The following is a 56,407-nucleotide window of genomic DNA, read 5'->3' as shown; positions in this document are numbered from 1 at the left end:
CTACGGCCAGGAAATCTTCGAGGGCATGAAGGCATACCGCCACGCAGACGGCTCGATCTGGACTTTCCGTCCGGAGGCCAACGCAGCGCGGCTCAACCGGTCGGCTGCAAGGATCGCCCTTCCCCAGCTGCCTGAGGAGGTCTTTTTGGAGTCTCTTCGCCAGCTCGTCGCGGCTGACAGGGAGTGGGTGCCCACACGCGATGGCGAGAGTCTGTACCTGCGGCCCTTCATGATCGCAACCGAAGCGTTCCTGGGCGTGCGTCCCGCCCGAGAGGTGTCCTACCGGGTCATCGCCTCACCGGCGGCGAACTACTTCGGCGGCGAACTGGCTCCCGTGTCCATCTGGGTCTCCAGAAACTACGCGCGTGCGGGCCGCGGCGGCACCGGCGCCGCGAAGTGCGGCGGCAACTATGCGGCCTCACTCGCGGCCCAGCTGGAAGCGGAGGCGCACGGCTGCAAGCAGGTGCTATTCCTGGACCAGCTCAACAACAACGCCGTCGAGGAGCTCGGCGGCATGAACGTTTTCTTCGTTTTCAAGGACGGCACTCTTGTTACTCCCGCGCTGAGCGGGACCATCCTCGAGGGAGTCACCCGGGCGTCCATCATCCAGCTTGCGAAGGACCGCGGGCTGAATATCCAGGAGCGCGTGATCACGCTCGACGAGTGGCGCGAAGGCGTGGCCGGCGGAGACATCACTGAAGTCTTCGCCTGTGGGACCGCAGCCGTCATTACCCCCATCGGAGAGCTGAAGGACGGAGACGAGGTCATCAGCGCGCCGGATCCATCTGCGGGCGAGGTCACCATGTCCCTCCGGGAACAGTTGCTCGGCATCCAGACAGGCAAGGTCGAGGACCCTCACGGTTGGATGACACGCCTCGTCTAGGCCCTCCCTGCCCGAAAGCCCGGCTCCCTCGGTGACCAGCTCACCGCGGGAACCGGGCTTTCCGCTTCCCTCAACTGAGCGAGGACTGCGCGAGCGGGAGTGCAGTGCCGGAGCGCAGTACTGCTGTGATCGCAGGCTCAGGGAGCGGCTTGCTGAAGTAATAACCCTGGCCGCTGAGCTCCCCGAGGGACCGGAGGAATGCTGCCTGTTCTGCCGTTTCGATGCCTTCGAAAACCGCCCCGAGACCGGCGGCACGGATGAGCTGGAAAACAGCGGCGACAAACTCGGGTTGCCATGAGCTCCCCTTCGCCGGTTCCTGCAGGATGGATCGATCAACCTTCACCATGTCGACCGGAAGCTGGCGCAGGTAGCTGATGGACGAATAACCCGTGCCGAAGTCGTCAATCTCGATGCAGACTCCGAGCTGCCTGAAACTGAGCAGAGAGTACGTTTCCACTTCACCGCCGCTGACCAGCGCCGATTCGGTGATCTCGATGACCAGCGACTGCGGCGGTACGGACATGCGTTTGAGGAGTCCGCGGACGTAATCGACCATGTCCAGCTGGCGCAACTCGATCGCGGAAATATTGACACGGATCTGGAAGCCCTCCGGGATCAGGAGCGCTGCGCGCCAGATGGCATATTGCTGCAGCGCAGTAGCCATGACCCACCGGTCGAGTTCCGAGATAGCGCCGATCTCCTCGGCGAGCGGAATGAACAATTCCGGTGAGATCATCCCGCGGGTGGGATGCTCCCAGCGGACCAGGACTTCAACGCCGTTGATCGATCCGTCCGCCAGATTGACCACCGGCTGGTAGTGCACGCAAAGCTGGTCGGTGCCGATGGCGTCACGCAGTTCGGAGGCCATCAGAGTGCGCAGCTGGCGGTTGTAAAGCATGACCGGCTCGAAGGTCTTGATGATGCTGCGGCCCTCGTTCTTCGCCGCGTACATCGCGGTGTCGGCCTCGTGCAGCAGGGATGCGGCGGTGTGGTCCCGGGTGGCCAGCCGAAGGCCGATGCTTGCCCGCGGGTGCACGCTGAACTCGCCCACGTCGATGCTGGCGGACAGGGACTCGAGGGCTCGGTTGGCAACCCCGAGGGCAATTTCCATGGTGGCTTCGGTGACGAGGATGGCAAACTCGTCACCGCCCAGTCTCGCCACGGTGTCGGTGGCTCTTACCACTCCGCGCAGGCGGTCTGCGACCTCGCGCAGTACGTCATCGCCCGCGTCGTGCCCGAATCGGTCATTGATGTTTTTGAAGGAATCGAGATCAAGCAGTAGCAGTGCAGGGGGAGGACTGCCCTCTTGCTGCGCGGAGAGAGCCTTCTCGACCTTCTCCACCAGGTCCACCCGGTTGGACAAGCCGGTGAGCGCGTCGGACATCGCCATCCGCTTCATGTCCAGATGCGCCTGATGAAGCATGGCGGTGCGGTTCTCCACGCGCTTCTCGAACTGCCGGTACACCAGCTCGAGTTCCTCCGCGAGGAGATTGACGCCGGTGATCACAGCGTCAACGTCGTCGCGGGCGGGGGAAGGCTTCATCCGGCTGCTGAGGTCCCCCCGCGACAGGCGCACTATGCCATCGACCAGCATGGCCAGGCGGGGATCACCGTCGTCAGCGGTCATGCGTTCTCCCGGAGAGCCACTGGACGGCCGCTCCCTCATCTCCGAAGTAGCGGATGGGGCAGGGCGGCGGTTCCCCTCCCAGGAGGAAGTTTGCGAGCACCCTGTCCACCGCGCTTCCCCCGAGCACTGCGATGGCGGAGGCTGAGCGGGAACGGCTGAGAACTCCCCGTGCCTCACGGCTCAGCGATGCAATACCGGTGATGACCAGCAGAACGGGTCGACGAACCCCAGCGGCTGCCGTTCGTGCCTGGTCAGCGAAGGCCTCGGCGATGTCACGCGTGATGTGTTCGCCCGCAGGCAGCACGAGGCGGATGAGGGAACCCGACACCGGGTCTTCCGGTACGTCGGTTGGCATCAGCCAGAGAGCAGTCATTGCCTAGCGTCGCTTTCCTTGCTGGGGACGCCGCGGCGCCCGGTACTCGAACCTACCGTACAGAAATACGACGACGGCGGTCGTTGCCCTGCCGCATGTCGCGGTTCAGCCGTCGGTCACCGTGGTAGAGGATGGCTTCCCAGTCAGCCTCTTCAGGCGCCTTGTCGATGACGGGTGACTGTTCCTGCCGCGGTGTGCGGGGTGCTACGTACAACCAGTTGAGAACGCCCAGGACCGTGTCAACGGCGGAGTTCTTCAAACCGATGTAGGCCCGGATGGCGTAGAACGCAAGGGTTGCATTGAGGAGGGCGAACGCGGCGTTCACCCAGTTCTCGCTGACAAAATCGCGCCAGAAGGTGAACAGGGAGTAAGCGACGATCAGAAAGGGCACCACGACGTAGAGGGCGGGCGCAGCGGTGCGGTCCTTGACTTTGGGTGTTCTCACGAAGGGGATCTTCTCGCCCGTGAAAGCCTGCTGCACGGACTTGAGGACGCCGGCGAGGTTCACAGGCAGAAGCACGATGTTGAACCCGTAGATCCTGAAAATGTCCGTGAAGCGGTGACCGCAGTCGCGCAGATCGCTGCCCATGGCCAGGAAGTAGGGGAGGGCGGTGATGAAAACAAGCGGGCTGAGCAGCCGGCTGTCGTACGGGTAACCGAGCAGGAACAACAGTCCGAAGCTCGCCCACGCGATGGAAGCCATGTAGTTCACGCGGAGGATGATCTCGCGTTTGAGGATTCGCTCGCGGCGGTGCTTCCGCTCGCGCATCTGGTTCCACAGCTTGGGCAGGATGAGAAGGCCGCCATTTGCCCATCGTCGCCGCTGGACAACGAGCGAGCCGAAGTCCGGCGGTGTGGCGCTGTAGCTGAGCCGTTCCGGATAATTGACGAGCGTCCACCCGTGCGTGCCGAGGTCAACGCTCGACTCGGTGTCCTCAATGACGGTGCGGTCCTGGATGTAGGTCTTGATGTCAAACCCGCCGACACTCTCCACCTCGACAATGTCCTCGATAGCCCGCTTCCGGATGACCGCGTTGGCACCGACCCAGAAGGTGGCACCGTAGTAGGTCATGCCCTGGTGAAGGATGTGCTGGATATCCGTCGTCGCACCGGCGATGCGTTCGATGCGGGTAGGTGCGCCGCGGAAGGATGAGTACGGCGTCTGCGTGACGGCGACCCGCTCGTTGCCGGGAGATTCGAGCAGGTGTACGAGGCGAAGGCAGTAATCGCGCAGGAGGAGGGAGTCGGCGTCGAGCGTGAGGATGTACGTGGAATCCGGGATGTCGAGGTCATCAACATGGTGCTCGACCGACGGACGGAGCACAACGCCGTTGGCGGCTTTTTCCTTGTGCCAGCGGCCGCCCATCAGCGAGATATAGGCGTTGAGGTTCATCGCCTTGTTCGCTTCATGGGAGAGCGAGGCGTAGAGCTTGCGCTCGAAGGTGTTCATGGACGCGGTGAAAATGCGGGCAAGGCGGAGGTAAAGCTCGACCATGCGGTCGGCATCCGGTTCGGCACGCTGAGCCCGTGCAGCCTCGAGGGCAAGAACCGTCAGCCGGAGTTCACGGGCAAGGCCCATCAGAACCAGGTCGACGAAGAACTCGTCGACGTGGTCCTCGACGGCTTCATTCCCCGCCATTGTCTCCAGCCACACGGCGGCAGCTTCGTACTCCGCGATGAGGCGCGGAAGTTCGTCGGCTGCGGGGGTGCCGGCGGCGAGACGCTTCTGGTACTCGGACAACGCCGTGGTGAACCGCATGGAAGGCTCGAGCAATTGGCTTTCGATGTCTGCCGCAAGCGCGCGTGTCGCTTCAAGCCGTGCTGTCACCAACGGATCTGTGGGGTGCGGCGGATCGTCCAGCAGCAAGGTGACGCGGAGGTTCGGGAACTCCTGCAGGGCGGCGGACCAGAGGGTGGCGCGAACAACCTCGGGTTCCTCGGCATAGGAAGGCACCAGGACTGTGATGCCCTCGTCGTAGCTGGCGAAATGCCGATCCAGTTCTCCGCGTGGAACACGGCGGTGGTCCCGGAAGCGATACAGCGCACCCTGCCGCGCCAGGAGGTACATGAGCGCCGAGAACGTCAGAAAGGTCACCACAATGAGGTAAAAAATTGCTTCAAGCTGGAACCGGAAGTCAGCGGCAGCGTTCTCCGACAGTTCCCGAAGGATCGTGGACACCACGTAGGCAACCCAGCCGAGGACGGTCACCACGATTCCCAGGCGTCCCAGCGCGACCTTCCGGCGCGAGGGCTGCGGGTGCACGATCGAAAGTGGCTCCGACCGCTTCTCCGATCCCCATTGACGGCGGCGCGCTCCGGCTCCTGTCGATGTTGGTGCTTCGGCCGCAGCTCTGTGCACGGCAACCTTCTGGTCCATCCGCCCCCCATGAGTTTATGGACGTCCCCCTGCGGAAAGCCCCGTGAGTGTGGCTGACGCAGGTGACGGTCCTGACGTTCAGCTGGTCGCTCCCGGCCCCGGCTGAGGTGACGGCTCAACCTCGAAAGAGCGGGAGTTGTGACCGACGAAACAGTACACCATTTTGGGATCCGACACTCCCTCCGTTACGATACGCTCACCGTTCCCGTCCGAACGGGCACTTATCTGGGGGACCCATGTCCAAACGTTTTCCCGGCCGCAGGCTTTCGCCCGTCCGGCTTTCTGTCCTGGTTGCAGTTATCGGTGCGCTGGTAGCGTCGACAGTTGTGGGTTGGAATCGTCTCGAAGACGTACGTGCCGCAGCCAACGGAGGGTCCTGGTTTGCCGGCTATGTCGACGCGACGGCCACGCCGTTCTACCCCTTTGAGCAGCCCGCGTCAGAGCAGGGAAAGAGCGTGGTGCTTTCCTTCATCGTCGCTGACCCCCGCGAGGATTGCAGGCCGTCCTGGGGTGCTGCCTACTCGCTCGATGAAGCACAGTCCGAGCTGGACCTGGACCGGCGCATAGCCCGCCTGATCCAGGACGGTGGGGAGGTCGCTGTGTCCTTTGGTGGCCTGATCAACAACGAACTGGCGCGGACCTGCACAGACGTTCGGCAGCTCACGTCCGCGTACCGCTCCGTCGTGGAGCGCTACAGCCTGACAACCATTGATCTCGACATCGAAGGTGAAGATCTTGCTGATTCGGACGCTGCCGCCCGTAGGGCGGAGGCCGTCGCCGCACTTCAGGAGGAGCGCCGCGCGGATGGCAAGGCGCTGAACGTGTGGCTCACCTTGCCTGTCGCGCCGTCCGGGCTGACGGTCCAGGGAACCGATGCCGTCACTGCGATGCTCGAGGGTGGGGTCGATCTCGCCGGCGTGAACGTGATGACCATGGACTATGGCGGAAGCAGGGAAGCGGGTGTCTCGCAGTTGGATGCGTCCATTGCCGCTGCCCGCGCAACGCATGCACAGCTCGGAATCCTGTACGACAGGGCGGGCACCAGCCTGGGGCCGCAAACGCTGTGGAAGAAGATCGGGCTGACCCCGATGATCGGCCAGAATGATGTACCCGCCGAAGTGTTCGATCTTGAGGCCGCAGCCGGGTTCAACGCATTCGCCCTCGAGACCGGCGTCGGACGCATGTCCATGTGGTCGCTCAACCGGGATGCCACCTGCAGCGACAACTACGGCGATGCGAGCATCGTGTCGGACAGCTGCAGCGGAATTGAGCAGGACGGCATCCTTTTCGCCGATGTTCTCGGTGCAGGCTTTGAAGGCCGTGCTGCGACGCTGAATACGGCGCCCACAACAGCTGAACCAACGCCGGAACCGATAGCCGATGATCCTGCTACCAGTCCCTACCCAATCTGGTCAGAGGAAGCCACTTACCTCACCGACGAGCGCGTTGTATGGCGGGGCAAGGTGTACTCAGCGAAGTACTGGACCTCCGGCGACGTACCGGACAACCCGGTGCTGCAGGCCGCTGAGACTCCGTGGACGCTGATCGGTCCCGTGTTGCCGGGTGAGAAGCCGCTCCCTGTTGTCACCGCCCCTGCGGGGACCTACCCGGAGTGGGTCGCAGAGAAGGTATATGAGAAGGGCGACCGCATCCTGTTTGAGGGCAGCGTCTTCGAGGCAAGGTGGTGGAACCGAAGCGACAGCCCCGAGGCGGCGCTGCAATCGGCCGACTCCTCGCCGTGGCGGAAGTTCTCGAGCGAGGAAGTGAAGGAAGTGCTCGAAGAGCTGGACTCCTGACGGGCCCAGCACCGGCGGCTACAGCTCTGCCCGTCGGTGAACTTCTTCGATCAGCTTGCCCACTTGGGCTTCTCGGTCCGGGGCTCCGGACTGCCTGAACAGTTCCTGGCTCTTCTCCAACTGAAACAGCCCCTCGAGAGGGTCGCCGGACCGGGCGAGCGACTGTCCCAGTAGTGTGTACGCCTCAGCAGCGGTTTGGCTGGCAAGGAGGGCGGATGCTTCACAGATCGGGCGAAGCCGTTCGACGGCGGCATCATATTGCGCCGTGAGGAACAGCCAGTGTGCACGGGTCAGGGACAGCTCGAGCTTGTCCCGCTCGCTTCCACCAACGATTGAAGCGGCGAGCTCTGCCCGTTCGATGCACTCGAGCGTTTCCGGCTCGACGACTCCGCCGGCCAGGCGCAGGGCGGCGGACGCCCGGTTGAAGCGAGCCCAGAGATCCAGGTCGTTGGAGGGGGACAGGGTGCTCGCTGCGCGCCGGTGGTAATCGGTGCCGACCGCCGAGTCCCTTCGAAGGTATGCCACATTCCCGATGACCCAATAGGCCTTGCCAGCAGTCTGCGAGTTGACTTCCGGCGTGATGAGTTCGGCGAGGCGAAGGCACTCGTCCCAGGCGTCGTCTACCTGGTCGCTTTCAGCGAGAGCAGCAATCAGCGCATGCTGGGCGCGGATCCGAAGGTCTGGCGATCCTGATGCTTCTTCAGACGACTTGACCGCACGCTTGGCCTCGATGACGGCCGCCTCCAGATTCCCACGGCCCACGAGGGTGTCAGCGAGGAATGTTGAAACTCTCGCGGCGAGATCGGGGTAACGCTCGGTGAGGGGATGACGGTGAAGAGCCTCGGCGGTAGCAGCAGCAGCTTCGAAGAGACCCTCCTTCTTGAGACATTCCACCTGCAGGAACGCCATGTTCCACGAAGCGTTCTCGTCCCCGTTTGCGTCGGCGACACGCTGGGCCTCGCCGGCGATCTCCCGGGCGGCCGCATAATCGCGCTGTGCCCATGCGTCGCGGGCGCGCAATTCCAGGAAAACGTGCTGCCCCGGTTCCTGTGTATTGTCCATGGCCTCATTCCAACATTGTGCTCGGATGGCTCCCCGCGGATCATTGTGTCAGAACGGTCCGCCATTCTTACGGGTACGCCTTGTATTTCTTTTTAGGGATCCGTCACAAAACTGCGGAAAAGATGAGACAAAAGGCACTGGTAGCAAGGGGGTGGCTCCATATACTGAAGGGGCTGTGCAACGCAGGGGGCAATCAGTCCTTCTGCGTCCATCAAGTGACAAGGAATAACTATGAAAAAGGTCTCCGCAACACTGTTGCTGACTGCGTTGCTTTTGGTTGGGGGCGGCACGGCTGCTCAGGCTGCCAAAAGTGGCAACTGGCCCGATAGCACAACAACGACCGCGAAGAGCGGCAACTGGCCGGATAGCACGTACCGGAGCGTCTAGTGTGACCCGGTTCAGGTACGCACCTGAACCGCAGCAGAGGTCGTGGAGGCCCAGAGTTTCGTCTGGTCTCCACGGCCTCTTCCGCATTTCGGTGCGGTCAGCCTTTCAATGAGGCGTCAGCGTTTCAGTGCGGCCACAATGCTTCGGACGTGAGCCGCACGGTCCGGTGCGCCGGCGTCGTTGAAGCTTTGTTCCGCGGTTTCAAGATGCGCTAGCGCTTCAAGCTCCTGGCCCTGGGCTGAAAGCGCCTGGGCCAGCAGCAGGTTGGCTTCTCCTTCCGTCTGGCGGGAGAGCGCCGTGCCTTCCGCGCAGATCGGCCGTAACCGTTCCACCGCTGCGTTCAGCTGCCCGGTGAGGAAGAGCCAATGCGCGCGTGTGAGGGAAAGCTGCAGTTGATCCCGCTCCGTCCCGCCCACAATGGAGCTGGCTACCTCAGCTCGTTCAATGCACTCAAGTGTCTCCGCATCAACGACACCGGCGGCGAGACGCCGCGAGGCTGAGGCCCGATTGAACCTGGCCCAGAGCTCAAGGTCATTGTTCGGCGTGAGATGTTCAGCGGCGAGGCGGTGGAATCGGGTGCCGTCCTCCACCTGATGGCGCATGAACGCAACGTTCCCGATCACCCAGTAGGCCTTGCCCGCCGTCTGGGTATGGATGCCCGGAGTGATGTGCGTGGAGAGGTCGAGACACGTACTCCATGCTTCGTCCAGCCTGTCACTCTCGGCGAGGGCGGCGATGAGGGCGTGATGAGCCTCGATCTGCAGCTCGGGGGCGTCCGCGACGGTGGCGGCGCTTTTCACGGCAATCGTGGCGCTGTCGACCGCCTGGTCCAGGTGCCCCAGACCCTGCTGGCAGACCGCCGCGAGGGTGTGGACCCTCGCCTTCAACGCATCTGACTCCAGGGACAGGCTGCTGGCGCCGAGCACCTCAGCTGATTGGAGTGATTCATCGAGATGGCCTTCCTCGCGTAGGCACTCAGCCTGCAGAAAGGTCATGTTCCACCAGGCGCGGTGATCCTCTGCCCGCGCTGCGAGTGCGACTGCAGAGGCCGCAAGCAGCCTTGCTGCACGATAATCGCGCTGGCTCCACGCTTCACGCGCTCGCAGCTCATACATAACGAGATCGCCCGACTGTTGTGCTGCCACCCTTCCCCCTTGCGTTGAGGTTGCGCCGGACAGTCGCAGAATGCTCCCGAGAACCCGATGCGACTGTCCCTGAGTTTATGCGTAAAGAATGCATTGAGACAGATACCCGGAGGAACACGGCAGAACGTGAAAGGGGTCGAACATCGCGGGTTCTTTCCTCGCCTCGGGGGTGTTGTGTATCACACATCGTTCGTATACTGAGTCAATCTGGTGTCAGTGACTCTGCACTCCTAAGCGAAGGAATCTGTCATGAAACGACTTCCCGCAGTTCTCTTGCTCACGGCGGCCCTTGCGCTGGGAGGGGGTACTGCGGCTGTAGCGGGGGATAGCGCGTCCACGCCCAGGACGGTTGTCTCCTACGGGATCATGATCGATGACTGGCCCCACTGACAGTTTTTGAAGTGTCCAAAGGACCGTTCGAGCCACCTGGGTGCTCGGACGGTCCTTCGCGTTGAAAGGCCGAGTCTGTACTAGCCTAGGGTCCATGCGTATCGCCCGGTTTGTGCTCAACGATGATCCAGCGTTCGGCCTCGTCGAAGGACCCGAGGGGGCGGAAGAGATTGCCGTCATCAGCGGTGACCCCTTCTACGGGGGAATCCAGCCCACGGGAGCGTGCCACAAACTTGAGGATGTTCGGCTGCTCGCACCTGTGATTCCTCGCAGCAAGGTAGTGGGAATCGGCCGCAACTACGCGGACCATGCTGCTGAGTTGGGCAATGAGGTTCCGCCCGCCCCGCTGATGTTCCTCAAGCCGAACACCTCTGTCGTCGGTCCCGGCGATCCGATCGTGCTTCCCTCCTTCTCCGATGAAATCTCCTATGAATCGGAGCTCGCGGTCATCATCGGCCGGATCTGTAAGGATGTGCCGGTGGAACGCGTGGATGACGTGGTCTTCGGCTACACGTGCGCTAATGACCTCACCGCCCGCGATATCCAGAAGACCGACAATCAGTGGGCACGTGCCAAGGGGTTCGACACCTCCTGCCCGATCGGACCGTGGATTGAGACGGAGCTGGACACCGAGGACCTGGCCGTGCGCGGTTGGCTCGACGGTGAGCTCAGGCAGGACGGCTCTACCAATCAGATGATCTGGGGAGTCAAGGAACTGGTGTCCTACGTTTCCCAGGCTTTCACGCTTCTGCCCGGCGACCTTATCCTCACCGGAACTCCCGCCGGGGTGGGGCTCATCAGCGAGGGGCAGAGGTACGAGGTCGAAATTGAGGGCATCGGGCGGTTGTCCAACCCCGTCCGCAGGTAGGTCGCGGCCCGGGACGCGATCAGCCGGACAGTAGACTGGGGTCCATCATGACTACTGCCGATCTCCCCACTGTCACGCCAGAAACTCCAGTCCGGGTCCGCTTTTGCCCCTCGCCGACCGGAGTGCCGCACGTCGGTCTCATACGTACCGCACTGTTCAACTGGGCATACGCCCGGCACACCGGCGGAAAGATGATCTTCCGGATCGAGGATACCGATGCCGCCCGCGACAGTGAGGAGAGCTACGAGCAGCTTCTCGAGGCGTTGACCTGGCTGGGCATCGATTGGGATGAGGGTGTTGAGGTCGGAGGACCGCATGCTCCGTATCGTCAGTCGCAGCGAGGCGACCTCTACCAGGACGTCATCGCCCGGCTGGTGGCGGCAGGACACCTGTACAGGTCCTACTCCACACCGGAAGAGGTGGAGGAGCGGCACAAGGCTGCCGGACGCGACGTCAAGCTGGGGTATGACAATTTCGACCGGAACCTCACCGAGGAGCAGAAAGCCGCCTACGAAGCGGAGGGCCGGCCTGCGGTTCTTCGTCTTCGCATGCCGGACGAGGACATTACTTTCACTGACCTCGTGCGCGGCGACATCACCTTCGCCGCGGGAAGCGTCCCGGACTTTGCGGTCGTGCGGGCGAACGGAGCTCCGCTCTACACGCTCGTCAATCCGGTTGATGACGCGCTCATGGGCATCACCCATGTGCTGCGCGGGGAAGACCTGCTCTCCTCGACGCCGCGTCAGGTTGCGCTCTATCGCGCCCTCATCGACATTGGCGTGGCCCGCTACATGCCGCTTTTCGGCCACCTCCCCTATGTCATGGGACAGGGCAACAAGAAGTTGTCCAAACGGGACCCGGAATCCAACCTCTTCCTTCACAGGGAACGCGGCTTCATCCGCGAGGGGCTGCTCAACTATCTCTCATTGCTGGGCTGGTCCCTGAGCGCTGACGAGGACATCTTCACCGTCGACCAGCTGGTTGAGACGTTTGACGTGCATGATGTGTTGGCGAATCCTGCGCGCTTCGATGTGAAGAAGGCCGAGGCAATCAACGGATCGCACGTCCGCCTGCTGGACCCGGAGGACTTCCGGATGCGGCTGGTTCCCTATCTACAGTCTGCGGGTCTTCTCGGTGCCACCATCAGCTCACATGAGCTGACCGTCCTCACGGAGGCCGCACCCCTGATTCAGGAACGCATCACGCTACTCGGAGAAGCGCCCGAGATGCTCGGTTTCCTGTTCCGCGCCGATGAAGAGATCGAGGTTGCGGAAGACGCCCGCAAGGGTTTGCCGGCGAATTATGAGGAGGTTCTGGACGCGGCCCTGCGTGCGCTTGAGCCGCTGGAGGAGTGGACTGCCGACTCCATCCAGGCGGCGTTGCGTGGCGCCCTCGTGGAAGAACTCGGACTGAAGCCGCGCGTCGCCTTCGGGCCGGTGCGGACGGCCGTTTCGGGGCGCAAAATCTCGCCGCCCTTGTTTGAGTCGATGGTCATTCTGGGTAAGGAGTCTTCATTGGCGCGCGTGAGGGCATTGCGTGGAAAATAATACTGCCGCGCCGATAGTTCAGGGCGTACTCTTCGACATCGATGACACCCTCGTTGATCTCGAAACTGCAATGGGCCGGACCCTGCACCACATTGGGGCTGATACCCTCGCGCACCTCAGCGAGGCGGAGTGGGCCGAGTACAAGCAGCTCTATACACGGGACCCACATGGATATTACGACCAGTTCCTGGCCGGGAAGCTGAGTTTCACGGAACAACGAATCCGCAGAGCTCGGCACGCACAGGCATCCTTCCTTGCTGAACCGCTGGAGGGCGAAGCAGCGGCGCGTTGGAATCACGCGTATGAGGCCATCCTGCCGCTCCACTTCGAACCGTATGACGACGTGCTTCCCGTCCTTGATGAACTGGACCGCCGCGGAATTCCCTACGGGGCGGTCAGCAATAACGTGCACGACTACCAGAGGGCAAAGCTGGATAAGGCAGGCCTGCAGCGCGTCGCGGCGCTCGTCGGGATTGACACGGTCGGGGTAGCCAAACCCGACCCGGCCATTTACCTGGAAGGCGCACGCCGGCTGGGCACGGATCCGGAGCGGACCCTGTACGTCGGAGATAACCCCGTGCTCGATGCTCAGGGCGCCGAGAGTGCCGGCCTGGTCGGCGTATGGCTGGACCGTAGCGGGGTGCAGGAATCCGGCTTCATCGGCCGTCGAATCACCTCCCTCCGGGACGTTTTGCGAATCGTGCCGGACATCCGGTAAAGTCGTATCTCGGCGCGGACGGGGTTGACCTCCTGCGAAGCAGGAAAAACCGCCGGAAAGTGCCATTGGGGTATGGTGTAATTGGCAACACATTGGTTTCTGGTACCAACATTCTAGGTTCGAGTCCTGGTACCCCAGCGCTGTATAGCGGCACATTTTGAGCAGATCGCCACGCAGGAATTGCGAACCGCTCGATTTGGACCGCAGCAGCAGATGTGAAACAATCATCTAGCTCGTTTGGCGGGAAACCGGCAGACAAAACAGTACTGGCCCCATCGTATAGCGGCCTAGTACGCCGCCCTCTCACGGCGGTAACGCGGGTTCGAATCCCGCTGGGGTCACAAGAGTTCCGCCTCAACCATCATGGTTGGGGCGGAATTTTCGTTTAAACGGCAGCTGCGCCCTCAAATCCCGACGACGACCAGCAGAACTGGCATGATGGGACCATGACTGCCTCGCTGCCGGATGCTGACGTTGCGGGGCTTGCCGAATTGCTCGGCCGGGTGCGTGAAATCCTTAACCGCCTCAGCTTTCCGCTGGAGTCTGCTGGGGCACCCGATGCCCGACTGGAAGCCCGAGCCGCGGCAGCACAGCTCGACGACTACATTCTTCCGCGCATCAAGAGCCTCGATGCGCCGCTTCTGGCAGTTGTCGGCGGGTCCACGGGCGCAGGCAAGTCAACCCTCGTGAACGCACTGGTGGGCCACCCTGTTACCCGGTCGGGCGCCATCCGCCCCACCACCCGCCAACCGATCCTGCTGCATCACCCCGCGGAGGGACACTGGTTCGCCGGCGACCGTGTGCTGCCTTCACTGAGCCGGCAGCGCGCCGTCGTCGTTGACCCGGACGGGGGGGCGGTGCCCGCTTCCCAGATTGCCTCGGTGCAGGACTCCGGCTCTGCAGCTCAGCTACTGCTGCAGCCGGACCCCACCATTCCCCTGGGCCTTGCGCTGCTGGACGCTCCGGATATCGACTCGATTGCTGATGAGAACCGTCGCCTGGCATCCCAACTGCTCGCGGCCGCTGACCTGTGGCTGTTCGTCACCACTGCCAACCGCTATGCCGACGCTGTGCCCTGGCATCTGCTCAGGGAAGCGGCCCAGCGCGACATTCTGCTCGCCGTCGTTCTCGACCGGGTACCGCACGGTGTGGAGGAGGAGGTCCGGGCTGACCTGCACACGCTGCTCGCGGCCGAAGAGTTGGGCCATGCACCGATCTTCGTGATTCCCGAGGAGAAGCTCAATCCTCTAGGCATGTTGCCGCCGGAGAGCGTCGACCCGTTGCGGCGCTGGCTTCGCGCTATCTCGGTCGATGCTGAGGGCCGCCGGGAGATTGCCCGCCGTACGCTGGAGGGCGCCCTGCGCGCGCTGGGTCATCGGGTGGAGAAGGTGGCAGACGCACAGGACCGCCAGGTCGAAACGGCAGGACGGCTCGAGGAAGTTGCGCGCGAGTCCTACCGGACCGCGCTTGATGCCGTACTCGAATCCACCAAGGACGGCACGCTGCTACGCGGTGAGGTGCTTGCCCGCTGGCAGGACTTCGTTGGCACTGGTGAGTTCATGCGCGGTCTCGAATCAACTGTCGGGCGGATCCGCGACCGCATCGGCGGTTTCCTCACGGGCAAGCCTCCACGAGCTGTCACCGTTGAGACCGCAATCGAAAGCGGGCTTCAGACCGTGATCGTGGAGGAAGCCGCTAAAGCAGCCGATCGCACCGAGCGGCAGTGGCGGGCGGAATCTGCCGGGCGGACGCTGCTGGAGTCCGGAAACCCCGCCATGCCACCCGATTTCAACGAGCTTGTTGTGCGAGAAATCCGGGCCTGGCAAAAGGACCTGCTGGACCTGGTCCGTTCGGAGGGCGCGGACAAACGCTTTGCTGCCAGAATGCTCTCGTTCGGAGTCAATGGGGTAGCCGTGGCTCTCATGATCGTGGTGTTTGCTTCGACAGCCGGTCTCACCGGTGGTGAGGTGCTCATCGCGGGCGGTTCAGCTGTGATCGGGCAAAAATTGCTCGAAGCGGTTTTCGGTGAGGAGGCAGTCCGCCGGCTGACCCGGACAGCGCGACTGCAGCTGCAGGAGAGGTGCGAGAAATTGCTCGACGCGGAACGTGAGCGTTTCACTGACAAGCTTGCGATCCTCGAGGGCGAACCGGCGTCAGAGGACCTCCGCGAGCTGGCCGCCAGCCTCACCGAGCGGCGGTCCGTGGCCGAGGACCTGCGAAATGATGGCCCGACGCCGGAGGGCGGGCAGTGAGCCGTCACCGCGGCGAGGCATCGTCCTCCCGACTACAGATCCGCCTTGAATCGCTCAACACTGCCCGCGAACTCGCTGAGGGACGCGTCGATGAACACCAACTGGGTGCGGTCTACGGGGTGCTGGACCGAGCTAGCTCGCGTCGGTCGCTCTCGTCGGCGCACACGGTCGTCGGTATCTTCGGTCCTACGGGTAGCGGGAAGTCGTCGCTCCTCAACGCACTGACGGGCACCGACCTTGCGCGTGTAGCCGCCCGTCGCCCAACCACTGCTGAACCGCTCGCTGTGATCTGGGACGAAGACGGAAGCTCAGACCTGCTCGACTGGCTGCAGGTTTCGAACCGCCATGTGATGCCTGACGGTGCGCCATTACTGCCGGTTCCCGGTAATGGCAGCCGGCGAGCCAAGAGGGATGACGGCGATGAGGGCGGGCTGATTCTGCTGGACCTGCCCGATTTCGATTCAACGGCGCTGGGTCACCGTGTCATCGTGGAACGCCTTGCGGGGCAGGTGGACGTGCTGCTGTGGGTCACTGATCCGCAGAAGTACGCTGATGCTTCGCTGCATCGTGAGTTCCTCGAGCCCCTGGCAACGCATGAGGCCGTCATCCTTGTAGCGCTCAACCAGTCGGACCGGCTCTCTGAGAACGATCTCGCCCAGGTGACCCGGTCGCTGAAGCAGATCCTTGCCGGGGAAGGACATGGATCTGCTGTTGTACATGCTGTCTCTGCGGTGAACGGTACGGGCCTGAGGTCGCTGGCGGAGGAAGTCCGTGCGATCGTGCGGCGGAAGGAAGCGGCCACCGGGCGGCTGTCGGCCGACGTGGATGTAGCGGTTGACTCGTTGAGGGAGTTCACGGGTCCTGAGCTTCCACCGCCGTCGAAAGCGGCACGTACCGCTCTCGCTGACCGACTCGCCGACGCGACAGGCGCCGACGCGGTCATTGACGCCGTCGTGCGCTCCTACCGCCGGGATGCCCACGCAGTCACGGGATGGCCGGTGACTCGGTGGCTCGGGAACCTGCGCGCGGATCCTCTACGGCGCCTGAATCTCAGGCGCGGCGACGTACAGGAGTTCGTCGGACGCACCTCCCTGCCGGAGCCGGGCCCTGCGCAGCGGGCGTCCGTTGACCGGGCACTGCGGACGTTCGGGGAGGAACTCTCAGCCGGGGCAGTCGAGCCTTGGCGGACGGCCATCCGCGATGCCGCCAGGAGCCCTGAACCTGAACTGCTCGAGCGTCTCGACGAGGCGGTTGCGCGCACGGACTTCTCCTCCGGCTCACGGGCGTGGTGGTGGCCGGTCGCAGGGGTTTTGCAGTGGTTGTTCCTTGCGGCCATGGTGGTCGGCATCGGATGGTTGGCGGTCCTGGCCGGACTCGGATTCCTGCAGTTCCCGATTCCTGAATCACCACGGGTGGAGGGAATTCCGGTCCCCACGCTGCTGGCGGTCGGGGGAGTGGTGGCGGGAATCGCCGTCGGTATTCTGTGTGCCGCCCTGGCCCGGTTGGGGGCACGCAGACGCGGCAAGCGAGTACGACGACGGCTGGTCGCCTCCATCACGGAGACGGCGGAAGCGGTTGCGGTCGGCCCCGCTGCCGCCGAAATCGAGCGCTACAACAGCTTCGTGCAGGCCGTGGGTAGGGCGGCTGCCCGTCGGTGATCGTGCGCTCCAGAATGCTTGATGATCAGGTGCTGGACGACTAGGTGCTCGACGATCAGGCGCGGAGGGCACCAAGCACCTTTTGCATCGTGCGAAGGTTCCGTGTGGTCGTTGCGCTCTTGAAGCGGGCCTTGTTACTGAAAGCGTTCAGCGGACTTTCGAGCGTGCCGCCCTTCGGTGCCTGCCACGCGACTGCGATGGTTCCCAGCGAGTGCACCGGTTCGTCGATCGATCGGGCGAAGTCAACGAATTCGGCCAGGACCTCCGGGTCGGAGAACAGCGTGAGGTAGGTGTGAAGACCGGGATCATCGGCGGGGAAGGGACACTCCGCGACGATGCTTTCGACGGTCTCCGCCGGCAGCACAACCACCCACGCAACATATCCGAAACGTTGCCGCAGGGCATGCTCGCTCTGTGACTTCAGATCGAGCTGCGAGAGGTCGCTGCTGCAAACCACATTGCCGGAGGCCAGGAGGGTCTTCACGTCCGAGACCGGAAGTGTCTCCAGAGTCTCCCGGAGGTCGGCGGACTTGATGGTGATACCGCCGACGTTCACACCGCGAAGGAACACTGCGTACCTGGTCATGGCCACAGCGTAACGCCGTGCCTGCGCAAAAGATCCGCTATTCCGCGGACTTGCCGATAGCGCTGGTGAGCTGGGCTGCCGCGCTCACCACGACCTCGGCATGGATCCGCCCGGGCTGGCGCGTAAGCCGCTCGATCGGTCCGGAGATCGAGACTGCGGCAATGACACGGCCGGACGGACCACGGACCGGGGCCGACACGGAGGCTACCCCCGCCTCACGCTCGCCAAGACTCTGCGCCCAGCCCCGCCGTCGTACTCCGGCAAGCACCGTGGGCGTGAAGCGGGCGTTCTGGAGTCCCTTGAGCAACCGGTCGTGGTCCTCCCAGGCGAGGAGGCACTGTGCTGCCGATCCTGCCCTCATGGACAGCTGGGTGCCGACCGGAATGGTGTCGCGAAGGCCGATAGGGCGCTCTGCGGACGCCACGCAGACACGGGCGTCCCCCTGGCGCCGGAAGAGCTGAGCGCTTTCCCCGGTGGCGTCGCGGAGCTGCAGCAGGACGGGACCGGCTGAAGCAATGAGGCGATCCTCGCCGGCGGCTGATGCCAACTCCACGAGGCGGCTGCCCAGAACGAAGCGTCCCTGAATGTCCCTGCTGACCAGACGGTGGTGAACAAGCGCGAGGGCGAGGCGGTGCACGGTGGGGCGGGCGAGACCGGTCGAGGTCACGAGCTGCGCGAGAGTAGTGGGCCCGGCTTCCAGGGCATCGAGCACAAGAGCCGCTTTATCAATGACGCCGACGCCACTAGAATTGCCCATAACCTGATATTGCCGTCTCAATATCTGAGACGCAAGTCGCTGGACTGGCGCCGGGCATCGCGCTCCTGCTTCAGTTGTTGGAAGATCTGATCGAAGGCACGCGGAGGAACCGGCCATGGGCAAGACGCTCGCAGAAAAAGTCTGGGAATCGCACATCGTGCGCAAGGGCGAGGTCGTCAACGGACAGGCTGAACCCGACCTGCTCTACATTGACCTGCACCTCGTGCATGAGGTCACCTCACCGCAGGCATTCGAGGGCCTCCGTCTTGCAGGCAGGAAGCTCCGCCGGCCCGACCTGACGATCGCCACCGAGGATCACAACACTCCGACGATCGACATCGATCGTCCCATTGCAGACCCAACCAGCCGTACGCAAATCGAGACGCTGAGGGCAAACTGCAAGGAGTTCGGCGTAAGGCTGCACTCGCTGGGTGACGCACAGCAGGGGATCGTGCACATCATCGGTCCGCAGTTGGGCCTTACACAGCCCGGCCTCACCGTAGTGTGTGGAGACTCGCATACCTCCACACACGGTGCTTTTGGAGCGCTGGCCATGGGCATCGGAACCTCCGAGGTCGAACACGTCATGGCTACCCAGACGCTCTCCCTGACGCCCTTCAAGACCATGGCAATCAACGTCGAAGGAACGCTCAAGCCCGGCGTGACATCGAAGGACATCATCCTTGCCGTCATCGCCAAGATCGGCACCGGCGGCGGTCAGGGTTACGTCCTTGAGTACCGCGGTTCCGCCATCCGTGCACTGTCCATGGACGCGCGCATGACCATCTGCAACATGTCGATCGAAGCCGGCGCACGGGCCGGAATGGTCGCCCCTGATGAAACCACCTTCGAGTACCTCAAGGGGCGCGCGCACGCACCGCAGGGCGAGGACTGGGATGCCGCCGTCGAGAACTGGCGCACCCTGCGTACCGACGGCGACGCGACCTTTGACGCTGAGGTCTTCCTGGACGCGGACGACCTCGAACCCTTCGTTACCTGGGGGACCAACCCCGGCCAGGGCGTCTCGCTGAGCCAGGCTGTTCCTTCGCCGGACGACTTCGCCGACGAGAACGAGAAGGCGGCCTGTCAGCGCGCCCTCGAGTACATGGCACTGGACGCCGGTACACCCATGAAGGACATCCGTGTAGACACTGTGTTCCTGGGGTCGTGCACCAACAGCCGGGTCGAGGACCTGCGGCTGGCCGCGGATATCATCCGAGGGCGCCAGAAGGACCCGAACATCCGCATGATGGTCGTGCCCGGCTCCGCCCGTGTCCGCCTGGAAGCCGAAGCCGAAGGACTGGACAAGGTGTTCAAGGACTTCGGCGCCGAATGGCGTTTCGCCGGCTGCTCGATGTGCCTGGGTATGAACCCGGATCAGCTCGCCCCCGGGGAGCGGTGCGCTTCGACGTCGAACCGGAACTTCGAAGGCCGGCAGGGCAAGGGCGGGCGTACCCACCTGGTTTCACCCGTCGTGGCCGCCGCGACTGCGGTACGCGGAACGCTGAGCTCACCGTCAGACCTGGACCCCGTACCGCCCGCCGTACGCGAGACGTCCACCAGCCACGCGGCCTAGCCTGAGCAAGGCAATCTTCGAAGGAGCACCATGGAAAAGATCACCACGCACACAGGCATCGGCGTTCCGTTGCGCCAGAGCAACGTGGACACTGACCAGATCATCCCCGCCGTCTACCTGAAGCGCATCACCCGTACCGGCTTCGAAGACGCGCTCTTCGCCGCATGGCGCAAGGACGAGAACTTCATCCTGAACAGGGAACCGTTCAACCGCGGTTCGGTGCTGGTGGCCGGGCCGGACTTCGGCACCGGCTCGTCCCGGGAACATGCCGTGTGGGCCTTGAAGGACTTCGGGTTCCGGGCAGTCATCTCCTCCCGCTTCGCCGACATCTTCCGCGGCAATTCCGGTAAGCAGGGGCTGGTGGCAGCCCAGGTAGCCCAGGATGACATCGAGCTGATCTGGAAAGAACTCGAGAACCACCCCGGCACGGAGGTCACCGTCGACCTTGAGTCTCGGCTGGTCACCTGCGGGTCCATCATCGCGCCGTTCCAAATCGACGACTACACGCGCTGGCGTCTTCTTGAAGGACTCGACGACATCGGCCTGACCCTTCGCCATGAGGAGACAATCACGGCGTATGAGGCGCAGCGGCCAAGCTACAAACCAACCACGTTGCCCGCCCGAACCTAGAGCCTCCGGGCAGGTGCAACAAGAATCACGTTTCCTGCCGGAATTTAGTGCTGCACCCGACTGTTTGCACTTCACGACGGGACCGGTCCGATCCCGACACAGCCTCGCCCCGAAGCTGTCGGTATTTCAGTCTGGTAACAGTAGCTCCTATGCTTAGCAGGGGTCTTATCTGCTGTTGGGGCTTACACGTTGAAGGAAATAGGTGTTCATGGGTAGCGTTCTGACCATCCGTGGTGGTGTCCCTCTTGCAGGAAAGGTGACCGTCCGCGGTGCCAAGAATCTGGTGCCGAAGGCCATGGTCGCGGCCCTGCTGGGAAGTGCGCCGTCTGTGCTGCGGAACGTCCCAGAAATCAAGGACGTCGACGTCGTCACGAGCCTGCTGAAGCTGCACGGCGTCGAGGTGAGCAAGGATCCGGTGACGGGCGACCTCACCATGGACCCCGCTAACGCCAAGATGGCGGCGTCGAAGGACATCGACGCCCATGCGGGAGACTCACGGATCCCCATCCTGTTCTGCGGTCCCCTCATGCACAGCATCGGCGAGGCCTTCATTCCCGACCTGGGCGGCTGCAAGATTGGCGATCGTCCCATCGATTACCACCTGCAGGTTCTCCGCAACTTCGGCGCTGTCGTCGACAAGCGGCCCGGCGGCATTTCCATCTCTGCTCCAAAGGGTCTCCACGGCGCCAAACTTGAGCTTCCGTACCCGAGCGTCGGCGCCACAGAGCAGGTGCTGCTGACCGCCACCCGTGCCGAGGGCATCACCGAACTGAGCGGTGCCGCCGTCGAACCGGAAATCATGGACCTCATTGCCGTCCTCCAGAAAATGGGCGCAATCATCACCGTCCAGACGGATCGCACTATCCGCATTGAGGGCGTCAAGGAACTTGGCGGCTTCAACCACAAGGCAATCTCCGACCGCAACGAAACGGCATCGTGGGCGTCGGCGGCGTTGGTCACCCGCGGTGACATCTATGTCGAGGGTGCCCGCCAGCTTGACCTCACAGCGTTCCTGAACACGTACCGCAAGATCGGCGGAGCGTTCGACGTGAACGACGACGGCATCCGTTTCTACCACCCGGGCGGCAAGCTCTCACCGTTGGTGCTGGAGACCGACGTCCACCCCGGCTTCATGACCGACTGGCAGCAGCCCCTGGTGGTTGCGCTCACCCAGGCCGAGGGCGTGTCGATCGTGCACGAGACCGTGTATGAGAACCGGTTCGGTTTCACCGATGCGCTGGTGCGCATGGGCGCGAATATCCAGGTGCACCGCGAATGTCTCGGCAGTGTTCCCTGCCGTTTCGGCCAGCGCAACTTCCTGCACTCGGCGGTCATCTCCGGGCCTGTTCAGCTGCACGGCACCGACATCGACGTTCCTGATCTGCGCGGCGGCTTCAGTCACCTCATTGCGGCTCTTGCGGCGGTGGGCACCTCCCGCGTGACCGGCATCGAGTTGATCAACCGTGGCTACGAGCGCTTCCAGGACAAGCTCGAGGCGCTGGGAGCGGACTTCGACGTCGCCGAATCCTCGGATTCAGGAATCGGCCGCTAACCGCGGTCGCACGCCGGCATGACCGAACCAGCATCGTCCCGCGCAACGTTCGCGGTTCTCGCCACCATCCTGCGGCCCCTCATGAATGCCATGATGGCCAAGGAGTGGAAGGGCGCTGAGAACCTTCCCCGCGATACCGGTTTCATCGTGTGCCCCAACCACGTCACGGAAATCGACCCGATCGTGATTGGACACTTCCTCTACAACAACAAGGTCCTGCCGCACTTCCTTGCGAAGGCGTCCCTGTTCAGGATCCCGGTGGTGGGTGCGGTTCTGCGAACCACCCTGCAGGTGCCGGTGGAACGCACGACGGCGGGAGCGAACCACTCACTGGAGGTCGCCAGGGAAGCCATTGAGGGTGGCGGGGGAATCATTATCTACCCCGAAGGCACCCTGACCAGGGATCCGGACATGTGGCCCATGAAAGGCCGCACCGGGGCAGCACGCCTGGCCCTGCAAACCGGTGCACCGGTGGTGCCCATTGCGCACTGGGGCGCCCAGGAGGTCTTCCCCCGGTATGCGAAGCGGTTGTACCTGTTCCCGCGCAAGACTTCACGTGTACTCGTCGGGAAGCCCGTCGACCTGTCGGATCTCCAGGGCGGTCCCGTCACCCGCACCACGCTGGAGGCGGCAACCAGCCGCATCATGGACGCGCTGACCGCGCTTGTCGCGGACCTGCGTGGTGAAACGCCGCCGGCAGAGCGCTGGGATCCGGCGGCACGGAACCAGAAAACCACGGGCAGGAACTTCGGGTCCTCCACGGGTGAGGTTCAGTGACGCGTCGGCCTCCCGCCGTCGTCGCCGTCCTTGGGTCAGGCAGTTGGGGGACGACCTTCGCGAAGGTGCTCGCGGACGCAGGGGAACGCCACGGTACCCAGGTCCGCCTGTGGGCACGACGCGAGGAAATTGCCCGCGAGATCAACACCAGCCATACGAATAGCCGATATCTCGGCGACACAGTGCTGCCGGATAACATTCGATGCTCCACCGACGTCGCGGACGTCCTCGACGGGGTTGAGCTGGTCGTCATCGCCGTTCCCGCCCAGTCCCTGCGGTCCCAGCTGTCGGCATGGAAGCCGCTGATTTCGCCCGACGCCGTGGTCGTCTCCCTCATGAAGGGACTTGAGGTCGGAACCGACGCCCGCATGAGCCAGGTGCTCGCCGAGGAACTCGGCCTGCCTCAGGACCGCATCGCGGTTGTTTCCGGTCCGAACCTCGCGATGGAGATAGCGCGTTGTGAGCCCACCGCGTCGGTGGTGGCATGCCCGGATGCCGAGGTGGCAACCTGGATCGCCGCTACGTGTACGGCAACGTACTTCCGCCCTTACACCAATACCGATGTGGTGGGTGTGGAGATCGGCGGCATCGTGAAGAACGTGATTGCTCTCGCTGTGGGTATCTGCGAGGGAAAGCAGATGGGTGACAACACCAAGGCATCCGTCATCACGCGCGGGCTGACTGAGACCACTCGTCTTGCTGTCGCGCTGGGCGGTGAACCGGAAACGATGTCGGGCCTTGCCGGTATGGGGGACCTCATTGCCACGTGTTCCTCGTCGCTCTCGCGCAACCACACAGCGGGCAGGCTGCTTGGACAGGGGCTCACGCTCGATGAGGTGACGGCGCACATGAACCAGACGGCCGAGGGCATCAAGTCAGCCCAGGCGGTGCTTGACCTGGCGCGCCAACTCAATGTCTACATGCCGATTACGGATAGTGTTGTTGCCGTACTTCAGGGAAACCTGTCCGTACATGACCTCGGCCCGCGACTGCTGGCCCGCGAACTGAAATCCGAAGGCTAACTGTGACCTCATCTTCGAAGCCCCGTGTTCTCGTGCTTTTCGGCGGGCGTTCGAGTGAACATGCCGTCAGCTGCGTAACTGCCGCCGGTGTGCTGGACGCAATCGACCGCAACAAGTACGACATCGTTCCGGTCGGCATAGCGAAGAACGGCCAGTGGTCTCTGGTCTCGTCCGACCCGGCCCAGTGGTCGCTGCGGTCGACGGTGCTCCCCGAAGTGCCTGTGTCGCCCGAGTCGGTGGTGCTTGCAACTGCGTCCGACGGCGGAGCTGCGCAGGAACTCGTTGTCACGGCATCGGAGCAGATGCCGCGCAGCCTCGGAGCAGTCGACGTGGTGCTGCCGCTCCTGCATGGGCCCTTCGGTGAGGACGGCACCCTGCAGGGCATGCTTGAAATGGCGGACGTGCGTTACGTCGGAGCCGGCGTTCTGGCGTCCGCCGTCGGGATGGACAAGCACTACATGAAAGTGGTGTTCGCTTCCGCCGGGCTCTCGGTCGGGCCCTACGAAGTGTTCACCGACCGCGACTGGACACGCAACCGCTCCGCATGCCTTGAGCGCGCCTCACAACTCGGCTTCCCCGTCTTCGTCAAGCCTGCCCGTGCGGGATCCTCCATGGGTATCTCGCGTGCCACCACACCGGAGGAACTGGAGGACGCCGTCGAGACGGCACGCGCGTTCGACCCGAAGGTGATCGTTGAGGCAGGAATCGTCGGACGCGAAATCGAAGTTGCAGTCCTGCAGGGCCGCGGAATGGATGAGCCGAGGACCAGCCTGCCCGGTGAGATCGCTGTACAGCCCGGCGAACATGAGTGGTACGACTTCGAGGCCAAGTACGTTGATGGTTCCGCAGCTGAGCTGAGCTGCCCGGCCGACCTCCCGCCGAACGTGACGGACCGTGTCCGCGAACTCGCCGCCCGCGCCTTCGACGCCCTTGGCACGGAAGGGCTTTCACGCGTCGATTTCTTCTATACGCCCGCCGGTGAACTCATCATCAACGAAATCAACACGATGCCGGGATTCACGCCCATCAGCATGTACCCCCAGATGTGGGCCAAATCCGGGCTCACCTACACGGAGCTGATCGATGAGCTGATTGAGTTGGCGCTCGAACGCAGGACAGGCCTGCGCTAGAAGCGGCAGGAACCGGCTGATGAACGAGCCGAAACGGCCTACCCTCCGGGACATCGCCCTTGCGGCGGGCCTCTCGAAAGCCGCCACGTCCTATGCCTTGCGCGGACTGCGGGGATCAGAAAAGACGGTTGCCCGGGTACAGGCAATAGCTCGCGAGATGGGTTGGACTGCGGACCCGGTTGCCCGGGCCCTCGCCGGCGGACGAAGCAGCAATGTCGCAATCATTGGTCCATTGGGGGATCTTTGGCGGCAGGGCCTGGCGGTCATGCTGTCCGAGGCCTTACACAACCGCGGCATGTTCTCTGCGATTGCGAACGTGGACACTTCTCCCGAACGCGAGCAGAAAGCACTGCGCACGCTTGCCATGCGTAGGGTGGACGCCGCGATAGTGCTTCCTGTCGATCCTTCTGCCGGATACTGGGCGGACGTTCCGGAACGTATCCGGCTGGTGTCGGTGGGGGACGCGCTGCTCCACCGTCCGGTTGCCCGGACCGTCCTGTTCGATAACGAGTTCGGGATCGGCGCCGCCCTGCGTCACCTCGAGGGGCTGGGGCATCGGTCGGTGGGTCTGCTCGCCCCGTCGCTGCCGTCCACGCCGGGACGTCCCGCGCAGCTCCTGGTCGAAAGGCTGGGCGAGGAGATGGGCTTGAGCGCCGCGGTCGCGGCATCGACGTCGTCGGTGTCGGGAGCCGCGGAAGCTGCCACCGTTCTCCTCACAGGTTCACCGCGTCCGACGGCGCTGCTGTGCCTGAGCGATTCCCTGGCCTTCGGCGCCTACCGGGCGGCCCGGTCTCTTGCCCTGTCCATTCCCGGGGACGTCTCCATACTCGGCTTCGATGACAGCGAGTTGGCCCCGCTGGTGAGCCCTGCGCTCACCACCTTCGGCTGGGATGAGTCATCGATCGTGGCAGCGGCAATCGAAGCGGTGATGAACGACGACAGCCCTGCGTCGGTCTCATTCCGACCCGAGTTCCTGGTGCGCGGATCCACCGGGCCTGTTCAAGGCGCCTGACGAAAGACCCACTTCATTCCGCCCGGATGACTTTCGCGGTCGGAACCTTCTCTCGAATCATCTGGATGGCCCGACTGCCTTGGCTGAACCATGTGGCGCTCAGGTCGATGGACAGTCCCGTAGATGAGGTCAAGGTGATCAGACCGGGCTCCAACTCCTCCAGGACCTCAACGTCATTCCAGAGGATCGAGCAGTACACACCATCGCTGAAGCTCACCCCGGCGTCACCGACTACCAGTTGCGCGCGGGCAGGAACTCCGGTGACCGCTCCGCGCAGGCCTCGTCGAAACCGTTCACCCCTGATGGCAGGATAGTGGCGAGCATGCTCAGCAACGAGGCTTTCATCGACCGGGAAACAGCCTTCCGGCATGCCGACCACGAGGGTCTCCTCAAGCAGTGTCAGAACACGCTTGCACGTCTCCGGCGCGACTCGATGGACCAGTTCCATCTTCTCGATTGCAGTCAGCGCAGGGTAGTTCATCAGGTGGTTGCGGGCTGCGGCAATTGCCTCATCCATGGCGTTGCCGGGGTCATCGAGATACTCCTGCAGTTCGCGAACGCTGTCTTCGATGTCGAGAGTCGAAGGACCCCGTTCACTCATGGATCGGAGGATTCGGAGAAGGCCGGCCAGCACATCGTCGATATGGTGAGCCGGCGGATCCGTCAGCACGCACAGGATGCCCCTGCCATCGATATCCAGGACAGGCTCAATGTCAACCTCGTAGATCCAGCCCCTTGAATGCCGCAGTTCATGAATCACCGTTCGACGGATGAGGGAGGAGAGAAGGAAAACCCCTTCGGTTTCTACATCCGACAGGACAGGCAGCTCGAAGGACAAGCTAAGCTGCGGTCCGTCCTGCTCAAACCACATCGGGTAAGGCAGGTCCACACGAGGTGCTGGGGCCGGGGTACGGGGTTCTCCTGATGGCAGCAGGAGACGTAAGTCCTGCGGCGGCGGGCCGCTCAGGACGAGCACGGCGTTCTGTTGCGTGAAATAGGTGCGGATATGGTTGCGAACTGCTTCCTCGTCAATTAACCGCAGCCCATGGGGCGCGACGTCCGTAAGGCCCAGCGATCGCACACCGAATCTCCGGCGCAGATGCCGGGAAACTGCCAAGTTCACGACCGAGCCGCCTTCCGCTTCCAGTACCTTCTTCTCCACGGGGAGCCGTTCGAAAGACGGCGAGCTGATCGCGGCGCACAGGGCAGACAGGAAAGCGACCACGGTCTCCGGTCTCCCGGACGTGCTGAAGGTTGTCATGGAGGGTTCGACCATGGCGTTTGTGGCGTCACGACCGTCGGACGCCTGTGCCATGATGAGGTGCTCCGCCAGATGGGTGATGCCGGCGGTCATGAAAGTCTCATCCCGGACACCTGCCCGGAAGATCAGTTCTGCCGCCAGCGGCCCCGGCAGGTCAAGCCAAAACACCGGGACGCCATCGACCACGTCTGTATTGAGCGTCATAGCGAAGGCAGGCCTAAAGGGCGTGGAGACGCCAGCTGACCGAGTGGGTGTCACCCGGCTCCAACACGATCAGATCTGACCCGGAGTTGAAAGCGTCCGGAGGACAGGTCATGGGTTCGGCGGCAAGACCGAGTCGGGACACGGAAGGGTCAGGCTTGTCCGCCGTATGGATCTGCACCCAGGCACACGACTCGTCGAAGGTGATGGCCGCCCCGCGGCCGTCCGCGGCCAGCACTGAGACGGTGGCAGCACCGTCGTCGTAATTGATGTCCGTGTAGGCGTGGTCAACGAAGGTGTCGCCGATGACACGCGGCTCGCGGAAATCAAAGTGCGACGACGTGACGCCGGTGAGTTCCGTTGGGATCAGTCGGTCCTCGGTGACCTGGAGAACCGAGGACGCGGGAACCTGCAGGGTCCAGTCGTCCACGAGCCCGACGCCGGCAACCAGGTAAGGGTGCGCGGACGCACCGTACGGCGCGGCCGAGCCGCCTGTGTTGACAGCGGAGATGGTTGTGGTGAGGCCGTCGTCGTCGAGGGTGTAGAGAACCTCGACTTCCAGCCGGAATGGGTAGCCCTTCTGCGGGATAACCGAAGCCGTCAGCCGCACCGAAGCCGTCGACTGATCCGCCAGGGTCCAGTCAACCCAGCCGAGCAGGCCGTGGATCGCGTGGGACCGCTGCGGCTCCGTCAGCGCCAGTTGGTGTGATTCGCCGTTGAACGAATACTTTCCGTCGACCACGCGGTTGGGCCAGGGCACCAGCACGGCGCCGCGAAAGGAGGGCCGAATCTCTTCAGCATCGTAGGGAACCACGAGGTCCCGGTCGTCGTGGCGGAGGTACCGCAGGGTGGCTCCGATGCTGGCAATCGAGGCTGTGTAGGCGCCGTGCTCGAGGGTGTACTGGGTACCGGACAGTGGCGTGGAATCTGTGGTTTTCATCGAGCCCAAGTGTAGAACGTCACAACGACGGCGGTGTCAGCCTTCCTCCGGCAACTCCACCGTGTCGTTCAGGCTCAGGCACTGCTCCGTCTGCTCAACCCGCGAGGCGGCACCGCCTAGATCGACGAGAACCGTGCTCGACGCCACCTGATTGGGATCGAAGAGAACCTCGACGGCGGGATTGCGGCCGTAGGTCCTGGCCGTCCAGACATCGGTTTCTGTGGACTCCTGGATAATCCAGTCGACGTCGTTCACCGAGGCACAGGCGTCCGTGGTGGGCCCCGGAACCTCTATTCCGCACCGAAGGACAACCTGCGAAGGGTCGCCCCAGGCGGCTGTGCCCTGACTGTTGGTTTCCCTCAGCTCGTTACCGGCCACCTGGTCCGGAAGGGCGATCATCACCTCGGCGCAGGCGGGGTTGGCCGCATCGGGAGCCGCATCGACGTCAACAATGGGGGAACAGGCACTCAGCGACACCACGAGCAGGGCGCCGGCGCTGGAGGCACGCACGAAGTGACGCGAATGTGTTGGCATAAAGACAAGCCTAGCGGGAGGAAACAGCGGTCCTACCCGCCCGGGACTGCCGCGAAAGGCGTCCCGTTCCACCCAGGCCGAGCGGTTCATCCGCCCGGCCCGAGCCGTTCCACACCTACTCCGCTATGACTCGGCCACCGGCGAGGAGGAACGATTCCTCAAGCAATTCCCTGAGCTCGTCACGCTCGATCCGGGTGAGCCGGACAAGGACCAGTTGCGGAGATCTCTCGTGGTGCGGTGTCCAGAAGTAGATTGCAGGGTGCGCGCCGGCGAGTGCCTCCCGCTCGCTGGTCTTCACCGTGAGCACGCCCGGTTCCCAGATGCGGGCCATCAAGGTTTTGGCGAACCAGGCAGGCTGACCCCAACTTGGCCGCTCCATTACCCCGGGTAACGACAGACAGATGTGCCGGACATCAGCTTCAGTTACCATTCCTTGCCTTCCCCTCGGGGCCCGGACGGAGGTCCGGGATTCCTACGCTTCGATGTCCGCGGCGTCGATCGCCTTGTCGCTGAGGATCGGCATGAGGGCCAGCAGCGCTAGCGTCAGCACACCCATGATGCCGAACATCGCCTGCAGCCCCGCCACCTGGGCGATGAGGCCTCCCGCTGCGGCGCCCAGCGGCATAGTGCCCACGCGAGCAGCCGGTAGGCGCTATTGACCCGTCCCAGCAGGCGATCCGGCGTGATGCGCTGCCTCAGGGAGACGGTGATGACATTCCAGAGCATCACCAGAGCGCCGCCCACGAAGAATACGAACCCGAGGATGTAGGGATTGTCGGTAAGAGCAGGAGCTCCGACGAAGAACGAGCCACCCAGAATCGTCAGGGCCAGGGATTTTGACCGGCCCAGCAGGCGTTCGGCCCATTCGGCTATGAAGGATCCAAGGAATGCGCCGAGTGCTGAAGTTGTCAGGAGTATCCCGAAGCCTACCTCGGACAGTTGCATGGCCGACGCCGGCCCGACCGCGAACAGGACGAAAAGTGCGAACGCGGCGCTCGATGCGAAGTTGAAGGTTCCTGTCATGACGGCAAGCGTTCGCAGGATCTTCTGGTTGTAGAGATACCTCAACCCCTCGGCGATATCGTGGCGGAGCGTCGTCTTCTGCTCGCGCTCGATACGAAAGTTCCCTCGCACCAGGAAGAGAGCGCCCACGGCAGCGAGCCACAGGGCGGCTGGCACCAGGAAACCTCCGATGACACCCGCTGCAACGAGGAACCCGCCCAGGGGCGGGCCGATGAATTGGTTGGTGGTCAGTTCGACGGCGTACAGCCGGCCGTTGGCGCGGGAGAGCTGGTCGCGGTGCACCACCTGGGGCATGATCGACTGCGCTGACGTGTCGTAGAGCGTCTCGGCCACGCCGACCAGCAGTGCGGTGACGTATAAAACCCAGATCGAGCCCAGATCAAAGAGGATCACCGCCACCAGCAACGCAGGCAGGACAGCCCTTGCGGTGTTGGCGGTGAGCATGAGCCGGCGCCGATCCAACCTGTCCGCCAGAGCACCGGCTGTCAACGTGAAAAGCAGCCAGGGAAGCGTGGCGACGAAGGACAAGCCCGCAATGAGAGTGGGGGACTGCGTGAACTGAATAGCGAGCAGGGGCAGCGCGATCTTGAAGACCCCGTCGGCGAGATTGGAGAGCCCCGACGCTGTCCATAGGTTCCAGTAGGGCGCACCGAGAGGCATCCTGGTCTGATTGTTGACCTCCAGCGGATCGCCTGCCATGTGTGAAACGGTCCCACAGTGATTGGGAGAACTCAAGGGGTTGCGGTGGTTGTTGTGCAGCCAGTTGACCATCGGCCATGCTCGGTACCATGGGTGCCTGCCACCTATCCGCAGGGGAGTACGTCACATGGAGGCTGGTATCGCCGGTGGTGCCCAGGAGCAATCCGGAATGACCGGACTCATCACCGACGTGATGAGTGCCCTCGGCGAGATCGGCGTCGGGTTCCTGGTACTCCTCGAGACGGTCTTTCCACCCATCCCGAGTGAAGTGGTGCTGCCGCTGGCTGGGTTCCTGTCCCAGCAGGGCGCCATGAATGCGATGCTCGTGCTTGCCCTGGCCACTCTCGGGAGCTACGCGGGCGCTGTTCTCCTGTATCTGCTCGGAGCGAAGCTCGGTGAGGAGAGGGTGGTGCGCGGTCTCTCCAAGCTGCCGTTGGTCGACCGTGAGGACTTCGAACGCGCTGCACGCTGGTTTGAACGTCATGGGCGCTCGGCGGTGTTCTTCGGGCGTCTGATCCCCGGCGTCCGAAGTCTGATTTCGCTGCCGGCAGGAGCAGAACACATGCCGATGGGCACATTCAGTCTTTTCACAATCGCGGGGAGTCTGGTCTGGAACGTTCTCCTCATTGCACTGGGGTACTTCCTGGGAACCCAGTACCACCTGGTCGACCAGTATTCCCAGTACTTCGACATCGTCATCTACGCGGTGTTGGCGGCATTGGTCGGCTGGCTGGTCCTCCGCCGCGTACGACGACGGCGCGCCGGCCGCCGTTGAAGCTCCCCTCCCAGCTGGAGGGCGCTATTCACAGGCGTCGCCGAAATGTCCAGGGCGCCAAGTACGGTGGAATCATGCCTCTTACCGTTGCCCAGTTGAGCGAATCTGCCCTGCTTGAGCGCATTCTGCCCCGTCTGCGGGGCAGCTTCGACTATCCCCCCGACATCCTCCTGGGTCCCGGTGATGATGCTGCGTTGGTGACAGCGCCGGACGGCAGAGTGCTTGTTTCCATTGATACCCAGGTTCAGGACATGGATTTCCGGCTGCAGTGGGCAAACGGTTATCGGACCACGGGATTCGACGTCGGGTGGAAGGCTGCTGCGCAGAACCTCAGCGATATCAACGCCATGGGCGGACGCGCCACCTCTCTCGCTGTCAGTCTGACCCTTCCCGGAAGCACAGAAGTTGTGTGGGTCGAAGATCTTGCGGAGGGACTTACCTCCGCAATCGGTGAACTTGGCGCCGAGACGTGCCGCGTCGTCGGCGGTGACCTCGGGCGCGGAACCGAGATTTCAGTCACGGCCGCCGTCACCGGATCACTGGACGGTCACAGCGCTGTGCTGCGTTCGGGCGCACAGCCCGGAGACGTCGTCGTGCTGGCCGGAACGGCGGGCTGCGCAGCGGCAGGGTTGGCGCTGCTGGAGTCCGGCCATGACTACGGTTCGCTCGACGAGGAGCTTCGGGCGTTGATTGCTCTGCAGTGCAGGCCGCGGCCGCCGCTGCACGCGGGGCCTATCGCTGCTGCGCGCGGGGCCACTGCGATGCTGGATGTTTCAGACGGTCTGGTCAGGGACGCACAGCGCCTCGCTCACGCCAGCTCAGTGCGGATCGACTTCAATCCGGCGGCCCTGACATTGCTTGCTGAACCGCTCGGCGCTGCGGGTTCCCTGCTCGGCGCAGATCCAGTTGGATGGGTGCTCAGTGGGGGAGAAGACCATGGCCTCCTTGCCACCGTTAACCCAAACGTTATGCCTTTGGCGGGGTTCACTGCGGTAGGCTCGGTAGAGGCCGGGCCTGCCGAAGTGACCGTCGGGTCACAGTCTCCAGCCAACGTGGGATGGGATCACTTTGCAGACTAAAATCACCGCAAACGCGACTGCGATGAAGCGATGGTTGAGCAAAGCTGAAGAATCCCTCGGCAATCACAGCGATCGCCTGAATGCAATCAATATCTTTCCCGTGGCCGATGGCGACACCGGCACCAACCTCTACCTGACGGTACGGGCAGCTGCACAGGCTGTTGCGGACGTGGACACCCATGACCTCGGCGAACTCCTGAGAAGCGCCGGCCAAGCGGCCATGGAAGATGCCAGGGGAAACTCCGGCACGCTTTTCGCTGTTTTCCTGTCCGCCATCGCGGAGCCCCTGCACGGCGTTGCCCGCCTGTCCGGCCCGCTCCTTGCGACCGCGCTCAACCGGGCCCAGATCCGCAGTTGGTCCGCGCTGAGCGATCCTGTGCCTGGAACCATGCTGTCCGTCCTTGAGGCAGCTGCAGGGGGAGCAGCAACGGTGGACCAGGCAAACCACGGGGATGACAGCAACCATGCCCTTGCCATGACTCTCCAGGGTGCCGTGGAATCCGCCCTCGAAGCAGTCATCAACACCGAGAGCCAGCTTGGAGCGCTGACCGAAGCGCAGGTGGTTGACGCCGGGGGAGTGGGGTTCCTGCTCATCCTGGACGCGCTGCGCGCAGCGTCCCTGGGCGAGGAGCTCCAGGATGAGCTGCTCGACGGACTGCACGGGTATGACGTACAGGCGCCGCATATTCATAACGGCATGCCTGCCGAGGGCGTCGAGGTCATGTGCACCATCAATCTGAGCCCTCTGGATGCCGCGACGTTGCGGCTGCACCTGGATGAGGTCGGCGATTCCGTCATCATGAGCGCTGTGACAGAGGTCGAAGATGGCTACCGGTGGCGCGTTCACGTCCACGTGCCCGAAGCCGCGCTGGCGCTGAAGTTCATCGAGGAAGCCGGCCAGCCCAGCCATATCGCCATCACCCAACTGGCCGGCGCTGGGGCCGTTCTGCCTCAGGAAGCCGCAGACATCGGCGGCCAGGAGCGCTACGGGTCCTAGGCGCGGCGCCCTCCGGATGCGCGACACCCGCGCCTGTTCGCGTCAGGGGACACAAGCCCCCACATCTCTCAGGACGAAGGAACGCATTATGCCCGCTCCTACCCGGACTACTCCGGAACGGACCGCCCGGTTCGGGTTCGCATTCATCGGCGTCCTGCTGATCGCCGTCAACCTCCGCGTCTCCTTCGTCAGCGTGGGACCGGTTCTCGCGAACATCAGCGGTGATCTCGGGCTGTCCAGCGCCGCAGCCGGCTTCCTCACGGGCCTCCCGCTCATCGCATTCGCCGTCTTTTCACCCGTAGGCCCGCGCTTCGGCGCGCGGCTCGGGCTTGACCGGGCGCTTTGGGTGTCACTTCTGATTCTGGCGATGGGGATAGTGCTTCGGTCGTTGCCCGTAGTGGGCTTCATCTGGGCTGGTACTGCTCTGATCGGCCTGGCTATCGCGCTCCTCAACGTGCTTGTGCCATCCCTCGTGAAGCGGGACTTTCCAACCAGGGTCAGCCAGGTGACAGGTAGTTATACCGCCACGCAGGCAGCGATCGCAGCGATAGGTGCCGCCGTCGTCGTTCCGGTGGCGGACGCCTCACCGGCAGGATGGCGGCTCGCTCTGGGCATCTGGGTAGGGCTGGCACTGATTGCGATGGCAGTCCTTTGGCCGTGGCTTCGCCGCCACGGGTCCGCGACGGCGCGTGCCGATTCTCCTACGGCTGCCTATCGGTCACCCTGGGGCTCTGCGTTGGGCTGGCAGGTCACCCTGTTCATGGGACTGCAGTCGATCGCGTTCTACGTCCTCATGGCATGGTTGCCCACCATTGAGCAGAGCCGCGGAGTATCCGCGACGACAGCGGGATTGCACCTGTCGGTGTTCCTGCTGGTCAGCGTCTTCGCAAGCCTCGCGACCGGAGGAATCCTGCATCGTGGGCCAGACCAACGCCTTGTCTCCTTCGCCAGCAGTTCGCTGACTTTCGTGACATTCCTCGGGTTGGCGGTCGCGCCGGACCTCACGCTCTTGTGGGTACTGCTGGGTGCGGTGGGTTGCGGGAGCCTGATTGTGATCGCGCTGTCACTGTTCAGCCTCCGCACCGTCAATTACGCGCAGGCTGCCTCGCTTTCGGGCATGGCACAGTCCGTCGGTTACGGGCTGGGAGCGGCTGGACCGGTGGTGTTTGGTGCCTTGCGCGACCTCAGCGGCGACTGGACCCTGCCCCTCATGGGCACAGCCGCAATCATGGCAGTGCTTGCCGGATTCGGCTTGCTGGCAGGACGGGACCGTCTGATCAGGGTCGGCTAGGCGCCGGCCCCTGAAGAATCCGCTAGGCGGACGCAGCGAGCTCCGGCTCAGGAGCGATCCCGCTGGCCAGCAGATTGTCACGGGTGGCGTTGATCACGCCGATGAGGGCGGCCCGCAGGTCTTTCTCCACGTACCCCTCGCCTCCGAGCGGCACGCCTTCACCCTGCTGGACCTGGTCGAGGATGGCCAGTCCCGCCGGTGTGAGGGAGACGAAAGTCACGCGCCGGTCAGCTTCGCTCTTGGAACGCTCGACCAGGTTCCGCGCCTCCAGCCGCTCAAGTGCCTTACCGACCGTCTGGGCCTGCACCCGAACGATCTGGGCCAGTTTTACCTGGCTCATGGAACCCGCGGTGGCAAGCACCTTCAGGATCGTCACGCCGGAATGCGTAACGCCGATACTGCGCAGGCGTTCATTGTCCCGGTTCTCATTCAGCCTGGCCGCTGTGCTCAGCAGACGGCTGGTTGACCAGTGTGAAGTGTCCATGCCTCATTAACCTTCTAACCCCGAAAGACGCGAGCACCGGCATAGTGCTGCACGCTCGAACTCAAAACCCGGTGGTACGGCACCGGCGGCGCCGACCGCCGAACGGTGCGTGTTCCGTCGATCGGTCACAAGTGCGCTTAGTGAAGTATCCTATGCGATGAAACTTGAGCTTTGAACAATTGAGAGGGTGGAGTCGTGGGCGAAACGGTCTCCTTCGAGGCTGATGAGGAGTACTCCGCGGCCCATCTGGACGAAGCGCAGCGCGATGCGAGCGCGCAGTCCTCCGTGCTGGACGAAATGCAGGACCTGATTTTGTCCGCCGCGGACATCCAGGAATTCCTTAACGAGCTCTCTGTGCTTTCGGCCCGGAGCGTCAGCTTCAACGGGGAGGACATCCTTTGCGGTATCACGCTGCTGCGCCGTCGCCGTGCTGCAACGGTGGCATACAACTCCAAGACGGCCAAGGCAATGGACGAACTACAGTACGCCTACAGGGAAGGTCCGTGCCTCACCGCTGCCCGTGAGCGGCGCACCATCGTGGTTGAAGACTTCCGGAGCGACAATCGGTGGCCCGATTATTCCGAAGCCGTCTCGCAGCACGGCCTTCGTTCCATTCTCTCAGCACCCTTCACCATCGGGACGGACGCACAGGCAGCCATGAACCTGTACTCCTACCGCACGGCCTCCTTCGGCGAGAAGGAAGTGGGCTTTGCCGAGTCCTATGCGCAGCAAGCCTCGAAGGGGCTTCAGTTGGCACTGCGGATGGCTCACTACAGCGAGGAGGCCGCTAACCGCAGCCGTGCAATGGAGTCACGAACCGACATCGACGTAGCAGTGGGTATTGTGATGGCTCAGAACCGCTGTTCGCAGCAGGAGGCGTTCGAGATCCTCCAGCGCGCCTCCAGCACGCGCAATGTGAAATTGCGGGTCATTGCTTCGGAGATCGTTCAAAGGGTATCGGGATCTTCACCGGCGACCCACTTCGATGGTTAGCAGAATCGTCAGGCGCCTCGGCTAAGCTCGCACTGTCCTCATGTAGGTTCCTGCCGCCCGCAGGAGGAAAGTATGCAGGGAAGGTAGATGGAGAACAGGCGCCCGGCCGAGCTGGACTTACCCCTGAACCTGAAGATGCTCAGCCCCAAGCTGCAGAAGCAGCTGGAAGAGAGCCTGGGTATCTCCAGCGTCGGTCAACTTCTGAACTACTTCCCCCGGACCTACCTTGCCCCAGGGGAACTGACTGCGCTGGCAGAGCTGCCCCTCGGCGAGGAAGTGACCCTGATTGCCCGCGTCCAGTCCGCGAACTCCCGGCGGATGCGCACTCGTAAAGGCAAGCTGCTGGATGTGGTGGTTACCGACGACGACGCCGGTCGCCTGGGAACCATGCACCTCACCTTCTTCAACGGCTATAACGCCGAGAGGCAGTTGACACCCGGAACCCGGGCTGTTTTCTCCGGCAAGACAGGCAGCTACCGAGGTCAGCTCACCCTCACCAATCCCCGTTATTCGCTCCTCGATGAGGGGGAAGGCGGGGTGGAAGAACATCTGCGGCCGGTGCCTGTTTATCCGGCGTCCGAACAGATCAGCAGCGCAACCATCAAGACGTGCGTCTATCAGCTCCTCGACAGCCTCGCGCATTCCCAGCTGAACGATCCGGTTCCGTCGCATATCGCCGGCAGGGACCGCCTGATGAACATCACGCAGGCCTACGAGATGATCCATCGTCCGCACGAGGTTGAGGACGCGTACCGTGCGCAGCACCGCTTCCGCTACCAGGAAGCGCTCGTTCTGCAGACTGCACTGGCGCGGCGCCGGGCAGAGGCCCTCGCCGAAGAAGCGACCTCGCGTCCGCATCGCCAGGGCGGACTTCGTGACCAGTTCGATGCTTCGCTTCCCTTCTCACTGACCGCCGGGCAACGCGACATCGGGGAACAGTTGGAGGCTGACCTGGCGGCCGCCCATCCCATGAACCGCCTACTGCAGGGTGAGGTGGGATCGGGTAAGACGCTCGTAGCCCTGAGGGCAATGCTCCAGGTGATCGATTCCGGGGGGCAGGCGGCACTCCTCGCGCCGACAGAAGTATTGGCCGCACAGCACTACCAGTCGATCAGGCGCACACTGGGCCCGCTCGCTGAAGGGGGCATGCTGGGCGGTGCGGTGGACGGCACCCGGGCGGTGCTGCTGACCGGCTCCATGTCCATGGCGCAGAGGCGGGAGGCACTGCTCGCGGCCGCGTCCGGCGATGCCGGGATCGTGATCGGCACGCACGCATTGTTGTCCGAGAACGTCCAGTTCTTTGATCTGGGCCTGATCGTGGTGGATGAGCAGCATCGGTTCGGCGTGGAGCAACGGGACGCACTGCGCGCCAAAGCAGCCGCTGCACCGCACATGCTGGTCATGACCGCCACGCCGATACCCAGGACGGTCGCAATGACTGTTTTCGGTGATTTGGACGTCTCAACCCTCACCGAACTGCCGGCCGGCCGCGCACCCATCGCCACGCACGTCGTTGGGTTGTCCGAGAACCCACGCTGGATTGACCGTGCGTGGGCGCGAGCGCGGGAGGAGATCGACGCGGGCCGTCAGGTGTATGTGGTGTGCCCCAAGATTGGCGATTCCCAGATGGAAGCGGACGGCGCGGACGCGCTCGAGTTGTACGAGGGGCCGCCGGCGAACCGGCAGGAACTGACGTCGGTGCTGGAGCTTTTTGAGTCGCTTTCCGAGGTTCCCGCCCTGGCCGGGGTAAACAAGGGGCTGCTGCACGGGCGGCTGGACCCGTCGGAGAAGGCAGCGACCATGGGCGGATTCAACGACGGGTCCATCAGTCTCCTGGTTTCGACGACCGTCATCGAAGTCGGCGTCGACGTGCCGAACGCGACACTCATGGTGATCATGGACGCCGACCGGTTCGGCATCTCACAGCTTCACCAGCTTCGGGGGCGCATCGGACGAGGTGGACATCCCGGCACCTGCCTGCTCGTAACACAGCTTGAACCTGAGCACCCCAGCCGGGAGAGGCTGGACGCAGTAGCAGCTACGACGGACGGCTTTGAGCTATCCCAGAAGGATCTCGAACTGCGCAGGGAAGGCGACATCCTGGGTGCTTCCCAGTCCGGAGGCAGGTCTGCGCTGCGTTTCCTCAAGGTCATCCAGCATGCTGAGGTGATTGAGAAAGCGCGAAAGGACGCGCAGGGACTTGTCGATGCGGATCCAACGCTCGCCGATCACCCGGAGCTCGAAGAGGCCCTTGACCTCTACCTGAACGCGGAGAAGGAAGCGTTCCTCGAACGCAGCTAGTTACCGCCGTCGGCAAGTCACCGTCGTTGGCAAGTCACCGCCGTTCGCGGCCTCAGGAAGCGCGCGACGTCGTTTTCCGTGCTTTCGTAGCCGGCGTCAGGCGGAAGCGTGACCTTTCGGACGCCGGAATCAGGGTGGTCCATTCGGGATGGCCCCCGAGGTAACCACGCACGGCCGGGCAGAAGGGCATGACCGCGAGCCGCCTCCGATGCAGGTTCTCTAGTACATTCCCGATGAAGTAGTTATCCAGTCGGGCGCGCTTGAAGCGCTGCTCGATGTTCGTGTGCAGCAGCCAGATCTGGCCCTGCCGTGATTCATATTGAAGGTGTCCGACGTTCTCTCCGTCGACATACAACTCGAAGCGGCTCAGCTTCATGTTGTCCCGCACGGCGGTGCGCAGGTTGGTCGAAGAGGCGTCTGAGTAGCGCAGGTCCATGTGAACTCCCACGTCTTAAGGCTGGTGAGGCTCGCTGCTGAACCGTACAAACAACTATAGCGACAATCAGTAGGCTGACAAAGTTTCTTTGTCAGGCAACCCCCGTGTGGATCCGGCGGAGCGTGAGCTCGTCGCACACGGACTCGTAGCGCTCCCTGGCCCGCAGGTCGGGTATCTCTGAGTCAAGTTCCAGGAAAAGGGTGTCGCACAACTGAATGAGGCTGCACTCTGATTCGGAGGACAAATCGGTGGGGAATGCGTCGTCGTTCTCGGCAGGTCCCGGAAAGTCGACGGAGAAGGAGTAGTTCGATAGCTGATACGGCTCAACGGCCGAGCGAGATTGAGCGTGCATGGTGGTGGCACTCCCACAAGTAGTTCCTGTTGTGGCTCGCTGCTGAACCCTGCTGACAGTCTAGTCCGCTCCTGTCCGGTGGCAACCCTGAGGTGGGCGAAGCCCATTCACCGCCCACCAGATTCACCAAGAGCGGTTCACCGGGGCAGCAGGAGAACTAAGGGAAAAAACTAGTAAGCATGCTTCCAATTTTGCGTTGCATATGCCTACCCTTGTGCAACCGGATACTTCGGAAGAAGTCCTCTGCAATCAATCTCAAGGAGATACCATGATCACGCAGGAACACATCGACCGCATCCTTGACGGCAATGGCAACGTTATTGATCAGGACGGCAACAAGGTTGGATCCGCGGGCCAGGTCTACGTGGACGACCACACGGGAGAGCCGAGCTGGGTAACCGTGCGGACTGGGCTTTTTGGCACGTCCGAATCATTCGCGCCGCTGCAGGGCGCGTCAATGGACGGCGATGACGTGCGCATCGCCTACACCAAGGATCAGGTCAAGGACGCCCCGAAGGTTGATCCCGACCAGAACCTGAGCGAGGCAGAAGAAGACGACCTGTATCGCCACTATGCACTGAGCCGTCCCGGTAGCGGGTACGACGCCGGCGAACGCGGCACCTATGCCGGAACGACCACAGGGTCGGACGACATGCGCGAAACCACGTCGGGTGTTAGCGGAGTTGGCGATGTCGACCGCGATCCCTATGACGCTGACCGCGGCGACCGCACCGTCGGACATGACACGTCCGGCCCTACGACGGATGACGCCATGACCCGCTCCGAGGAGCGGTTGCACGTCGGCACCGAGAACGTGGAAACCGGCCGCGCCCGCCTGCGCAAGTACGTGGTGACAGAAAACGTCACCAAGACGGTCCCCGTCCAGCGCGAGGAAGTGCGGGTCGAGCGGGAGCCGATCACGGACGCCAACCGCGACGCCGCCTACGATGGTCCGGCCATCAGCGAGGAAGAGCATGAAGTGACTCTTCACGAGGAACGGCCGGTAGTTGAAAAGGAGGCAGTGCCCGTCGAGCGCGTGCGCCTCGACAAGGAAACGGTCACCGACGAGCACACTGTCAGTGAGGAAGTTCGCAAGGAGCAGATCGACACCGACGGCTCGGACGACACACGCCGCGGGCTCTGATCGGAGGCGGCATCCAGCGATGAAAGAAAGCTGGCTTCGCCGCGTACTCAAGTGGACAGGTGCTGGGCGCCCGGGACGTTCTGTCCCGGGCGCCCAGCCCTCGCTTGATCGCGTGGACCTCCACGACAAGGTGCATGACCTCAACTCCGCGCAGCTGTGCCGGGCATGGCGGATCAGCTTTCTGGCCGTTATCAGCGCAAGAACAGCATCCGAGCTCGAAGACCTTGCCGAAAAGCGGCGGAGGTATCTTGATGAACTCGAGCTCCGAAACCCCTCTGGTTTCAGAGCCTGGATGGAGACCTCTCCGGCAGCATCAAGCGACCCTGAGCCGTATCTGCTTCATCACGCGAAGCGGGAAAAGCGCGGGCATGGGTCCTCCTAGGGCCGACGAGGGCTAGATTTTCGGGTTAGCGGTCACGACCACGTTCTTCCCCCAGGGGTCGTCCGTGTAGCAACTGATGAGGACGAGGCGGTTCGGGGCAATGTCCCAGATGTCGCTGTCCTTAAGGGTGTCTTTGTCATGGGTTGTGATTGAGTCGACCACGTAGTGCTGTACGCCGGACGAGGTGTGCAGCACTACGTCGTCTCCGACTTCCGCATCAGTGCTGAGCCGATTGAACGGAGCCTCCCGGTCCTCCCAGCTGTGCCCTGTGATGTAGGTGGTGTCCGTGGAACCCCGTCCCGGCATGCCGAAGGTTGTCAGCCAGTAGCCGTCCAGGGTGAACGGCGGAACGAGGGACTGCGAGGCTTCGTCAGCTGCCGAAGGAGTCAATGGCAGCACCGTCACGTCGATGCCGGCGGAGTCCATGATGAGCCGCTGCGGAGCAGCTGCCCTGGCTCCCGGCTGGGCGGCATCGGTTGAAGGCTGGGCGGTCCTGGTTGCAGGCGCTGGACCTGGTGTTGGTTCTGCGGATGCACTGACGGATGCCGTCGGGACGGGGGCCGCTTCCCCAGGAGGTGCCGCGGGTGCCATCACCCCGCTGATTGCAGTGGCAGCGACAAGCGCCGCGAGCACAGCCGCACCCGCCGCCCACAACCGCGCACGCGGTCGGGGCGCCGGGGCAGCGTCGTGCTGGGGAACAGGCATGAACCCGCTATGCCCGAGCGTTCCGGCGGCGGCGTACGACGACGGCGCCGGAAACGGCTGCCGCACCCAGCCCGGCCAGCCCCGCAAGAAGCGCGAGGTTCGCAGGATCGGAAGCACCGGCGTCGTAAGCTGCGGTCTGGATGTTCAGGCCACGCTGCTGGGGGGCAGACACCGTAACGGCAGGCTTGTTCGCGACGGGAGCGGAGCACGCGGCAACTGCTGCGTCGGCCAGAGCCAGGAGTTGTTCCGGGTCGGCGCCCTCAGTGAGCCCGAGTTGAGCGAAAGCTTCCTCGAACGAAGCAACGGCGATGTCGAACTGCTCCTCCAGATTGAGGATTGCCGGAATGGTGTACGCCGCGTCCAGCGCTGTGCTGTACGCTGCGTCGGCGGATAGCAAAGCAGTTTCAGTAAGAGGGTAAGCGACCTCTGCCTCAAGTTTCTCGTGCTCAGCCTCTGCTACCGCGTCGGGATCCTGAGGTTCTGCTGCCAACAGTGCATTCAGCGCGATGGTAGCATCCTCCAGACGCTTTCCAGCCTGCGCTTCGGCCACGACGGCGGCGTCGAGCGCTTCCAGTTCATCCTGGGTCGACAGTTCTGCCTCGGCGTACAGCGGATAGAGCTGTGCGTCGATTGAATCGAACGCGTTGATGGCATCGCGTAGCTGATTAGCCAGCGTGATATCGACGGAAGCGACGCCCAGCTGGGTGCTCAGGGCAGCCTGCGCAGCGACGCACTCAGCCGAACCTGGCGCGGCCGAAGCAGGTGCAGCGGTGAGTACCGTGCCCGTTGCAAGAAGTGTTGAGACACCTACGGTAAGCAGGCAGGAGCGAGTATTCATATGTGTTGTCTTTCGTGGAAAGCCCCCAAGTCCCCCTTGAGCGGCGCGCGCCGCTCGCACTTCGCTAACGCGGCTGCTTTTCGGCTGCACTCATTTGACCATGCAGGAGGCGGAAACTGCCAGTAGTTTAGAGTGTGTCTTCATGAGTCGAATCATCGCCGGCGCCGCAGGGGGAACTCCACTTGCCGGCGTACCCGGAAATGCGACGAGGCCCACCACCGATCGCGTCAAGGAAGCCCTCTTTTCCAGACTGGACGCGTACAACATCCTGACCGGTGCGCACGTGCTGGACCTCTTTGCCGGTTCCGGTTCGCTTGGAGTGGAGGCGGCAAGCAGGGGAGCCGCAACTGTTGACCTCGTGGAGGCTGCCGACCGGGCGGCGGCGGCCTGCAGGGCCAACGCAGATGTGATGAACAAAGTGCTTGGGTGGACCTGCGTTCGTGTGCATCGAACCAAGGTCGAGACCTACCTGAGCCGGGTCCCGGAGGAGGTCCTCTGGGATGTGGTGCTGATGGATCCGCCCTACCCGCTTGAGGACGCGCCGCTGATGAGAATCGTGTCCGCGCTGGTTCCCCATCTGGCGGAGGGAGCCATCGTGGTAGTTGAGCGGTCGTCACGGTCCGGCGAGCCGGACTGGCCCCCCGGCATCGAGCGGTTCGCCGAGAAAAAATATGGGGAAACCAGGCTTTGGTATGTCGAGCCCGTTTGACCGCACCTGAGCACCGACGAGCACTGGCCGGACTGCGCGATCTCATCTAACTCTCATCTTCAGTTCATCTGCTCCCCATCCAGCGTCCGTACCGTGTCTGCAGGATCACTGAAGCGCGGAGCAAGGGGCGTTCATTATGCGGTTATCGGTCATCGGGTGCGGGTACCTGGGAGCAGTGCACGCGGCGTGCATGGCGAAGCTTGGACATGAGGTTGTGGGCATTGACGTCGATGAGGCGAAAGTCGCCAGTCTCAACGCGGGGGAGGCCCCGTTCTATGAACCGGGACTTCCGGGCCTGCTCGCCGAGGCTCTCGGCACCGGGCGGCTGCGTTTCTCCACGCGTATCGCCGATGCTGCAGGTTCTGCCGTGCACTTCATCGCCGTCGGAACACCCCAGAAGCGGGCGGAGAACGGTGCGGATCTGAGCCATGTCTATGCAAGCGTCGATGCGCTGCTGCCGCACCTCCGAGCCGGCGATGTGGTGGTTGGCAAATCCACGGTCCCTGTGGGGACAGCGCGCGATCTTGCGGGGAGGATCGCTGGTGCGTGCCCTGAGGCCACCCTGGCCTGGAACCCGGAGTTCCTGCGCGAAGGATTCGCCGTCCAGGACACACTGGAGCCGGACCGGCTTGTCTACGGGCTTGACAGGACAAACAGCGGTGCGCAGCTCATTCTGGACGAGGTGTACGCCCAGGCACTTTCCGATGGCCGACCGCGGTTGCTGATGGATTACGAGACCGCCGAGCTGGTGAAGGTTTCGGCGAACGCGTTCCTAGCAACGAAGATCTCCTTTATCAACGCCATGGCGGAGGTCTGCGAGGCAACCGGCGCGGACGTCTCGATACTTGCAGACGCTATCGGGCACGACGCGAGGATCGGGCGGAAGTTCCTGAACGCCGGGTTGGGGTTCGGCGGCGGATGCCTACCGAAGGACATCCGTGCGTTCATGGCCAGAGCAGGAGAGTTGGGGGCTGATCAGGCCTTGACCTTCCTGCGGGAGGTGGACTCCATCAACATGCGGCGGCGCTCACGGATGGTAGATCTGGCGCGGGAGGTCTGCGGTGGAACGCTGCTGGGCCAACGCATCGCCGTTCTTGGTCTGGCTTTCAAGCCGAACTCGGATGACGTCCGTGATTCGCCTGCTCTGAGCGTTGCGGCGCAACTTCAGCTTCAGGGAGCGGCTGTGACGGCGAGCGATCCTGAAGCTGTCCCCAATGCATCTCGGAGGTTCCCGGACCTCAGCTACACCATGTCGGTTGAAGACGCGGTGAAGAACGCCCACGCAGTGCTGGTATTGACCGAGTGGGAGCAATACCGAGCGCTCGATCCGAAAGTCCTCGGCGAGCTGGTCGCCCGCCCGGCCATCGTGGATGGGCGGAACTGCCTGGATCCAGTCCTGTGGCGCGACGCCGGATGGACCTACCGCGCACTCGGCCGACCGAAGGCAGCCGCTCCCGTTGTGGGCCTGGGGAACCAGTTCTCCGAGCGCGCACTGCAGCCGGGCAGCGTCATGCCGTCAGTGTGAAACCCTGGCACCGGATCCTGAGTTTCGCCGCCGGTGCGTCGCAGAGGACGAGTGCCGCTACCGGTTCGATTCGGATTTGCGGTTCAGCCGGCGGGCAAGATCGATGACGGCGCCACCACCCAGCACTATCGAACCCGCCACCGCGGCCAGCATCAGGTAGAGCCAGACGACGCTTCCGACCGCATTCACCGGAACGCGAAGCATCTCGAACCACTCCAGCGACCCGCCGATCCAGAACGCTGCAACTGCCAGTATGACGATCACCGCCGGTGCGCAATCCCAGCGCATCACCCGCCGTACTGGTGGCTGATCCGTATGTACAAGTTGCTGCGTTCCCATGCATTCAAGTATTGAACAGCTAGCTGACTATTCCAGTGTGTGCGTCGTGTCGTTAGCGAATCGGCATGGGCTTGTTACCTGCGGTTCACCTGCCGGCGAAAGCCTCAGGCGGCGGCATCGATGAGTGGCCTTCCGGAGTGGAGGTTCGCCTCGAGGCTGGCGAACCAGTTGCGCGCCGTCGTGCAGTAGGGCGGCCTGAAGGAATAGATACAGGCGAGCCGCAGCGCGGTCGCCGCGGCATAGGCGTTCAGACGTGCCTCTGGAACTTGGAGCGAGTCAGCGACCACGCGAATGTTGTGCTTCCCCACTGTGGCGGCGCCGGTTCCAAGCAGTCCCTGCGCTACCCGGAAGTCCAGATGCACCGACAGGTTCGCCAGATCCAGAGCGGGTTCGGCCACCGTCAAGGTGTCACAGTCAATCACTCCGACAGAACCGGTTTCAGGATCAGCCAGGATCTGTTTGTCATGCAGGTCGCGGTGAGCCACACCGGTGGAGGAGCCCGCGGCCGCCAGCGATCGCGCGACCAGAGCCAACGCGCCGCTGACGCGGTCCTCCGGCAAGTGAAGTGCACCCGTCGACATTGCGAGACTCGTCCAGCGCTTAACTGTGGCAATTTCATCGGTGGCAGTGTAGCTGCCCGAGACGGCTGGTATCACTGCGCCCGCCGCTTCCACAAATGCCGGCCATCGATCCGCCCACAGCTTCCAGGCCTGTCCCCACTGGTTATGTTGCAGAGAGTCGTGTTCGGCTGGGTGGTTGGGTGGGGCGGGGCTGTTGGGTTGCGCTGGGACGCCAGCATCGGCCGGCGTATCGGTTGGTCCAACGTCAGAGTCGGGCAGTCTCCGCCCCAGCTCAAACAGGCTCAGACCGGGAACCGCCGTAAGGGTGAGACCGAAATCATCGGAGGCGACGACGTCGGGCACGGCCAATCCGGACGCGGCGAGGCAGGTTGCCGCCGCCCGGTGCGCGTCCGCAACCGAGCGGGCCTTCCCGCCCGCGACGAACTTGCGGTACTGCCCGTCCGTCCGCACAACGGCGCGTCGCTTCAGCCGGTGCACCAACAGTTCACCCGCGGGAGCGTCCGGAGTCAGACCGGGGAGAGAGGCATCGGTGCGGAAAGGCACCAGCAACGTTCGGCCTCGGGCATCGATCCGACCCGCCCGAACCTTACCGCTGCTTCTTTCCCGGCCCTCGATGGTCAGGCTGCCGTCGTGGCGCGGCCAGGCGCGGAGGACCTGCACGTGCTTTCCCTGCTCATCCACAAGCTCGTCGGGAATTATCACCACAACACTTCCTCAATCATTTCGAGGCGGTGTTCCAACTGCGCGTGCCAGTCGGGCGAGCAGGCACGAAAGGGCTCCCTGAGGCGGTTCAGGAGGTAGAAGCAGGTCCACCCCAGCACCTCGGACTCATTCACGGTGGTGGGACCCACGCCGTATCCGTCAAGCAGAGCGGCCGTGCGTGGCAGCGTGAGGATGGTACGGCGGTCGACCTGCTGGGCGCCCAGCGCTTCGACGGCGGCAAAGCTGCCAAGATCAGAGGCGGCCGCACCGTAGGAACACCGCTCGAAATCAATGAGCCGCACACTCTTGCCGTCCATCAGCACCTGATCGGCGGAAAAGTCGCCGTGGATGACGGCAGCCCGGCCGGGCCGCCGCAGCAGCTGCTCAAGTTGAGCCTGCACGCGGGCAAGACGGTCGTGGTTTTCCGGCATCAGTACAGTGTTCTCCCTGACGAGTGAGCGCAACCGTCCGGCAGGGGCACGCCAGGACAGCGTCGCGTGAATCGGCGGTTGCGCGTGCAGCAAGGCGAGCGCCGCCCCCGCCTGACGAGCGGCTTGTTCTCCATCCTCATGCGGGAGGCTGCTGAGGTCCCCATTGCCGTACCACGGCAGGTACTCCACGTGGCGCCCGGACGGTAACTGCGACGGGAGGTCAGCCGGATCAACGGGAACCAGTACCGGGACTCCGCCCGCTGCGAGCTCGGAGAGCATCCCGCGCGTCACCGACGGCGTGGACGACCCTGCACGGCCGACAAGACGGAGGCCGCCGGAAACCGTCAGCCCGAAGACGACGCGGCGGAAAGGGTTGTATTTCAGCACCTGCACCCGGGGCCAGAGCGGGGAGGGCGCAGCACGGCGGAAAGGCCGAAGAGTTGCATACAGGCGCGGATCGAGCGGCACGGGGCCGCTCGCCAGCACACCGTCGTCGAGCACGAAGCGCTCCAGATCGAGGTTGTGCGTCAGCGCGCGCCGGAAAGTCTTCTCCAGTTTCACCGACGTGTCCGTCGCGTAGAGGGCAAGCCAGCGGACGCCGTCGTCGTCGTGCAACCTCGCTACGGCGGAGGTGGCGCGCTTCCAGCGCAGGTGGTTCACTTTCACCGGGCGGCCGAACAGGGTGCTCAGTGAATCAGGATCGAAGAGCAGTTCGAGGGAGTTCAACCGGGGATCGAGGGGAGTACGCACGCGACTCACTGCGCACTCCCAACCGGGGCAGAGCGGACCCGGTCCTGCCCAGACCGCCGTTGTTCGTCCACCCACCGTGCAAACATCGGATACTTCATCAGTTCCTCAGCGGAGCCGTCCAGCAGTATCCGGCCATCCTGGAGCCAGAGAATCCGGTCGCTCTTCAGCGCAACTGACGCTTCATGGGTAACGGTCACCGTGGTCCGGCCGGCACTCAGCGACGCGAGCGCTTCGAGCACGTCCGTCCTTGCGCCGTGGTCGAGGCCCGTGGTGACCTCGTCCAGAAGGACGACGGGGGTGTTCCGCAGAATGGCACGGGCAATAGCGATGCGCTGCCGCTGGCCTCCGGACAGGGTTCCGCCGCGCTCGCCGACGGCGGTGTCATAACCGTCGGGGAAGCTGGTGATGAAGCCATGCGCCTGTGCGAGCCTGGCGGCTTGTTCGACATCCTCATCGGTGGCGGAGAGGCGGCCGAAGCGAATATTCTCGCGGATGGTTCCGGTGAACAGAACCGCTTCCTGAAGAACCAGGCTCACGTTGGAGCGCAGGGATGCAAGAGTGATGTCCGTCAGGTTCACGCCGTCCAGATGGACCGAGCCTTTCTCGGGATCCATCGTTCTGACAATGAGGGAGAGCAGCGTCGACTTGCCGGATCCCGAGGGCCCTACGATGGCCGTGTTCCGCCCCTCCTGCAGGCTGAGCGTCAGGTCGGAGAGCACGGTTCTGCCGTTGTAGGACGCGGTGACACTCCTGAACTCCAGTTCCCCCCACACCTTGCCGAGCGGAAGCGCAGTGGGGGAATCGACGATATCCACCTCCTCCTCGAGCAGTTCAGCCACTCGTTCGCCTGAGGCTGTCGCGCGGGCAATCCGTCCCGTGTACTTCGCAAGGTCCCTCAGCGGTTTCATTGCAGTCTTGAGATACATCAGGAAAAGCACCAGATCACCCGGAGTCATAACCCCCTGAACCACCCGCCAGCCACCGCCTGCAAGGACGACGGCGGTAGCAACGCCCACTATCACGTCAGTCCTGCGCTCCAGGGCAGCCGCCAGCCGACGGGAGCGGACGCCCTCCTTCAGCGTTTTCTGGTTGCTGCTTCCGAAACGGTCCGAGAGCGTGCGTTCCAGACCGTAGGTCTGTACCACCCGTATCGCGCCAAGGCTCTCCTGCGCGGTGTTGGCCAGAGAGCCTTCACCTTTGCGCGTCTTGCGTGCCGCGACGGTGATCTTGTCCGTGCTCATTCTGGAGAGGAGAAGGAAACCCGCGCATGCGGCGATCACCACGAGAGCCAGCAGCGGATCAAGCCAGAACATGACGCCTGCCATCGCCACGAGCGTGATGCAGTTGGCCAGTAGCGGCATCCCCGCGGTGACGGCGACCTCCTGGAGTCGCCCGACGTCGCCGACCAGGCGCTGGACGGTGTCGCCGGTGCGGTTGGCAGAGTGGAAGCGTGCGGACAGTGACTGCACGTGGTTGAAGACACTGGCGCGCAGCTTTGTCGCAACGCGCGAACCCACGAGGGCGAAGGCAAGGGTTGCGAAGAAGTTGCAGACCGCACGCATACCAGTGAAAAAGACAAGCGCAGCGCCGCATGCCAGAAGGAGCATTGGCGTCGCTTCGGGGCCTGTGCCGGCGAGATCTGCGCCGAGGCTGCGCGTTACGGCGTCCACGACGAACTTGACCGGCCACGGCTCGAGAACCCGGAAAGCCACCTCGCACAGCAGCACGAGGACGCCGCCGATCATGAGTAGTCCCTGGCCGCCCAGATGGGGCCTGATAACCCCAAGCGTGCGGCGCAGGGCGGACTTGTCCGGGATTTCGGGCCGAGCGGAGGTCATGCATACACCTCCTCTGTGATGCGGTCCAGAACGGTGTCCCAACTGTGGTGTTCGGTAGCGGCCCGCCTCGCTGCGGAGGACATTGCGGCCCTGGCCAGAGGCGCGGCCGCGAGTCCGTCGAGCGCTTGGGCGAGCGCCGCGGGATCTGATGGTTCGACGAGGAGCCCGGTGACGCCGTCGTCAATGATGTGCGGCACCTGTCCCACCCGGGAGGCAACCACCGGCAGCCCAGCGGCGCAGTACTCATAGATCTTCAGCGGCGAGAAGTACTGGTCACTCTCGGCGGAGGTCTGCGGATACGGCGCTGCTGCGATGGAACATCCGGCAAGGACGCCGGGCACCATTTCGGGTGCTACGGCGCCGGTGAATTCCACGTCGGCGTGGACGCTTGCGGCCAGGCTGCGAAGTTCGGCACCCTGGGGGCCGTCCCCGACGATCCGCAGTGTCCACTCACGGGATCCGGAGGCTTGTGCCTTGATCAGCGTTTCAACCCCGTGCCAGGGCTTGAGTGTCCCAACGAAGGCAACAACAGGCATGCCGGGTGCCTCTTCGCTCGGGCGGATGCGTCTCACGTTGACGCCGTTGGCAACCGTTCTGATCCGCTCGTGGTGTTCCTCGCCCACACGGGCCTGCACCCAGGCTGTCACCGGGTCCGAGACACAGACAGTGCGTGCAGCGGCGGCGACCTGCGCCCGCAGCGCAGTCAGGGCAGCCGCTTCGTCATGCAATGTCCGGTGAATCCGTTGTTCATCGATCAGCGGTGCGTTGACCTCGAGGAAGCCGGGGACCCCGAGCCGTTCAGTCACGCGTGCGAGGGCATCACTGAACAGGGAGTAACGCTCATACACCGCGCTCGCGCCATCCTTCACCACGCGCTCGGCGAGCTCCGCAGCAGCCTGTGCCTGGGAAGCCTCCCTGTCGGCGCCTTTACCCTTCACCGGTACGACGACGACGGGCAGGTCCGCAAGGTCTGCAGGGATGTCATCGCCGGGCCGGGTGCAGTAGACCGTCACCTCGGCGCCCCGGTTGCGCCAGGCCCGCACGATCTCCTGCACGTGCACGGAAGCTCCCTTGGTGCCGAACACCGGTACGCCCGGATCCACACACACATAGGCGATCCGCTTCATGGGGCCACCACCTCAAGGGCGGAGGCCGGTGACGAGGCCGGTGACGACGGTGAAGCGGTGAAGCGACCGGGATCCGCAGCCGCGGCGCTGCACAATTCCTGAAGCCGAACGGACTGGACCCGCGAATCAAAGGATCGTTCAATCAGTGCGCGGGCAGAGCGCGCTGTTTCCACCCGGGGGAAGGGGTGCGAGGCCACGGTGGCCAGGGCATGGGTCAGGTCCTCGAGGTTCCCCGCGCGGACGAGCAACCCGGTGCTGCTGCCGTCGTCACCTGCGAGTACCTCCGGTATCCCGGTCGCATCGGAGCCGATGCAGACCACGCCCATTGCCATGGCTTCAAGCAGTACGGTCGGCAGACCGTCCGCGTTTCCGTCCGCACCGATCACGCACGGCGCCGCAAAAACGTCCGCCCAGCGCAGCAGCTCTATCACTTCGCTCTGTGTTCGGGGGCCGAGAAGCTGGATGTGCCCCTCCAGATCGAGCAGCCTGATACGTGCGGTCAGTTCTTCGGCCAGCTCGCCGCCGCCGGCGATGCGGACGTCGACCTGTTGCCCGGCGCGCACCAGTGCACTCACAGCATCGATCAGGACGGAGAAGCCCTTCTTTTCGACCAGCCTGCCGACGGCGGCGATCCGGAACGGCGTATGGACGGGTGCCGGATCTCTGTACGCGAAGCGGTCGAGCTCCAGCCCGTTGTAGACCCGGTGGAGCCGACCCGACGCGGCCGGAGCAAGGGTCGAGAGGTAACGGTGGTTGAAATCGCTCACCGTGACGGTGTGGTGGGCGTCCTGCATCAGCCGGATGAGGGCGGCCTGGTCGACCTGCTCGTGGTAGATGTCCTTTGCGTGCGCTGTGAAGGAGAAGGGGACGCCTGCAAGCACCGATGCGATGCGCGCGGTCCGTGCCGCGATCGAACCGAAATGTGCGTGCAGGTGGGTGATCCCGCGCTCCACAACGCGGGTGGCGAGTTCCACGCCCTGGTGCACCTCGGAGGCTTCGCACTCGGCAAGATCGGGCAGCAGCGCAGCGAACCGCTGGGCGAAGTTCGGGATGACACTGTGTGCGGCCACGATGATTGCCCAACCTTCGGACAGCTTGTGGGGACGCGTCACGTAGGTGACCGGTGCCTGCACCCGCGCCAGTTCGGGGTGGAACCGCGGGTCCACAGGCGGGCGGAGGGAATAGATCTCCAGATTCTCCCCCGCTGCCTCCCGTGCCAGGATCTCGGTAACGATGAAAGTTTCCGAGAAGCGCGGATAGATTTTGACGACGTAGCCGACGCGCCCGGTGCTAGACAGCTGCATGATGGGTCCAATCCGTTCGTCGGGGCGTGGTCTTCGTCTGCCGGGTGAGGAGGTCGGCGGCGTACTCGTAGGTTGTCGCCAGGCCGTCAAGGTTCACTCCGTTCCGGGCGACCTGCCGCCCGGCCACCTCCAGCCACCAGGCGGACAATACGCTGGACGTGAACTCATCGGGATGGCAGAAATCGAGCAATTGATGGCGTGCGAGACCGCGAGCCCGGATCAGCTGCTCCCGGCGCGGCTGCACCCGGGGCACGATCAGGGCCGGGGTAGTGGTGCTCATGATTTCGCAGACGGTGTTGTAACCGCCCATCGCGACGACGGCGGCCGCGGACTCGATCTCGGCGAGTGCGTCGCGGACGGAGCCAACAACGTGCGTTCCGGGACCGGCGGCCGCTTCCACCTTCGCGCGGTCGTCCTTTGGCATCTGCGGCCCGGTGACGATGAGGTGTTCAAGCCCTGAAGGCAGTGCCGCCCGCGCAGCAGTCAGGGTGACGTCAAGGCCATCCGAGCCGCCCCCTGCCATGGTGACCACGAAGGGGATAGCAGTAGAACCGGTACGACGGCGCACCGGGCGCCCCCGGGAAAGGTAGCCGGTGTGCCGCACCAGGTGGGCGAGGGGCGGGGGGATCTCTCCGCTGCGTACCGGGTCGTGTACCACCGGGTCTCCGTAAACCCAGAGCTCATCGAAGCACCGACGCACCTGCTCAAGGTCCAGGGCTTCCCATTCCCGGCGGGCCGCCGCCGGCTGGTCGAGGACTTCACGCAGCCCGAGCACCACTCGGCAGGAAGGCCGCTTGCGCCGCAGCCGCTCCAATCCGTCGACCAGTTCATGGTCGACGCCGAATGGGTGCCGGTCCACGAGGACGAGGTGCGGACGGAAGTCAGTGAGCACCGCGGAAATGAGGGATGACCGGAGTTTGATCATTTTTGTCTGCTTCAGCGCGAGGTTCCGGGGCAGATAACCATCGGCGCCCTTGGCGATCCCGGGCACAACCACCCAGTCCCACCCCTCAGGGGCATCGAATCGGGTAGCCCCTGCGACTCCCGTGACGAGCACGCCGCTGACCTTTTGTCCGGCCCGCTTGAAGCTGCCGGTGAGTGAGTGGGCGAGGGCTAGATTGCGTCGGGTGTGGCCCAAGCCCTGGGAGTCGTGGGAGTACAGGACCACGCGCAGTGTTCGGGGTGTGTGCGATGCGGCTTTGGCGACCCCGACGTCACTTGTCTTCATTGCGTGACCAACCTTCCCCGCGACCTTCGTCAGGTATGACCGCAGGTTCCCCATTTAGCCAGCCGGCCATGAGATGTTTGTGAGCCATTCATGAGAGAGCTCTCATGTCGGCATCCCCGCATCCGCCGCAGGAAAGCACCGCAGGCAGAGCAGTGCCCGCCCAACCTGCGGCATCAGCGCAGGTTGAGCGGGCACTAGCTAACCGCATGCTCCAACAACCCCTATCTGGGCTGGTAGGAGAGGCAATCCGCGAGATCCGCGCCGGACCCGATCTTTACGTCGTGTTTGTTGCACATGAGGTGACTGTTGTGGACGCATTCGGTGCGCTGACAGGCACCGACGTGAGCCAGGATCATGGGCAGTCCGCCCGTCTCAGACGTGTCGATGAAGGTGGCGCAGGAGGCATGCTCCGGACTTCCGCTGACCGTGATGGCGTAGGCCGTGCAGCCGTCATGGTTGAAGGCGCAGTTGTGAACGCTGCAATCGGATACTTCCGTGATTTCCGCTGTCATGATTCCTCCGTGGTGGTGGTTCGGAAACTGTCCTACCCGTGCTGTCATTCAACGGTACTGCGGCTTCGGCTCGATGACACCGGTTCAATAGCGCATGATCCTTGCGCGTAAATCACGGCTGAAGCCTCGCGAAATCCTCGTAGTCGGGGCCGGTGAGGATGGCCGCAGGATGGGGCCCGGCAGCCGTCAGTGCTGACGTCCATTCCGAGTCCCACCGCTGGCTTGCCGCGAGGACGATATTGCCGGCGCGCCGGCCGGTGAACATACCGGTCTCTGCCAGCGCAGCGACGTCGTACGACGTGTCCTGCAGCAGGCGCGCCTGTTCACGCGCGAAGGCAAGCGGTGGATCGTCACCGACGTTCACCAGTGCCACTCCGCCTGGCCCGACCGCCCGCGTGAGAAGGGCGTACACCTCTGGGGTGGCAAGCTCGGTTGCACCGTCAGCGCCGGAGAAAACGTCGAGGACCACGGCATCGAAAGCTCCTGCATCGCTGGCCTCAAGGGTGTCGCGGGCGTCTTCGATCAAGAGCTCACAGTCCGTGCCCGGCGGCAGGGGCAGGTGTTCCAGGACGAATGCGAGCAGCTCCCGTTCGCGCTCAACAGCAACCTGGCGGGATCCCGGCCGGGTTGCCTGAATGTAGCGCGCAAGGGTCAGCGCGCCGGCTCCCAGGTGCAGGATACGGACGGGCTCGCCCTCGGGCTTGAATACATCGAGGACGTTGGCGATCCTGCGCAGGTACTCATAGAACACGTTCCGCGGATCGGCCAGATCCACGTGCGACTGCTGCGCCCCGCCGATGCTGAGGATGAACGCGCCCTCATTGAAGGCGTCGCCGTCGATCTCGGCGTGCGCACCTGCGCTGCGCAGGTACCTCGAGGGAACGCTCATATCCTGTCCCGGAGCGTTGCCAGGCGCTGCGCCGCGTCGGTCAGCACTTCTTCCTTCTTGCAAAACGCGAACCGGAGCAGCGACCGCGTACGGCGCGCGCCGTCCTCGTGGCAGAACACCGGTATGGGAATGGCTGCCACACCAACAAGTTCAGGCAGACGCCGGGCCAGGGCCGTGGCATCCGTGATGCCCAGAGGTTCCGCGTCCACCACAGTGAAGTAGGTTGCCTGTGGTGTGTAGACCTCGAAGCCCGCGGCGCGCAGGCCAACTGCGAGTACATCCCGCTTGTGCCGCAGGGAGTCGGCGATCGAGTGGTAAAACTCATCGTCCATGCCCAGACCCAGCGCGACCGCCGGTTGGAACGGGGTGCCGGAGCTGTAACTCAGGAAGGATTTCACGCTGCGTACAGCGTCCACGAGGACCTGCGGACCGGTCAGCCAGCCGACCTTCCAGCCGGTGACGGAGAATGTCTTCCCCGCTGACGAAATGGAGACAGTGCGCTCCCAGGCGCCAGGAAGCGTGGCGAGGGGGATGTGCTGTTGCTCGAAGGTCAGATGTTCGTACACCTCGTCGGTCACGATGATCGCACCGAACCGTTCCGCCAACTCGACCACGCGTTCGAGTGACTCCCGGGAAAAGACCGTGCCCATCGGATTGTGCGGGTTGTTCACGACGATCACCCGCGTCCGATCGCTCATGGCGGATTCCAGGGCGTCCAAGTCCGGCTGGAAATCGGGCGCCACCAGCGGCACAGTTGTGTGGCGTGCGCCGCTGAGACCGATGATCGCGCCGTAGGAGTCGTAGAACGGTTCGAACGTGAGAACCTCATCGCCCGGACCGGCAAACGCGAGTATCGATGCGGCGATCGCCTCGGTTGCTCCGGTGGAGACGGTTACCTCACGTTCGGGATCTATCGGCAGGCCGTAGAAACGTGACTGATGCGCCGCTATTGCCTCCCGCAGTTGCGGCATACCGCGGCCCGGTGCGTATTGGTTCATCCCCGAGGCGATGTTTTCGCGGGCCGAGTTCAGCAGCAGGTCGGGACCATCCTCGTCGGGGTAGCCCTGTCCGAGGTTGATTGCACCGTGCTGTGCAGCGAGCGCGGTAATCTCCTCGAAAATGACGGTACCCAGGCCGCCCTCGGGGGAGAGGAGATTGGCGCCCTGCGCAGTGCGCTGCCATCCCGAGAGCTGTCCAGTGTCCGCGGGTCGCTTCAATTCCATGTCGTCCAGTATGTCGAACCTCCACATCCGCGTGTGACTCCTCAGGCGCAGTGTGATGGCCACGCGGTAGATTCGTACCATGCGCCGAGCAGTCTGCCCCGGATCCTTTGACCCAATTCACAACGGTCACCTTGAAGTCATTGCACGTGCCGCGAGTCTTTTCGATGAAGTGATCGTGGCGGTGTCTACCAACTATGCGAAGAAGTACCGCTTTGAGCTCGAGGAGCGGCTGGAGATCGCCAGCGAAACCCTCACCTATCTTCGAGGTGTGTCCGTCATGCCGATGGGCGGCGGTTTGCTGGCGGAGTTCTGTCGGGAGAACGGAGCGAACCTGATCGTCAAGGGGGTGCGTTCCAGCGCCGACTTCGACTATGAGCTGCCGATGGCCACGATGAACCGCCAGCTGGCCGGTATCGAAACTGTCTTCATCCCTGCAGAGGCGAGCTATTCCCACCTGTCGTCCACCCTGTTGAAGGAAGTGGCTGCTCTCGGCGGAGACATCTCGCCCTTCGTGCCGAAAGCGGTTCTCAAAAGACTGAAGGACACAACCGCGTGAAAACACGGCGGCGCCAGTACAATCAACACTCCTGGGCCAGCCGGAATAGAAGGACGAACAGTGGGCAAGAGCCGCATCAAACCGGAGGATCCGTTCCCGGAGAACCTGAATCAGTTGGAGGACCACGAGGTTG

53 protein-coding genes and 2 tRNA genes (2 of these 55 only partly in view) are annotated in these 56,407 nt (G+C 63.6%); 28 read left to right on the top strand and 27 right to left on the bottom strand.

Annotated features, from left to right (window positions below; translation table 11 throughout):
• Positions 1-883, top strand: the 3' portion of a protein-coding gene (locus tag M1D74_RS09895) for a branched-chain amino acid aminotransferase (RefSeq protein ID WP_458115212.1). Its footprint begins 224 nt before the window's first position; the window shows 883 of its 1,107 coding nt (coding positions 225-1,107); the start codon falls outside the window, past its left edge; its stop codon occupies positions 881-883.
• Between the two features lie 70 nt (positions 884-953).
• Here M1D74_RS09895 and M1D74_RS09890 read toward each other — a convergent pair whose 3' ends face one another.
• From M1D74_RS09890 to M1D74_RS09880, 3 genes are read right to left on the bottom strand one after another with little or no spacing between them, the layout of a single operon-like run.
• Positions 954-2,510 carry a putative bifunctional diguanylate cyclase/phosphodiesterase gene (locus M1D74_RS09890; RefSeq protein WP_309071501.1) on the bottom strand — a complete coding sequence of 519 codons (1,557 nt, stop codon included), beginning with the start codon at positions 2,508-2,510 and terminating at the stop codon, positions 954-956.
• Positions 2,500-2,883: a DUF7793 family protein gene (locus tag M1D74_RS09885; RefSeq protein WP_309071500.1), complete on the bottom strand. Its 384-nt coding sequence runs from the start codon at positions 2,881-2,883 to the stop codon at positions 2,500-2,502. Before M1D74_RS09885 ends, M1D74_RS09890 begins: the two co-directional genes overlap by 11 nt.
• A gap of 52 nt (positions 2,884-2,935) precedes the next feature.
• Positions 2,936-5,260: a glycosyltransferase family 2 protein gene (locus M1D74_RS09880; RefSeq protein ID WP_458115211.1), complete on the bottom strand. Its 2,325-nt coding sequence runs from the start codon at positions 5,258-5,260 to the stop codon at positions 2,936-2,938.
• Positions 5,261-5,496: 236 nt separating this feature from the next.
• On the opposite strand from M1D74_RS09880, the gene M1D74_RS09875 reads away from it, so the two are divergent.
• Positions 5,497-7,056 (top strand): chitinase, encoded by a 1,560-nt coding sequence (locus M1D74_RS09875; RefSeq protein ID WP_309071498.1) that lies wholly within the window; start codon positions 5,497-5,499, stop codon positions 7,054-7,056.
• A gap of 18 nt (positions 7,057-7,074) precedes the next feature.
• Here the strand turns inward: M1D74_RS09875 and M1D74_RS09870 are convergent, their stop codons facing one another.
• Positions 7,075-8,118 carry a hypothetical protein gene (locus M1D74_RS09870; protein ID WP_458115210.1) on the bottom strand — a complete coding sequence of 348 codons (1,044 nt, stop codon included), beginning with the start codon at positions 8,116-8,118 and terminating at the stop codon, positions 7,075-7,077.
• A gap of 503 nt (positions 8,119-8,621) precedes the next feature.
• Positions 8,622-9,650: a hypothetical protein gene (locus tag M1D74_RS09865; protein ID WP_458115209.1), complete on the bottom strand. Its 1,029-nt coding sequence runs from the start codon at positions 9,648-9,650 to the stop codon at positions 8,622-8,624.
• 249 nt (positions 9,651-9,899) lie between these two features.
• Here M1D74_RS09865 and M1D74_RS09860 point away from each other — a divergent pair, with 249 nt between their 5' ends.
• From M1D74_RS09860 to M1D74_RS09825, 8 genes are all read left to right on the top strand, one after another.
• The gene (locus tag M1D74_RS09860) at positions 9,900-10,040 is read left to right on the top strand and encodes a hypothetical protein (protein WP_309072646.1); all 141 of its coding nucleotides are present in this window, start codon (positions 9,900-9,902) and stop codon (positions 10,038-10,040) included.
• Positions 10,041-10,134: 94 nt separating this feature from the next.
• Complete coding sequence (locus M1D74_RS09855) at positions 10,135-10,908, top strand: fumarylacetoacetate hydrolase family protein (RefSeq protein ID WP_458115208.1); 774 nt, start codon at positions 10,135-10,137, stop codon at positions 10,906-10,908.
• Positions 10,909-10,955: 47 nt separating this feature from the next.
• Positions 10,956-12,455: a glutamate--tRNA ligase gene (gltX, locus tag M1D74_RS09850; protein WP_458115207.1), complete on the top strand. Its 1,500-nt coding sequence runs from the start codon at positions 10,956-10,958 to the stop codon at positions 12,453-12,455.
• Complete coding sequence (locus M1D74_RS09845; RefSeq protein ID WP_309072649.1) at positions 12,445-13,173, top strand: HAD family hydrolase; 729 nt, start codon at positions 12,445-12,447, stop codon at positions 13,171-13,173. The genes gltX and M1D74_RS09845 overlap by 11 nt, the downstream gene beginning before the upstream one ends.
• Before the next feature lie 66 nt (positions 13,174-13,239).
• A tRNA-Gln gene (locus M1D74_RS09840) sits at positions 13,240-13,311 on the top strand.
• Positions 13,312-13,441: 130 nt separating this feature from the next.
• A tRNA-Glu gene (locus M1D74_RS09835) sits at positions 13,442-13,514 on the top strand.
• 105 nt (positions 13,515-13,619) lie between these two features.
• Complete coding sequence (locus M1D74_RS09830) at positions 13,620-15,425, top strand: dynamin family protein (protein ID WP_309071805.1); 1,806 nt, start codon at positions 13,620-13,622, stop codon at positions 15,423-15,425.
• Positions 15,422-17,083 (top strand): GTPase, encoded by a 1,662-nt coding sequence (locus tag M1D74_RS09825; protein WP_458115206.1) that lies wholly within the window; start codon positions 15,422-15,424, stop codon positions 17,081-17,083. The genes M1D74_RS09830 and M1D74_RS09825 overlap by 4 nt, the downstream gene beginning before the upstream one ends.
• Before the next feature lie 55 nt (positions 17,084-17,138).
• Here M1D74_RS09825 and M1D74_RS09820 read toward each other — a convergent pair whose 3' ends face one another.
• Positions 17,139-17,669: a DUF1697 domain-containing protein gene (locus M1D74_RS09820; RefSeq protein ID WP_309071807.1), complete on the bottom strand. Its 531-nt coding sequence runs from the start codon at positions 17,667-17,669 to the stop codon at positions 17,139-17,141.
• Between the two features lie 37 nt (positions 17,670-17,706).
• Positions 17,707-18,426, bottom strand: a complete 720-nt coding sequence (locus M1D74_RS09815; protein ID WP_458115205.1) for an IclR family transcriptional regulator — start codon at positions 18,424-18,426, stop codon at positions 17,707-17,709.
• 115 nt (positions 18,427-18,541) lie between these two features.
• Here M1D74_RS09815 and leuC point away from each other — a divergent pair, with 115 nt between their 5' ends.
• From leuC to M1D74_RS09780, 7 genes are all read left to right on the top strand, one after another.
• Positions 18,542-20,002 carry a 3-isopropylmalate dehydratase large subunit gene (leuC, locus tag M1D74_RS09810; protein WP_458115204.1) on the top strand — a complete coding sequence of 487 codons (1,461 nt, stop codon included), beginning with the start codon at positions 18,542-18,544 and terminating at the stop codon, positions 20,000-20,002.
• 30 nt (positions 20,003-20,032) lie between these two features.
• Complete coding sequence (leuD, locus tag M1D74_RS09805) at positions 20,033-20,632, top strand: 3-isopropylmalate dehydratase small subunit (RefSeq protein WP_458115203.1); 600 nt, start codon at positions 20,033-20,035, stop codon at positions 20,630-20,632.
• Positions 20,633-20,840: 208 nt separating this feature from the next.
• The gene (gene murA, locus M1D74_RS09800; RefSeq protein ID WP_309071811.1) at positions 20,841-22,184 is read left to right on the top strand and encodes a UDP-N-acetylglucosamine 1-carboxyvinyltransferase; all 1,344 of its coding nucleotides are present in this window, start codon (positions 20,841-20,843) and stop codon (positions 22,182-22,184) included.
• 18 nt (positions 22,185-22,202) lie between these two features.
• Positions 22,203-22,961 carry a lysophospholipid acyltransferase family protein gene (locus M1D74_RS09795; protein ID WP_458115202.1) on the top strand — a complete coding sequence of 253 codons (759 nt, stop codon included), beginning with the start codon at positions 22,203-22,205 and terminating at the stop codon, positions 22,959-22,961.
• Positions 22,958-23,983: an NAD(P)H-dependent glycerol-3-phosphate dehydrogenase gene (locus M1D74_RS09790; protein ID WP_458115201.1), complete on the top strand. Its 1,026-nt coding sequence runs from the start codon at positions 22,958-22,960 to the stop codon at positions 23,981-23,983. The genes M1D74_RS09795 and M1D74_RS09790 overlap by 4 nt, the downstream gene beginning before the upstream one ends.
• Positions 23,971-25,113, top strand: a complete 1,143-nt coding sequence (locus tag M1D74_RS09785; protein WP_458117171.1) for a D-alanine--D-alanine ligase family protein — start codon at positions 23,971-23,973, stop codon at positions 25,111-25,113. The genes M1D74_RS09790 and M1D74_RS09785 overlap by 13 nt, the downstream gene beginning before the upstream one ends.
• 19 nt (positions 25,114-25,132) lie before the next feature.
• Entirely contained in the window at positions 25,133-26,125 is a 993-nt protein-coding gene (locus M1D74_RS09780) for a LacI family DNA-binding transcriptional regulator (protein ID WP_458115200.1), read from the top strand.
• Between the two features lie 13 nt (positions 26,126-26,138).
• Here M1D74_RS09780 and M1D74_RS09775 read toward each other — a convergent pair whose 3' ends face one another.
• The 5 genes from M1D74_RS09775 to M1D74_RS09755 all read right to left on the bottom strand — a co-directional run bounded on the left by M1D74_RS09775 (position 26,139) and on the right by M1D74_RS09755 (position 30,783).
• The gene (locus M1D74_RS09775; RefSeq protein ID WP_458115199.1) at positions 26,139-27,590 is read right to left on the bottom strand and encodes an insulinase family protein; all 1,452 of its coding nucleotides are present in this window, start codon (positions 27,588-27,590) and stop codon (positions 26,139-26,141) included.
• A gap of 13 nt (positions 27,591-27,603) precedes the next feature.
• Positions 27,604-28,527: an aldose-1-epimerase gene (locus M1D74_RS09770; protein ID WP_458115198.1), complete on the bottom strand. Its 924-nt coding sequence runs from the start codon at positions 28,525-28,527 to the stop codon at positions 27,604-27,606.
• 36 nt (positions 28,528-28,563) lie between these two features.
• The gene (locus M1D74_RS09765) at positions 28,564-29,061 is read right to left on the bottom strand and encodes a DUF3515 family protein (RefSeq protein ID WP_458115197.1); all 498 of its coding nucleotides are present in this window, start codon (positions 29,059-29,061) and stop codon (positions 28,564-28,566) included.
• Positions 29,062-29,176: 115 nt separating this feature from the next.
• The gene (locus M1D74_RS09760; protein WP_458115196.1) at positions 29,177-29,491 is read right to left on the bottom strand and encodes an MmcQ/YjbR family DNA-binding protein; all 315 of its coding nucleotides are present in this window, start codon (positions 29,489-29,491) and stop codon (positions 29,177-29,179) included.
• Positions 29,492-29,604: 113 nt separating this feature from the next.
• Positions 29,605-30,783 (bottom strand): MFS transporter, encoded by a 1,179-nt coding sequence (locus M1D74_RS09755; protein ID WP_458115195.1) that lies wholly within the window; start codon positions 30,781-30,783, stop codon positions 29,605-29,607.
• Positions 30,784-30,910: 127 nt separating this feature from the next.
• Between M1D74_RS09755 and M1D74_RS09750 the strand changes: the two genes are divergently transcribed.
• The 4 genes from M1D74_RS09750 to M1D74_RS09735 all read left to right on the top strand — a co-directional run bounded on the left by M1D74_RS09750 (position 30,911) and on the right by M1D74_RS09735 (position 34,925).
• Positions 30,911-31,558, top strand: a complete 648-nt coding sequence (locus tag M1D74_RS09750) for a DedA family protein (RefSeq protein WP_458115194.1) — start codon at positions 30,911-30,913, stop codon at positions 31,556-31,558.
• 74 nt (positions 31,559-31,632) lie between these two features.
• The gene (thiL, locus tag M1D74_RS09745) at positions 31,633-32,637 is read left to right on the top strand and encodes a thiamine-phosphate kinase (RefSeq protein WP_458115193.1); all 1,005 of its coding nucleotides are present in this window, start codon (positions 31,633-31,635) and stop codon (positions 32,635-32,637) included.
• 22 nt (positions 32,638-32,659) lie between these two features.
• Positions 32,660-33,634 carry a DAK2 domain-containing protein gene (locus M1D74_RS09740; RefSeq protein ID WP_458117170.1) on the top strand — a complete coding sequence of 325 codons (975 nt, stop codon included), beginning with the start codon at positions 32,660-32,662 and terminating at the stop codon, positions 33,632-33,634.
• An 88-nt stretch (positions 33,635-33,722) separates the two neighbouring features.
• Positions 33,723-34,925 (top strand): MFS transporter, encoded by a 1,203-nt coding sequence (locus M1D74_RS09735; RefSeq protein ID WP_458115192.1) that lies wholly within the window; start codon positions 33,723-33,725, stop codon positions 34,923-34,925.
• Between the two features lie 22 nt (positions 34,926-34,947).
• Here M1D74_RS09735 and M1D74_RS09730 read toward each other — a convergent pair whose 3' ends face one another.
• Positions 34,948-35,409 (bottom strand): MarR family winged helix-turn-helix transcriptional regulator, encoded by a 462-nt coding sequence (locus M1D74_RS09730; RefSeq protein ID WP_309072026.1) that lies wholly within the window; start codon positions 35,407-35,409, stop codon positions 34,948-34,950.
• 195 nt (positions 35,410-35,604) lie between these two features.
• Between M1D74_RS09730 and M1D74_RS09725 the strand changes: the two genes are divergently transcribed.
• Positions 35,605-36,402, top strand: coding sequence for a GAF and ANTAR domain-containing protein (locus M1D74_RS09725; protein WP_309072025.1), 798 nt, complete (start codon positions 35,605-35,607; stop codon positions 36,400-36,402).
• Between the two features lie 87 nt (positions 36,403-36,489).
• On the top strand, positions 36,490-38,703 hold the full coding sequence (locus M1D74_RS09720) for an ATP-dependent DNA helicase RecG (protein WP_458115191.1): 2,214 nt from the start codon (positions 36,490-36,492) through the stop codon (positions 38,701-38,703).
• A 52-nt stretch (positions 38,704-38,755) separates the two neighbouring features.
• On the opposite strand, the gene M1D74_RS09715 is transcribed toward M1D74_RS09720, so the two are convergent.
• Entirely contained in the window at positions 38,756-39,151 is a 396-nt protein-coding gene (locus M1D74_RS09715) for an N-acetyltransferase (RefSeq protein WP_458115190.1), read from the bottom strand.
• Between the two features lie 79 nt (positions 39,152-39,230).
• Positions 39,231-39,491, bottom strand: coding sequence for a hypothetical protein (locus M1D74_RS09710; protein ID WP_309072022.1), 261 nt, complete (start codon positions 39,489-39,491; stop codon positions 39,231-39,233).
• Between the two features lie 268 nt (positions 39,492-39,759).
• Between M1D74_RS09710 and M1D74_RS09705 the strand changes: the two genes are divergently transcribed.
• Positions 39,760-40,635: a YsnF/AvaK domain-containing protein gene (locus M1D74_RS09705; RefSeq protein ID WP_458115189.1), complete on the top strand. Its 876-nt coding sequence runs from the start codon at positions 39,760-39,762 to the stop codon at positions 40,633-40,635.
• A gap of 394 nt (positions 40,636-41,029) precedes the next feature.
• On the opposite strand, the gene M1D74_RS09700 is transcribed toward M1D74_RS09705, so the two are convergent.
• Both M1D74_RS09700 and M1D74_RS09695 read right to left on the bottom strand, forming a co-directional pair.
• Positions 41,030-41,722: a class F sortase gene (locus tag M1D74_RS09700; protein ID WP_458115188.1), complete on the bottom strand. Its 693-nt coding sequence runs from the start codon at positions 41,720-41,722 to the stop codon at positions 41,030-41,032.
• 7 nt (positions 41,723-41,729) lie between these two features.
• Positions 41,730-42,560: a hypothetical protein gene (locus M1D74_RS09695; RefSeq protein ID WP_458115187.1), complete on the bottom strand. Its 831-nt coding sequence runs from the start codon at positions 42,558-42,560 to the stop codon at positions 41,730-41,732.
• A 142-nt stretch (positions 42,561-42,702) separates the two neighbouring features.
• Here M1D74_RS09695 and rsmD point away from each other — a divergent pair, with 142 nt between their 5' ends.
• Positions 42,703-43,269: a 16S rRNA (guanine(966)-N(2))-methyltransferase RsmD gene (gene rsmD, locus M1D74_RS09690; protein ID WP_458115186.1), complete on the top strand. Its 567-nt coding sequence runs from the start codon at positions 42,703-42,705 to the stop codon at positions 43,267-43,269.
• 136 nt (positions 43,270-43,405) lie between these two features.
• Positions 43,406-44,794, top strand: coding sequence for a UDP-glucose dehydrogenase family protein (locus M1D74_RS09685; protein ID WP_458115185.1), 1,389 nt, complete (start codon positions 43,406-43,408; stop codon positions 44,792-44,794).
• A 57-nt stretch (positions 44,795-44,851) separates the two neighbouring features.
• Here M1D74_RS09685 and M1D74_RS09680 read toward each other — a convergent pair whose 3' ends face one another.
• The 10 genes from M1D74_RS09680 to M1D74_RS09635 form a co-directional block, all read right to left on the bottom strand.
• Entirely contained in the window at positions 44,852-45,133 is a 282-nt protein-coding gene (locus M1D74_RS09680) for a hypothetical protein (RefSeq protein ID WP_458115184.1), read from the bottom strand.
• Positions 45,134-45,237: 104 nt separating this feature from the next.
• Positions 45,238-46,419: a phosphotransferase gene (locus M1D74_RS09675; RefSeq protein WP_458115183.1), complete on the bottom strand. Its 1,182-nt coding sequence runs from the start codon at positions 46,417-46,419 to the stop codon at positions 45,238-45,240.
• Complete coding sequence (locus tag M1D74_RS09670) at positions 46,413-47,606, bottom strand: phosphotransferase (RefSeq protein ID WP_458115182.1); 1,194 nt, start codon at positions 47,604-47,606, stop codon at positions 46,413-46,415. Before M1D74_RS09670 ends, M1D74_RS09675 begins: the two co-directional genes overlap by 7 nt.
• A complete protein-coding gene (locus tag M1D74_RS09665) occupies positions 47,603-49,435 on the bottom strand; it encodes an ABC transporter ATP-binding protein (RefSeq protein WP_458115181.1) in 1,833 nt (610 codons plus the stop codon). The genes M1D74_RS09670 and M1D74_RS09665 overlap by 4 nt, the downstream gene beginning before the upstream one ends.
• Positions 49,432-50,562, bottom strand: a complete 1,131-nt coding sequence (locus tag M1D74_RS09660; RefSeq protein ID WP_458115180.1) for a glycosyltransferase family 4 protein — start codon at positions 50,560-50,562, stop codon at positions 49,432-49,434. The genes M1D74_RS09665 and M1D74_RS09660 overlap by 4 nt, the downstream gene beginning before the upstream one ends.
• Positions 50,559-51,866 carry a glycosyltransferase gene (locus tag M1D74_RS09655; RefSeq protein ID WP_458115179.1) on the bottom strand — a complete coding sequence of 436 codons (1,308 nt, stop codon included), beginning with the start codon at positions 51,864-51,866 and terminating at the stop codon, positions 50,559-50,561. The genes M1D74_RS09660 and M1D74_RS09655 overlap by 4 nt, the downstream gene beginning before the upstream one ends.
• Positions 51,853-53,094 carry a glycosyltransferase family protein gene (locus tag M1D74_RS09650; protein WP_458115178.1) on the bottom strand — a complete coding sequence of 414 codons (1,242 nt, stop codon included), beginning with the start codon at positions 53,092-53,094 and terminating at the stop codon, positions 51,853-51,855. Before M1D74_RS09650 ends, M1D74_RS09655 begins: the two co-directional genes overlap by 14 nt.
• A gap of 221 nt (positions 53,095-53,315) precedes the next feature.
• Complete coding sequence (locus tag M1D74_RS09645) at positions 53,316-53,606, bottom strand: DUF1540 domain-containing protein (protein WP_309071896.1); 291 nt, start codon at positions 53,604-53,606, stop codon at positions 53,316-53,318.
• Positions 53,607-53,718: 112 nt separating this feature from the next.
• Complete coding sequence (locus M1D74_RS09640) at positions 53,719-54,495, bottom strand: spermidine synthase (RefSeq protein WP_458115177.1); 777 nt, start codon at positions 54,493-54,495, stop codon at positions 53,719-53,721.
• Positions 54,492-55,718 (bottom strand): aminotransferase class I/II-fold pyridoxal phosphate-dependent enzyme, encoded by a 1,227-nt coding sequence (locus M1D74_RS09635; RefSeq protein WP_309071894.1) that lies wholly within the window; start codon positions 55,716-55,718, stop codon positions 54,492-54,494. The genes M1D74_RS09640 and M1D74_RS09635 overlap by 4 nt, the downstream gene beginning before the upstream one ends.
• A gap of 79 nt (positions 55,719-55,797) precedes the next feature.
• Here M1D74_RS09635 and coaD point away from each other — a divergent pair, with 79 nt between their 5' ends.
• Both coaD and M1D74_RS09625 read left to right on the top strand, forming a co-directional pair.
• A complete protein-coding gene (gene coaD, locus M1D74_RS09630) occupies positions 55,798-56,274 on the top strand; it encodes a pantetheine-phosphate adenylyltransferase (protein WP_309071893.1) in 477 nt (158 codons plus the stop codon).
• 60 nt (positions 56,275-56,334) lie between these two features.
• Positions 56,335-56,407, top strand: partial view of a hypothetical protein gene (locus M1D74_RS09625; RefSeq protein ID WP_309071892.1) — the beginning only. Its footprint extends 242 nt past the window's final position; only the first 73 of its 315 coding nucleotides appear in the window; the start codon lies at positions 56,335-56,337; the stop codon falls past the right edge of the window.

Source organism: Arthrobacter sp. D2-10 (genome assembly GCF_054161285.1).
Note: the sequence above shows the minus strand (reverse complement) of the source record. Positions and strands in the feature narration are given on the sequence as shown.

Bases quoted from the DNA above. Each gene is read 5' to 3' on its own strand.
- M1D74_RS09890 (WP_309071501.1), bottom strand. From the start codon at position 2,510: ATGACCGCTGACGACGGTGATCCCCGCCTGGCCATGCTGGTCGATGGC.
- M1D74_RS09885 (WP_309071500.1), bottom strand. From the start codon at position 2,883: ATGACTGCTCTCTGGCTGATGCCAACCGACGTACCGGAAGACCCGGTG.
- M1D74_RS09880 (WP_458115211.1), bottom strand. From the start codon at position 5,260: ATGGACCAGAAGGTTGCCGTGCACAGAGCTGCGGCCGAAGCACCAACA.
- M1D74_RS09875 (WP_309071498.1), top strand. From the start codon at position 5,497: ATGTCCAAACGTTTTCCCGGCCGCAGGCTTTCGCCCGTCCGGCTTTCT.
- M1D74_RS09870 (WP_458115210.1), bottom strand. From the start codon at position 8,118: ATGGACAATACACAGGAACCGGGGCAGCACGTTTTCCTGGAATTGCGC.
- M1D74_RS09860 (WP_309072646.1), top strand. From the start codon at position 9,900: ATGAAACGACTTCCCGCAGTTCTCTTGCTCACGGCGGCCCTTGCGCTG.
- M1D74_RS09855 (WP_458115208.1), top strand. From the start codon at position 10,135: ATGCGTATCGCCCGGTTTGTGCTCAACGATGATCCAGCGTTCGGCCTC.
- gltX (WP_458115207.1), top strand. From the start codon at position 10,956: ATGACTACTGCCGATCTCCCCACTGTCACGCCAGAAACTCCAGTCCGG.
- M1D74_RS09830 (WP_309071805.1), top strand. From the start codon at position 13,620: ATGACTGCCTCGCTGCCGGATGCTGACGTTGCGGGGCTTGCCGAATTG.
- M1D74_RS09820 (WP_309071807.1), bottom strand. From the start codon at position 17,669: ATGACCAGGTACGCAGTGTTCCTTCGCGGTGTGAACGTCGGCGGTATC.
- M1D74_RS09815 (WP_458115205.1), bottom strand. From the start codon at position 18,426: ATGGGCAATTCTAGTGGCGTCGGCGTCATTGATAAAGCGGCTCTTGTG.
- leuC (WP_458115204.1), top strand. From the start codon at position 18,542: ATGGGCAAGACGCTCGCAGAAAAAGTCTGGGAATCGCACATCGTGCGC.
- leuD (WP_458115203.1), top strand. From the start codon at position 20,033: ATGGAAAAGATCACCACGCACACAGGCATCGGCGTTCCGTTGCGCCAG.
- murA (WP_309071811.1), top strand. From the start codon at position 20,841: ATGGGTAGCGTTCTGACCATCCGTGGTGGTGTCCCTCTTGCAGGAAAG.
- M1D74_RS09795 (WP_458115202.1), top strand. From the start codon at position 22,203: ATGACCGAACCAGCATCGTCCCGCGCAACGTTCGCGGTTCTCGCCACC.
- M1D74_RS09780 (WP_458115200.1), top strand. From the start codon at position 25,133: ATGAACGAGCCGAAACGGCCTACCCTCCGGGACATCGCCCTTGCGGCG.
- M1D74_RS09775 (WP_458115199.1), bottom strand. From the start codon at position 27,590: ATGACGCTCAATACAGACGTGGTCGATGGCGTCCCGGTGTTTTGGCTT.
- M1D74_RS09770 (WP_458115198.1), bottom strand. From the start codon at position 28,527: ATGAAAACCACAGATTCCACGCCACTGTCCGGTACCCAGTACACCCTC.
- M1D74_RS09765 (WP_458115197.1), bottom strand. From the start codon at position 29,061: ATGCCAACACATTCGCGTCACTTCGTGCGTGCCTCCAGCGCCGGCGCC.
- M1D74_RS09760 (WP_458115196.1), bottom strand. From the start codon at position 29,491: ATGGTAACTGAAGCTGATGTCCGGCACATCTGTCTGTCGTTACCCGGG.
- M1D74_RS09755 (WP_458115195.1), bottom strand. From the start codon at position 30,783: ATGGCAGGCGATCCGCTGGAGGTCAACAATCAGACCAGGATGCCTCTC.
- M1D74_RS09750 (WP_458115194.1), top strand. From the start codon at position 30,911: ATGGAGGCTGGTATCGCCGGTGGTGCCCAGGAGCAATCCGGAATGACC.
- thiL (WP_458115193.1), top strand. From the start codon at position 31,633: ATGCCTCTTACCGTTGCCCAGTTGAGCGAATCTGCCCTGCTTGAGCGC.
- M1D74_RS09740 (WP_458117170.1), top strand. From the start codon at position 32,660: ATGAAGCGATGGTTGAGCAAAGCTGAAGAATCCCTCGGCAATCACAGC.
- M1D74_RS09735 (WP_458115192.1), top strand. From the start codon at position 33,723: ATGCCCGCTCCTACCCGGACTACTCCGGAACGGACCGCCCGGTTCGGG.
- M1D74_RS09730 (WP_309072026.1), bottom strand. From the start codon at position 35,409: ATGGACACTTCACACTGGTCAACCAGCCGTCTGCTGAGCACAGCGGCC.
- M1D74_RS09720 (WP_458115191.1), top strand. From the start codon at position 36,490: ATGGAGAACAGGCGCCCGGCCGAGCTGGACTTACCCCTGAACCTGAAG.
- M1D74_RS09710 (WP_309072022.1), bottom strand. From the start codon at position 39,491: ATGCACGCTCAATCTCGCTCGGCCGTTGAGCCGTATCAGCTATCGAAC.
- M1D74_RS09705 (WP_458115189.1), top strand. From the start codon at position 39,760: ATGATCACGCAGGAACACATCGACCGCATCCTTGACGGCAATGGCAAC.
- M1D74_RS09700 (WP_458115188.1), bottom strand. From the start codon at position 41,722: ATGCCTGTTCCCCAGCACGACGCTGCCCCGGCGCCCCGACCGCGTGCG.
- M1D74_RS09695 (WP_458115187.1), bottom strand. From the start codon at position 42,560: ATGAATACTCGCTCCTGCCTGCTTACCGTAGGTGTCTCAACACTTCTT.
- rsmD (WP_458115186.1), top strand. From the start codon at position 42,703: ATGAGTCGAATCATCGCCGGCGCCGCAGGGGGAACTCCACTTGCCGGC.
- M1D74_RS09685 (WP_458115185.1), top strand. From the start codon at position 43,406: ATGCGGTTATCGGTCATCGGGTGCGGGTACCTGGGAGCAGTGCACGCG.
- M1D74_RS09680 (WP_458115184.1), bottom strand. From the start codon at position 45,133: ATGGGAACGCAGCAACTTGTACATACGGATCAGCCACCAGTACGGCGG.
- M1D74_RS09665 (WP_458115181.1), bottom strand. From the start codon at position 49,435: ATGACCTCCGCTCGGCCCGAAATCCCGGACAAGTCCGCCCTGCGCCGC.
- M1D74_RS09660 (WP_458115180.1), bottom strand. From the start codon at position 50,562: ATGAAGCGGATCGCCTATGTGTGTGTGGATCCGGGCGTACCGGTGTTC.
- M1D74_RS09655 (WP_458115179.1), bottom strand. From the start codon at position 51,866: ATGCAGCTGTCTAGCACCGGGCGCGTCGGCTACGTCGTCAAAATCTAT.
- M1D74_RS09650 (WP_458115178.1), bottom strand. From the start codon at position 53,094: ATGAAGACAAGTGACGTCGGGGTCGCCAAAGCCGCATCGCACACACCC.
- M1D74_RS09645 (WP_309071896.1), bottom strand. From the start codon at position 53,606: ATGACAGCGGAAATCACGGAAGTATCCGATTGCAGCGTTCACAACTGC.
- M1D74_RS09640 (WP_458115177.1), bottom strand. From the start codon at position 54,495: ATGAGCGTTCCCTCGAGGTACCTGCGCAGCGCAGGTGCGCACGCCGAG.
- M1D74_RS09635 (WP_309071894.1), bottom strand. From the start codon at position 55,718: ATGGAATTGAAGCGACCCGCGGACACTGGACAGCTCTCGGGATGGCAG.
- coaD (WP_309071893.1), top strand. From the start codon at position 55,798: ATGCGCCGAGCAGTCTGCCCCGGATCCTTTGACCCAATTCACAACGGT.